Consider the following 57,671-nt stretch of genomic DNA (forward strand, 5'->3'; position numbering starts at 1 on the left):
GGTCTGGCCGCTGTGCATCAGCGCGGCCAGCCGCTCCAGGCCGGGGTTGTGGCCGACCAGCAACAGGCGCTCGGCCTCGCGGTGCTCGTCCACCAGGCTGGCCAGGGTGCCGGGGGTGGCCTCGTAGATGCGCTCGTCCAGGCGTTGTTCGATATAGCCGGTGAGTTCGAGTACCGCCTCCAGGGTTTCGCGCGCGCGCCGGGCCGGCGAGCACAGCACCCGGTCCGGTACCAGCCGCTGTTCGCGCAGCCAGCGCCCGGCCGCCTCGGCCTCGGCGATGCCGTGCGGCGACAGCGGGCGATCGAAATCGGCCTGACCGGTGTCGGCCGGCTCGGCGTGGGCATGTCGCAACAAGATCAATTCGCGCATGGGAACTTTCCGGTTCTAGGACTTCTTGAGCCACTTCAACAGCGGCTCCCAGTCCTGTTGATGGTCGCGCACCTGCGCCGAGCGATAGTCGAACAAGCTGCGCCCCAACCCGGCCATGACCACATAGGCCTGGGTGTCGCGCAATTGGGTCACCAGCGGATACGGCCAACTGCCGATCATGTCGGCGGCCTGTTGCGAGGTCTGGGTCCATGGGCGGGCGCGGTTGAGCACCAGGCCCACCGGCAGCTTGCGCTGGTGCACGCGCGGCACCTTGGCCAGCGTGTTGAGAAAGCCCACCACCGCTTCGATATCCAGCGCCGAGGACAGCACCGGCACGACGATGGCATCGACATGGTCCAGGAAACCGCCCAGGTCGTCTGCCATGGCACCGGCCGGCGCGTCGATGATCAACGTATCGGTGCCTTCGGGCACGGCGGCCTGCCAGTTGCGGCGTTTGGTGGCGTCGATCGGCAATACCGCGCTGTCCAGACCGGCACGGCGCTGCGCCCAGCGTGTGGACGACCCCTGTGGATCGGCATCGGCCAGCACGGTGCGCTGGCCCTGCAACGCCGCATGGGCGGCCAGATTGGTGGCGATCGTGGTCTTGCCGACGCCGCCTTTGGAGGCGGCCACCAGGACTGTCTTCATGCACGCCTCGCTTCCGGGAGCTGGTCCGCAGCGTACACCGCGCCAAGGTGAGGAAGTAGTCGAAACGCGTTAAGCGCGGCGACCGAGCGTCAGCGCACGAGGTTGCGGCAGCTGCGTCGCGCAGACGAATGCCGCCATGGCGAGCGCTGGCCAAGACCTGCCTGGTGTGGCTGACCGAGGCCGGGCATGACCGCCCCGGTGCGGTCATCGCAATGCAGCATCCGAAGAGGACGCGCGACAGCGCCAGGTCCGCATGCTGGACAGGCAACCCCAGCACGGCGAACAGTCCTGCCCGTGCGCGGTGCGCCCCGCTCACGCCACCAGCCGCGCCAGCAGCCAGGACCAGGCGGGCAAGGTCAGCAGCGACAGCAGGATGCTGTAGCCGACCATCGCGGCGGCCAGGCGCGGCGCCAGCCGATGCGAGATGGCCAGCGCGGCAGCGGTGATCATGGTGGGCATGGCCGATTCGAGCACGGTGGTCTGCAACATCAGCCCGTGCAGGCCCAGCGCCCAGGACAGCGGCAGCGCCAGCATCGGCATCACCGCCAACTTGAAGGCCAGGCCCAGCGCCAGCGGCCTGAGCTCGTCGGCGGGCAGACGCAGTTGCAGCGAAAAGCCCACCGCCAGCATCACCAGCGGCAGCATGGCATCGGCCAGGCTCTTCAGGCCCGAGCCGATCCAGGCCGGCGGCTGCGCGGGCATCAGGGTCAGCGCGAACAGCAGTGCCCACAACGGCGGGAATTTCGCTACCCGGGCCAGGATCGTCATGGCGGTAGGCGGGGCGTCGCCGCTGTACCGGGCCAGCACGTACAGGCCGAAGGTGGACAGCAGCACGAAGGTGCCGAACTGGTCGTAGACCACTGCGTAGGGCAATGCCCGATCGCCAAGCATTGCGCGCACCATCGGAAACCCGATGAAGCTGGAGTTGGTGAACACCACGCACATCAGCAAGGCGGCGTAATCGGCGCGACCGATGCGCAGCAGCCGGCTGCAGCCCCACAGCAGCGGCACGATGAGTGCGGTCAACAGCCACGGCATGGCGATCACCCCGCCCAGCGAGGCGTCCAGATGCAGCCGCGGCACATAGGTCAGCACCGAGGCCGGCAGGCAGATGTACAGGACGATGCGGTTGAGCACATCGGCGCTGTTGTCCGGCAACACCTTCAGTCGCGCGAATACCAAGCCCAGGCCCAGCATTGCCAGGATCAACGCAAATGCATCCACCGCCATGGAGTGATCGTGTCCGTTGAAAACCGGGTGCAGGATCGCATGGCACGCTCTCACCGGTGCGTGGCGGCGCCTGGACCGGTCATGTGCAACCTGCGATCCGCAGCAGGGATCGTCGAACCGAACGGACCGGTCGCTCACGCGCCGTGCGCCACAGGCTCCCGCATGCAGAAAGGACAGCGCAGCGTGAAGTTGAGCTCAGCGTTGCGAACGGCGGTACGCCGTGATGACGGCGTCCCGCAGCGGCTCGCCCAGAAGCTGCAAAGCCGACCGGGCCCGATCACCCAGCCAATGCATGCAAGGCACGGCTTGCACATGCACATCGGTGATCTCGACAGCGTCCTGCAGCGTTTGCCTGGCCGCTCGCCATCCAACGGGTCGTCGACCGCATGGACGCCGCAGACACGTTCACGACCGTCCTTGCGGCATGCCCCGCCACAGTGCCTGGACAACGGCCCTGCCGCCAAGCCACCGATCCAGGCCAATGGCCGGCCGCTATGGCCACCGCATGCAGCGCCCGCGCTGCGGGCTATCCCCGCAGCGCGGCGCCTTGCTTACGGAAACGCCGGCGGGTTGGCCTGCCAGGCGGCATGCACCTCGGCCAGGCTGGCGCGCTCTGCCTCGCGCCAGTCCGGCAACAGGCTGACGTAGTTGGCGGTGCTGCTCCAGCGGTCCGGCCAGGTACGCACGGCGGCGGCATACCATTCGGTCGCCTCCTGCTTGCGTCCGGCCCGCCACAGGGCCAGGGCGGCCGCGGTCGGCAGCCATTGCGGCGTGGCCGGGCGTCCGTTGGCCAGGTTGGCCCACTGCTGCAGCGCCTGGTCCGGCTTGTCGGCGCGCAACAGATCCCAGCCATAGTTCCAGGTGATCGCGCGGTATTGCTGGCTGCCGTTGGAAACCAGGGCCAGCGCACCCTGGTACAGCTCGTCGCCCAGCTGCGTGCGTCCGCCGGCGTAGGCCAGCGAGGCCAGCTGTGCGCGGGGCTCGGCGGCACGAGCGTCGCGTTGCACCATCGCGGCCAGGCGATCGACGACGGCATCGCCCTGGCCTTGCACGGCCACCACCGGTTTGGTCGTGGCACGGTCTTCGTCGAAATAGAACTCCTTGGGCTTGGGCAGGTGTTGCGCCTGCGCCAATGACCACACGCCTCCGAGCAGGGCCAGTGCGGCCCATGCGTATTTCCTTTTCACTGTGTTTTCCCCTGACAGCAAACGACCCTTCCCGTTCCCATCCTACCCGCAGCACGGCGGCTGCGCATCCGCATGCGAACGGGCGCGTGAAGGCTGACTGTTACACTTTGCGCCGCCGTTTTGGAATCCGACGGGCGGGTCAGATGGTTTCAGATGACACGCACCGGGTCCCAGCCACCCTTTCCGGGCACGCCATGACCAGTACTGCTGCACTTTCCTCTCCCGACTCTGCCAACACGCCGGAGCTCGGCCGGGTGGATGCGGACTACACGCTGGAGCACAAATACACGCGCGCCGATGGCCGCATCTACCTGTCGGGCGTGCAGGCGCTGGTGCGGCTGCCGCTGATGCAGCGGCTGCGCGACCAGGCCGCCGGCCTGGATACGGCCGGCTTCGTCAGCGGCTATCGCGGCAGCCCGCTGGGCGGGCTGGACCTGGAACTGTGGCGCGCGCGCAAGCATCTGGACGCGGCCCGGGTGACCTTCACCCCCGGTCTCAACGAGGACCTTGCCGCCACCATGGTGTGGGGCACCCAGCAGACCAACCTGTTCCCCGGCGCCAAGGTGCAGGGCGTGTACGGCATGTGGTACGGCAAGGGGCCGGGCGTGGACCGCAGCGGCGACGTGTTCAAACACGGCAACGCCGCCGGCACCTCCCCCTACGGCGGCGTGCTGGCGCTGGCCGCCGACGACCACGCCTGCCGCAGTTCGACCCTGCCGCATGGCTCGGAAGACGAATTCGTCAGCGCGATGATGCCCATCCTCAACCCGGCCGGGGTGCAGGACATCCTGGACATGGGCCTGCTCGGCTGGGCGATGAGCCGCTATACCGGGCGCTGGATCGGCTTCAAGACCATCGCCGAGACGGTGGAATCGTCCGCCTCGGTCGAGGTGAACCCGTTCGCGCGCAGCATCGTGCTGCCGGAGGACTTCGCGCTGCCGCCGGGAGGCCTGAGCATCCGCTGGCCTGACCCGCCGGTGGATCAGGAAATGCGCCTGCATCGCTATGCGGTGGCCGCCGCGCAGGCGTTCGCGCGCGCCAACGGCATCGACAAGGTGGTGCTGGACTGCCCGCAGGCGCGGCTGGGCATCGTTACCACCGGCAAGAGCTACCTGGACGTGCTGCAGGCGCTGGAATATCTGGGCCTGGATGCGCGCGCCTGCGCGCAGATCGGTATCCGCGTCTACAAGGTCGGCATGACCTGGCCGCTGGAGCCGGTGGGCATCGGCGCGTTTGCGCGCGGGCTGGAAGACATCGTGGTGGTGGAGGAAAAGAAGGCCTTCATCGAGCGGCAGATGAAGGAGCTGTTCTACAACTGGCCGGCCAGCGCCGGCGCGCGGCCGAGCATCGTCGGCAAGTACGACGAGCATGGCGCGTGGATCCTGCCTTCCACCGGCGAGCTGACCCCGGCCACCATCGCCGCGGTGATCGGCAAGCGCATCCTGCGCCTGCTGCAATCGAGCACGATCAACACCGATTCGATCGAGCAGCGCCTGCGCTGGATGGATGCCAAGGAAGCGGAAATGGCGCTGCCGCGCGCACAGTTCCCGCGTGTGCCGCACTACTGCTCCGGCTGCCCGCACAACACCTCCACCGCGGTGCCGGAGGGCTCGCGTGCACTGGGCGGCATCGGCTGCCACTACATGGTGACCTGGATGAATCGCGCCACCGACACCTTCACCCACATGGGTGGTGAGGGCGTCACGTGGTCCGGGCAGGCGCCGTTCACCGACACCGCGCATGTGTTCCAGAACCTGGGCGATGGCACCTACTTCCACAGCGGCTCGCTGGCGATCCGGCAGTCGGTGGCCACCGGGGTCAACATCACCTACAAGATCCTATACAACGATGCGGTGGCGATGACCGGCGGCCAGCCGGTGGACGGCACGCTGACCGTGCCGGACATCGCGCATCAGTTGCGTGCCGAAGGCATCCACGAGATTGCCGTGGTCAGCGACGACATCGGCAAATGGACGCGGCGGCGCGACCTGTTTCCTGCCGAGGTGGCCTTCCACGACCGCAGCGAACTGGAGGCGGTGCAGCAGCATCTGCGCACGGTCAAGGGCGTGTCGATCCTGATCTACGACCAGACCTGCGCCACCGAAAAACGCCGCCGCCGCAAGCGCGGCAAGCTGGTCGATCCGCCCAAACGCGTCATGATCAATTCGCTGGTGTGCGAAGGCTGCGGCGATTGCGGGGAAAAGAGTTTCTGCGTGTCGGTGTTGCCGAAGGAAACCGAATTCGGCCGCAAGCGCCAGATCGACCAGTCCAACTGCAACAAGGATTATTCCTGCGTCTCGGGCTTTTGCCCGAGCTTTGTCACCGTGCATGGCGGTGCGCCACGCAAGGGCAAGCGGCGCGATGCCAGCGCGCTGCTGGACAGCCTGCCCGAGCCGCCGCAGCGCACTACGCTGGAGCATCCCTGGAACATCCTGATCACCGGCGTCGGCGGCACCGGCGTGGTGACCATCGGCGCGCTGCTGGGCATGGCCGGGCATCTGGAAGGCAAGGGCGCCACCGTGCTGGACCAGACCGGGCTGGCGCAGAAAGGCGGCGCGGTGACCACGCATATCCGCATCGCACGCCAGCCCGACGACATCCACGCGGTGCGCATCGCCGCCGGCGAAGCGGATCTGGTGCTGGGCTGCGACATGGTGGTGGTCAACGACTATTGGGCGCTGTCCAAGGTGCGCGAGGTCCGCACCCAGGTGGTGCTCAACACCTACGAGGCGATGCCCGGCACGTTCACCACCCAGCCGGACCTGCAGTTCCCCGCCGCGCAGATCATCGCCGGCGTGCGGACCGCGCTGGGCGGGCGCGATCCCTTGCTGCTGGATGCCACGCAACTGGCCACCGCACTGCTGGGCGACGCCATCGCCAGCAATCTGTTCGTGCTGGGCTATGCCTGGCAGCATGGGCTGGTACCGCTGTCGCATGCGGCGCTGATGCGCGCGATCGAACTCAATGGCGCGGCAGTGGCGATGAACCAGCAGGCCTTCGCGTGGGGCCGCCTGGCTGCGATCGATCTGCCTGCGGTACAGCGCGCTGCGGGCCTGGCCGGCGCACCTGCGCCGGCGCACCTGCAGGGCGACACGCCGGCGCCACGCGCGCCAGGCAGTTGGGAAGACCACGACCTCAGCGGGCAGAGTGCGCCGCGCGCGTTGGCGCAAACCGATGGCGGCACGCTGCATCGCGAAGTCGATGCACCGGCCGCGCTGCTCGACGACGAGCAGCTGGCAGCCTCGCTGGACGAAGCCATCGCGCGTCGCATCGCGTTCCTGACCGACTACCAGGATGCGGCCTACGCGCAGCGCTATCGCGCACTGGTGGACCGCGTGCGCAGCCACGAGGCACAGCGCGTGCCCGGCAGCAGCGCACTGACCGAAGCGGTCGCCCGCTACGCCTTCAAGCTGATGGCCTACAAGGACGAATACGAAGTGGCGCGGCTGTACACACGCGGCGATTTCCAGCGCCGGCTGCAGCAGCAGTTCGAGGGCGACTACACGGTGCGCTTCCATCTGGCGCCACCGTTGCTGGCAAAGAAGGACGCACAGGGCAACCTGATCAAGCGCGAGTACGGGCCGTGGATGTTCACCGCCTTCAAGCTGCTGGCGCGGTTGAAGTTCCTGCGTGGCGGCAGGCTCGACGTGTTCGGCTACACCGCCGAGCGGCGCGGCGAACGCCAGCTGATTGCCGACTACAGTGCGACCGTGGCGCTGCTGCTGGAACGCCTGGATGCCGACAACGTGGGCCTGGCCGCAGAGATCGCCAGCATTCCCGAACATATCCGCGGCTATGGCCACATCAAGCATGCGCACCTGCAGGACGCCAAGGCGCGGGAAGCGGCGCTGCTGGCGCAATGGCGCAATCCGAAGGCGCTGCATGTGGTGCAGATGGCCTGATGCGATGCTCAAGTCACAGGGGCTGCGCCAGGGCCCCTCATCCGCCCTTCGGGCACCTTCTCCAGCAGGCGGGAGAGGGAAGGGATAAAGGCAATCTATAGATTGCTTTTTGGTAAGGCAACTTATAAATTGCTTTTTAGTAAGGAACGTCATACGTTGCCAATTCCTGACGCCCGTCATTCTCTATGGCTCTTTCCGCCTTCCCTATCCAGACGCCGCATCAACTGGGCCCGCTACTCAAGGCAATCCGCAAGCAACGGGGTTTGACCCAAGACCAGTTGGCAGAGCGGCTGGGCATTACACGTCAGGCGGTTGGCGCCCTGGAACGCAAGCCCGAAGCGGCTACCTTCGAGCGTCTGATGCGCGTCTGGGCCATCCTCGGCGTGGAGGTATCACTGGCCGTGCGCAACACCGATCCCCGCATGCCTCTCGAAGAAGATTGGTGAGCCATGGCCGACTTATATGTCTGGATGAATGGACAACGCGTCGCGCAGTGGCGTGAAGATCCACAGAGTGCACGACTGACCTACTTGCCAGAATGGCTGGATTCCTCCCTGGCGCGTCCCCTCTCGTTGTCGCTACCGCTGCTCCCGGAAGGCCAGTCGCATCGCGGCGATGTCGTCACGCACTATTTCGACAACCTGTTGCCTGACAGCACGAACATCCGGCGTCGCATGCGGGAACGCTTTAGGACCGACTCGGCCAGCACCTTCGACCTGCTGCAGGCGGTCGGCCGCGATTGTGTCGGTGCGATCCAGTTGCTCGCAGTCGATCAAGAGCCCGAGCATCTGCGCACCATCCAGAACAGGCCACTGACCGAGCTCGGCGTCGCCGATATGCTGCGCGGGGTCACCGCGCCCACGTTGCCCGGGCACCATGGTGATGGCGACGAATTTCGGCTGTCATTGGCTGGCGCCCAGGAGAAGACCGCTCTGCTATTGCACCAACGGCAATGGTGCGTGCCGTTGGGCAGCACGCCGAGTACGCACATCTTCAAATTGCCGCTGGGTCTGGTCGGCAATATGCGTGCCGACATGCAGGAATCGGTGGAGAACGAATGGCTGTGCGCGCAATTACTGGCGGCCTTCGGTATTCCCGTTGCAGCAACCACGATGGGGCGGTTCGAAGATCAGCGCGCTCTCATCGTCGAACGGTTCGACCGACGCCTTTCGTCGGATGGACAGTGGTGGATGCGACTTCCGCAGGAAGACCTGTGCCAGGCATTTGGCGTGTCTTCGTCCAAAAAATACGAGAGCGACGGCGGCCCTGGCATCGTGGAAATCATGGAGTTACTGCGCCAATCGAGTGAGCCCTCCGACCGCGCGACCTTTTTCAAGTCGCAAATCCTGTTTTGGCTACTCGCAGCCACCGACGGGCACGCAAAGAATTTCAGCCTGATGATCGAGCCTGGTGGCCGGTTCCGCATGACACCGCTTTACGATGTTCTATCGGTTTATCCCATCCTTGGCCGCCGCCCCCAGCAATTGGATCCACATCGCGCGTCGCTGGCGATGGCCGTCGTTGGTAAAAACCGGCATCGCCGCCTGAAAGATATCCGGCGTCGCCACTGGAACGACACTGCACGGGCCTGCGGAGTGCGTGGCGGTGCAGAGTCCTGGATCGAAGAACTGTTGGGGCAGGTGGAAGGCGCATTGGATCGTGTCGCCAATACGCTTCCACTGGAGTTTCCGAGTCTCCTCGCAGAAACCGTCTTCGGCGGCATCAGAAAAGCGGCCAAACATCTGCGTGAGATGCCGCCAGACCGCTGATAGCAGCCAAATACATCCTCGACCAATCGTAGGCTTGCCTGGTAACCCTACGCAGGGCGCAGCAAGCGCAGGCCGAACCAGTCCTTGGCATCGTTCCAGCCGTGGGTGACCTTGAGCCCGGCCGCGGCGGCCAGTTCGGCGAAGCGCGCATCGGTGTACTTGTAGCTGTATTCGACCTGCATCGCCTCGCCCTCGGCGAAGGCAATGTCCTGGCCACCCACCTGGACGCGCTGGTCGCGCTGGCTGACCAGGAAGGTCTCGATGCGGCCGCGTTCGCGCGCATAGACCGCCTTGTGACGGAAGCCGTCGAGAGCGAAATCGCTGCCGATCTCGCGGTTGAGCCGCGCCAGCAGGTTCAAGGTGAACTCGGCGGTGACGCCGGCGGCATCGTTGTAGGCCGCCGCGATCAGGCCGGCGTCTTTGTCCAGATCGATGCCGATCAACGCGCAGCCGTCGCTGCCCATGGTCTGGCGCATCGCATCCATCAGCGCGATGGCGGCGGTGTCGGTGAAATTGCCCAGCGTCGAGCCGGGGAAGAACACCAGATGCCGGCGCGCCGGGCGCTGCGCATCGGGCAGGCGCAGCGGCTTGGTGAAATCGGTGCAGACCGGCAGCATCTGGATCTGCGGAAACTGCTGGGCCAGCCGTGCGGTGCTTTCCAGCAACGCGGTGCGCGAGATTTCCAGCGGCGTATAGGCCACCACATCGCGCAGGCCCTGCAGCAGCAGCTCGGTCTTGCGGCCACTGCCGCTGCCGTATTCCACCACGTGCACACCGGCACCGATGGCCTGGGCGATCGAACCCATGCTGGCTTCCAGCAAGCCCAGTTCGGTGCCGGTGAGGTAATACTCCGGCTGCCGGGTGATGGCCTCGAACAACTGCGAACCGCGCGCGTCGTAGAAATACTTGGACGGCAGCGTCTTGGGCGTCTGCGACAGCCCGGCCAACGCGTCGGCAGTGATGTCGTCCGGCTGTGGACGCAGGTCGGTCAGCGCGGCATGGGCGCGTTGCATGGCATGGGCGGCAGCGTTCACGGCAGATCCTTGGCAAGGCGCACACCGGCAAACTGCCAGCGCGCGTCGGAGGGGAAAAAGTTGCGGTAACTGGCGCGCATGTGGCTCGCCGGCGTGGCACAACTGCCGCCGCGGAGCACCCATTGCGCGTTCATGAATTTGCCGTTGTATTCGCCCAGCGACCCCGGCCACGGCGCGAAGCCCGGATACGGCAGATACGCGCTGCCGGTCCACTCCCAGACATCGCCGAACAACTGCTGCAGGCCGGTATCCACGGCCTGCGCGCCGCGCGGATGCAAGGCATCGCTGTCGACAAAGTTGCCTTGCACCGGCACGCCGGTGGCAGCCAGTTCCCATTCGGCTTCGGTCGGCAGGCGTGCGCCGGCCCAGCGCGCGAAGGCGTCGGCCTCGAACAGGCTCAGATGGCAGGCCGGCGCGTGCGGATCGCGCACGCGCCAGCCATCGAGCGTGAACTCGCGCCCCTGCGCGTCCCAGTACAGCGGGTGCTCCCAGCCCTGCGCCTGCACCATCGCCCAGCCGTCGCTGAGCCAGGCGCCGGCGTTGCGGTAGCCGCCGTCGTCGATGAACTGCTGGAATTCGGCATTGCTGACCACGCGGCTGGCCAGCGCATGCGCACCCACCAGTACGCGGTGACGCGGCGACTCGTTGTCGTAGGCGAAGCGCTCGCTATGCGGCCAGGCAGGCGCACCGATCTGTGCAATCTGCTCCTCGCGCGCATGCCAGCGCACCGCACTGCCAGCGGCCGGCGGCGCTGCAGGCGTCTGGCGATAGGCAGGCTGCAACGGGTTGCTCCATAGCGCGTGCTTGATATCGGTCAGCAGCAGTTCCTGGTGTTGCTGCTCGTGCTGGATGCCCAGCTGCACGATGGTGCAGGCCTGCGCATCCAGCAGGCCGTCGCGCAGGCGTTGCTGCATGTGCGTATCCACCGCCGCGCGGTAGTCGCGCACTTGCTGCAACGACGGCCGCGACAACACGCCGCGGCGCGCGCGGGCATGCATCGGGCCAACGCTCTGGTAGTAGCTGTTGAACAGGAAGTCCCAGGCCGGATCGAACACGCGGTAGACCGGATCGGTCTGCAGCACGAACCGCTCGAAGAACCACGTGGTATGCGCCAGATGCCATTTGCTGGGGCTGGCATCGGGCATGCTCTGCACCATGGCGTCTTCGGCGCTCAGGGGTGCGGCGAGGCGATCGCTGAGCGCGCGGGTCTGCGCATAGCGGTCCAACAGGCTGAGCTGCTGGTGCTGGTGCTGGTGCTCGACCAGCAAGGGTGAGAGTGCAGACATCGCCGTATGCTTGGGGAGCGCCCGTGAACGCTCCGTGTCGGCGCGATGGCAGCCAGCGGTAAGCTGTGCGCATGTCATCGTCCCTGTTGTCCAGCCCGCTCCCCGCTCCTCTGGATTGGGCACACCGCCAGCAGGCGTTCGTGCTGCCCGGCGAGGTCGTTTATCTGGATGCCGCTTCGCGCGGACCGTTGTTGCGTGCGGTGCAGCAGGTGGCACACCAGGCCGTGGATGCGCTGGCCGTGCCCTGGCGCTTGCCTTTCGATGCGTGGCTGCAGCAGATCGAACATCTGCGCGCACTTGCGGCCGGCCTGTTCGACCATGATGTCGATGCGGTGGCCCTGCTGCCATCGGCCGCGCATGGCCTGGCCACCGCCGCGCGCAACCTGCCGCTGCAACGCGGCGATGCGGTGCTGGTGCTGGAGGGGCAGTTTCCGTCCAACCTGCTGATCTGGCAGCGCCGCTGTGCGGAGGTGGGTGCGCAGGTCGTGGCAATACCGACGAGCACCGGCAGCGTGTTGACCGATGCCGTGTTGCAGGCCATTGCCGACACTCCGGCGCTGCGTATCGCCAGCCTGCCGCAGGCGTACTGGCTGGATGGGCGGCAGCTGGACCTGGACCGCATCAGCGCCGCGCTGCAGGCACGCGGTGCAGCCCTGGTGCTGGACCTGAGCCAGAGCCTGGGCGTGCTTCCTACCGACCTGCCGCGCTGGAAGCCGGAATTCGTGGTCAGTGTCGGCCACAAATGGTTGCTGGGGCCGATGGGCCTGGCCTGGCTGTGGGTAGCGCCGCAGTGGCGTACACAGGGCGTGCCGATCGAGGAACACTGGATCGGCCGCGATGCCGGTAGCAGCTGGGAGTTTCCGGTTGCACAGTCTCCGCAGTATCGCGACGGAGCACGCCGCTTCGATGCCGGCGGGGTGGCCGATCCGCTGCGCATTGCGATGGCGACAGCCGCGCTGAAGCAGGTCAGCGCCTGGCAGCCGGTGCGCATCGCACAGGCGCTGGGCAGTCTGACCACGCGGTGGGATGCCGCCTTGCACGCACGTGGCCTGGGCCACTGGTGCACGCCTGGACATGCACCGCATCTCACCGCCCTGCAGCCGCCCGCCGCTGCGCTGGATGCGGTAGCAACGACGCTCGGCGCGCTCGGAGCGATCTGCACGCGCCGGCACGGGCGCTTGAGGATTGCGCCGCATTTGAATGTCACCGATCACGCGCTGGACCTTGTGATCGCAGCGCTTCCGGGTGAACGCTGAGGTATGGGCGGCGTTCCCGGTCACCACTGCGCCCCGACGCGTAGGAGCGGACCTGGCCGCGACCGGGCATGGCCCGAAGACTGCGCGCTGAGCGAGGCGGACAGGGGCTGTGCCAGGGCCCCTCATCCGCCCTTCGGGCACCTTCTCCCGCACGCGGGAGAAGGAGGTGACTGACGCTGGCGGGAGAAGGAAGTGACTGACGCTGGTGGGAGAAGGAAGTGACTGACGCTGGTGGGAGAAGGAAGTGACTGACGCTGGCGGGAGAAGGAAGTGACTGACGCTGGTGGGAAAAGGACGTGATCGGTGCTGGCGATGGCGGGCGGATGCAGCTGGGACAACGCTCGATGACGGCGAGCCCAGACCCGCAGGCTGCGTCTTAGCCCTGCTGGCCGATTCGCACACCGCGCGGGGTCGCCCAGCGCTCTATCCCCTCGAATACCGCCTGCACCAGCAACGCCAGCACCGCGGCCGGGATCGCGCCTTCCAGGATCAAACCAATGTCATCCAGGCGGATACCGGTGAGGATGGGCTGGCCGTAACCGCCCGCGCCGATCAGCGCACCCAGTGTCGCGGTGCCCACGTTGATCACCGCGGCGGTCTGGATGCCGGCTACGATCGTGCGGCGTGCCAGCGGCAGCTCGATGCGCCACAGCCGCGTCCATGCCGGCAGGCCGATCGCTTCGGCGGTCTGGCGCAGCTCGCGTGGGATCGAGGTCAGCCCGGCATGCGTGTTGCGCACGATCGGCAGCAGGCTATACAGGAACAGCGCCGCAATCGCCGGCCTGGCACCGATGCCGAACAGCGGGATCATGAAGACGAACACCGCCAGTGAGGGCAAGGTCTGCAGCACGCCGGTCAGCGACAGCACCAGCTGGCCCAGCCGTGGCCGTCGTGCCGCCAGCACGCCCAATGGCAGGGCGATCAGCAATGCCAATCCCAACGAGCTGCCGACCAGCGCCAGATGCTCGCCGGTGTAACGCCATAACCGGCTGATGCGCGAGGCGGTGTCCGAGACGGGCTTCACGCCCAGCCATTGCGCGGCCACTGCAGATTCGCTCTTGCGCTCCAGCTTCACCTGCGCATTGAGCTGCTGCATGGCCGCTTCGTCGATACGTCCCTGCAGGCCGTGCAAGGTCTGCAGCATCTTCGGCGCACGCTGTGCCAGATCCTTGCGGTACAGGAACACGGCCTGGTACTCGGGAAAATAATGAAGGTCGTCGCGCAGCACCTGCAGCTTGTAATACGGAATTTCCGCATCGGTGCTGTACAGATCGGTGACCTCGATGGCGCCGCTCTCCAGCGCACGATAGGCCAGATCGTGATCCAGGCCGGTGGCGGCTTGCGGCAGGGCATAGGCGGCGCGCACGCCCGGCCAGCCGTCGGCGCGCTGCATGAATTCGTTGCTCAGCCCGATCTTCAAATCCGGGTGGCGCGCCAGTTGCGACAACGTGGTGATGCCCAGCGCCTGCGCGCGCGCGCGCCGCATGCCGAACGCATAGGTGTTCTGAAAGCCGAGCGACTGCGTCATCGCCAGCCCGCGCGCGTCCAGTGCAGCGCGCAGCTCGGCGTGGCTGGCCTTGGGCAGTTGCAGCAGTTCCTGCGCCAGGGTGCCGGTGTATTCGGCATAGGCATCGATCTGCCCGGTTTCCAGCGCACGCCACAGGATGCGTGTGCCGCCGAGCTGGGCGCGATGCTGCACATCCACCCCGTCGCGCTTGCCGGCAGCGGTGGCGATTTCGCCCAGGATCACCGCTTCGGTGAAGTTCTTCGAGCCCACGGTGACCTGCGCCGCGTGTGCGCCCAGGCTGCACAGCAACAGCAGCACTGCCACCACCACGCGCGCGCTCATGCGGACTCGCCGATGCTGCGCTGGGCAGTGAGAAACCGCTGCACGAACGGGTCGGCCGGGTGCTTGAGCAGCGCGCGCGCACTGCCCTGCTGCAGCACGCGACCGGCGCGCATCAGCACCAGGGTGTCGGCCAGATACGCCGCCTCGGCGACATCGTGGGTGACCAGCACCACGGTCTTGCCGAGCCGGGCGAACAGCGCGCGCATCTGTTCCTGCAGGTCGTAGCGCACGATGGGGTCGAGCGCGCCCAGCGGTTCGTCCAGCAACAGCGCCGGTGGGTCGAGCATCAGCGCGCGGATCAGGCCCACGCGCTGGCGCTGACCGCCCGACAACTCGGCCGAGTAGCGCGCCAGCAACTCCGGCGGCAGCTGGCACAGCGCGCACAGCGTCTGCAGGCGCGCATCGATGCGCTCGCGCGTCCAGCCCAGCGTCTGCGCCAGCAACACCACATTGCTGCGCGCATCCAGATGCGGAAACAGACCACCCTCCTGGATCACATAGCCGATGCGCTGACGCTGCGCCTGCAGCCGCTCGCGTTGCAGTGGCGTGCCATCGAAGCCGACCGTGCCACTGTCGGGCCATTCCAGCCCGACCAGCAGGCGCAACACGGTGGACTTGCCAGCGCCGCTGGGCCCGATCACCGCGGTGGTGACGCCGCTGGCGAACGCCAGGCTGACATTGTCGAGCGCGAGGGACCGGCCGTAGCGCCGGCTGACCTGATCGAGTGTGAACATGCGCTCGAGCTTGCCGAAGGGGACGTCAGTCGAGCGCGAAGGCGTGCATCAGCGCGGCGGCGCCAGCAGCTCGCGTGCGCTCAGGTAGCCGTCGCCGTTGGCATCCTGGCGCGCGAAGCGCTCGATCAAGGTGGCGCGATGCGCGGCACGGGTGATCGGCTTGCCGCGCCGACCAGGCAACTCCTCGCCCTGCAGCACGCCGTCGCGATCGGTATCGCGCTGATCGAAGGCGTAGCTCATCCAGGCCAGATATTCGTCGCGACTGACCCGGCCGTCGCCATCGCCGTCCATGCGCTTGAGATACTCCTGGCTGTCCTGCACCTGGGCGTGCACGCTGCCTGTGGCGGCGCACGCCAGGCAGAACGCAAGCAGCAGGCGCGCGCCCGATCCGCTCGGCGCGCTGACCCACCTGGCAGCCAGTGCGCCGCTGCGCTTACGCACCACTCAGCGCATACCCCTTGAGCCGTGCCGCATAGGCCTGCAGCGCGGCATTGCCGCTGGCTTCGGCTTCGTGGCACCACTGCTGCAATTGCTTGAGCCGTTCGGAGGCGTCATGGCTGCGCGCTTCCAGCACCGCGGTCAGACGCGCGCGATAGTCCACCAGCGTGCGCATGCGCGGGCGTTGCGCCACCCAGGCCTGCAGCTGCGCGCGTGCATCCGGCTTGAGCCAGCGGCCATCGTCGACCAGACCCTTGCGCAGGCGCCGCGGCAACAACTCGCGCAGCTTGGCGCCGGTGGCAGCGGCCTCTTCGCGCAGCGCCGGCTTGAGCACGTTGCGCTGGTAGTCGGTCATGGCCTGGAAGCGATGCGACAGCAAGGCCTTGAGCGTGTCCGCATCGGGCACGGCGATGTTGGGGCGGATATCCAGCGACGGCGCCACCCGCAACACCTTGGCAAGGCCCAGCGCCTGCAGGCCGACAATGGCGATCCAGCCGATATCCAGCTCCCAGCGCCGCATCGAGAAACGCGCCGAACTGGGGAAGGCATGGTGGTTGTTGTGCAGTTCTTCGCCGCCGATCCACAGCGCCCACGGCGTGAGGTTGGTGGAGGTGTCGGCCGATTCGAAATTGCGATAGCCCCACCAGTGACCCAGCCCGTTGACCACGCCGGCGGCCCAGAACGGAATCCACGCCATCTGGATCGCCCACAGCGCGATGCCGGGCAATCCGAACAGCACCGTGTTGATCACGCCCAGCGCGATCGGGCCGGCATTGGCATGCGGGGTATACAGATGCCGTTCGATCCAGTCCGACGGCGCGCCCTTGCCGTATTGCTCAATGTCCGCACGCTCGGCACGCGCCTGGCGATACAACTCCACACCGCGCCAGAACACCTGGCCAATGCCCTTGGTCTGCGGGCTGTGCGGGTCTTCGTCGGTTTCGACCTTGGCGTGGTGCTTGCGATGGATCGCCACCCATTCGCGGGTGATCATCGAGGTGGTGAGCCAGGTCCAGAACCGGAAGAAGTGCGCCAGCACCGGGTGGAAATCCACACCGCGATGTGCCTGGCTGCGATGCAGGTACAAGGTCACCGCAAAGATGGTGAGCTGGGTGAACACCAGCAGCACCGCAAGCATGCCCCAGACACCCAGACCGGCAACGCCGGAGGTCAGGAAGTCGATGATCGGGTCGGGCAGCATCGGCAAGTCCACAGCGGCGGCGTCTCGTTGGTTGATGCAGACATGATGGGGGCGATCGCGGCAAACTTCACCCTTCGCTTGCGTAGGGTGTTGGCTACCTTCCTAAGCGATTCACACGTCTCCTCCATTGCCGATCTTTTCCGTATGACTGTTGCTGTCTCTTCTTCTGCCGCCGATACGCACGCACTGATCGAACTCGACCAGGCAAGTGTGATGCGCGGCCAGGTTCGCGTGCTGCACAGCTTGTCCTTGCGCATTGCACTGGGGCAGCACACCGCCATCCTCGGACCTAACGGCTGTGGCAAGTCGTCCTTCATCAAACTCATCACCCGCGAGCTATATCCGCTGGCGCGCGGCGATGGTCAGGCGGCGGTGAAGGTGCTGGGGCAGACGCGCTGGCAGGTGGACCGGTTGCGCTCGCAGCTGGGCATCGTCACCGGCGATCTGAGCGTCAACCTGGCCGACATGCCGGGACTGGATGTGGAAAGCGCGGTGCTGTCCGGTTTCTTCGTCAGCTACGTGGTGCCGCCGCACCGCGAGATCGGCGAGGACATGCGCGCCCGTGCGCGCGAAGCGCTGGCACTGGCGCGCGCCCTGCCGTTGCTGGACCGCCCGTTCGCCGAATTGTCGGCCGGCGAAGCCCGCCGCGTGCTGATCGCCCGCGCCCTGGTCAACCGTCCACAGGCGTTGCTGCTGGACGAGCCTTCCACCGGCCTGGATCTGGTCGCCCGCCAGCACCTGATCGATACCATGCGCGATCTCGCCCGGCAGGGCATCACGCTGGTACTGGTGACCCACCACATCGAAGAGATCGTGCCAGAGATTGCGCGCGTCATCCTGCTGCGCGCCGGCAAGGTGGTAGCCGATGGCAGCCGCGATGCCTTGCTGACCGATGCCAGCCTGTCGGCGGTGTTCGATGGCCCGGTGCGCGTGCAGCGCGATGGCCAGCGCTATTGGGCCACGGTAGGCGCATGACGCGCTGCCCGCCGTGAGCAGCGCGGCGCGTTGCCATACCGGCGTCCTTCGCAGCTGCAGCCCGACCGCCGCGTGAGGTCGTGACCTTGGACAGGGGGCGCAAGCGCTGCCGCTAAGGCTAGACTCCGCACACACACAGACAGGAGTCGTCTCGATGGCCCAGTGGTATTTCCATGTTCCCGGACAGGCCGACCGCATCGGTCCGCTCGACGATGCCAGCGCGCGTGCGCACGCCCAGCGCCAACCCGACGCATTGGCCTGGCGCGACGGACTTGATGGCTGGACCCCGGCCCGGCAGCTGGCCGAGCTGCACAGCGGCGGCAGCGCCCCGCCGCCGCTGACCGGCGCGGCCGGCAATGCCGACGAGATCGATTACCGCATCGTCGGCAACGACATGCAGTTCGTCGAAGTGGAGCTGGACCCGGGCGAAAGCGCGATCGCCGAGGCCGGCGCCCTGATGTACAAGGATTCGGCCGTGCAGATGGACACCGTGTTCGGCGACGGCTCGCATGCCGGCCAGAGCGGTGGCGGCGGACTGATGGGCAAGCTGCTGGCAGCCGGCAAGCGCGTGGTCACCGGCGAAAGCCTGTTCACCACCGTGTTCACCCATGCCGGCAGCGGCAAGGCCAAGGTGGCGTTCGCCGCACCCTACCCGGGTACGGTGCTGGCGCTGCGCCTGTCCGAACACGGCGGGCGGCTGATCTGCCAGAAGGACAGCTTCCTGGCCGGCGCGCGCGGGGTGTCGCTGGGCATCGCGTTCCAGAGGAAGATCCTCACCGGCCTGTTCGGCGGCGAGGGCTTCATCATGCAGAAACTCGAAGGCGACGGCTGGGTGTTCGTGCACGCCGGCGGCACCGTGATGGAGCGCGAGCTCGGCCCGGGCGAACGCATCGACGTGGACACCGGCTGCGTGGTCGCCTATCACGCCGGCGTGGACATGGACGTGCGCCGCGTCGCCGGCCTGAAGAGCATGTTCTTCGGTGGCGAAGGCGTGTTCCTGGCCACGCTCACCGGCCCTGGCAAGGTGTGGCTGCAATCGCTGCCGTTCTCGCGCATGGCCGGCCGCATGCTGCAGGCCGCCCCGCAGGCCGGCGGCCAGCAACGCGGCGAAGGCTCGGTGCTGGGCGGCCTGGGACGGCTGCTGGATGGCGACAACCGGTTCTGAGGGTTTCGGCGCGGTCGGGCCGCGTTTGCCGCGTTCTGTGGAACAAGCGCCATTCGGTGAACGCCCAGAAGCGGCGACCAGATCCGGCTTCCCTCGGAAGTGCGCCTGTCCTGAGCGACTGTCGCCCCCCCCTGCCCCCATCCGCCCTTCGGGCACCTTCCCCCGCAGGCGGGGGAAGGACATGTACGGCGTCGCTGTCGGGGAGAAGTCGAGCTGCGCGAGCATGTGTGGCGTCGAGATCTGGGGAAGTCGGTCGCTGTGCAAGCATGCATGGCGTCGTGTCTGAGGAAGTCGGTCGCTGCGCGAGCATGCATGGCGTCGTGTCTGGAGAAGTCGGTCCCTGCGCGAGCATGCATGGCGTCGTGTCTGGAGAAGTCGGTCCCTGCGCGAGCAGGGGTTGCGCTGCGCCGTCGCTCACTGAGCGGTACACACTTGCGCAATGGCGCTCCTGCACGGGCTGAGCCGGCACACTGTCCGTCCCCCGTAGACGGCCCCCTCTCCCGCCTGCGGGAGAGGGCTGGGGTGAGGGCAGCAGGTTCGCCCGCTGGCGCGATTGGCGACGCCTGGACGCTGCTGGAACGGCCTCCCCCCCATCCGCCCTTCGGGCACCTTCCCCCGCAGGCGGGGGAAGGACATGCATGGCGTCGAGATCTGGGGAAGTCGGTCCCTGCGCGAGTAGGGGTTGCGTTGCGCCGTCGCTCACTGAGCGGTACAGACATACGCAATGGCGCTACTGCACGGGCTGAGCCGGCACGCTCGGGCTGAACCGGCACACTGTCCGTCCCCCGCAGACTGCCCCCTCTCCCGCCTGCGGGAGAGGGCTGGGGTGAGGGCAGCAGGCAGGCACCGTATCTGAAGCGCGCACCGTCCTCGCCCGCTGGCGCGATCGGCGACGCCTGGACGTTGCTGGAACGGCCTCCCCCATCCGCCCTTCGGGCACCTTCCCCCGCAGGCGGGGGAAGGACATGCATGGCGTCGCTGTTTGGGGGAAGTCGATCTGCGCAAGCATGTATGGCATCGAGATCTCGGAGAGTCGGTCACTGCGCGATGGGGGTTGCGTTGCGCCGTCGCTCACTGAGCGGTACAGACATACGCAATGGCGCTACTGCACGGGCTGAGTCGGTACGCTCGGGCTGAACCGGCACACTGTCCGNTCCCGCCTGCGGGAGAGGGCTGGGGTGAGGGCAGCAGGCAGGCACCGTATCTGGAGCGCGCACCGTCTTCGCCCGTTGGCGCGATCGGCGACGCCTGGACGTTGCTGGAACGGCCTCCCCCATCCGCCCTTCGGGCACCTTCCCCCGCGGGCGGGGGAAGGACATGCGTGGCGTCACCGTTTCCGCGAGGCGTGTATTCTCCCTCGCCTTTCCCACGACCTTTTCGCCATGACTGCGCTCCACCGTCCCCGCTCGCTTTCGCTGTTGTGCATGCTCGGTCTGCTCGCGGCCTGCGGTGGAGAGCCGCGCGCGGCCGCACCGGCGCCGGTCGTGCAGCCGCCCACCACCGCCGCGCCCAAGCCGGTGAAGATCGGCATCGCCCTCGGCGGCGGTGCGGCCAAGGGCTTTGCGCATATCGGCGTGATCAAGATGCTCGAGGCCAACGGCTTCGCGCCAGTGGTGGTGTCGGGCACCAGCGCCGGCAGCGTGGTCGGCGCGTTGTATGCCAGCGGCATGGATGCGTTCCAGATGCAGGAAAAAGCCGTCGCGCTCGACCAGACCAGCATCCGCGATGTGCGGCTGTTGTCCGGCGGCCTGGTGCAGGGGCAGAAGCTGCAGGACTACGTCAATGCGCAACTCGGCGGCAAGCCGATCGAGAAGTTGCGCAAGCCGTTTGCGGCCGTGGCAACCCGCCTGGAAGACGGCGAACGCACTGTGTTCGTGCGCGGCAATGCCGGCCAGGCGGTGCGCGCGTCCAGCAGCATTCCCGGCGTGTTCGAGCCGGTGACCATCGGCAAATACCACTTCGTCGACGGCGGCGTGGTCAGCCCGGTGCCGGTGGATGCCGCGCGCCAGCTCGGCGCCGAGTTCGTGGTGGCGGTGGATATTTCCAGCAAGGCCAGCGGCAAGAACCCGGGCGATCTGCTGGGGACGGTGAACCAGTCGATCTCGATCATGGGCCAGCGCCTGGGCGAGGCCGAACTCAAGCGCGCCGACGTGGTGATTCGCCCCAAGGTCAGCGATATCGGCTCGGCCGATTTCAACCAGCGCGGCACCGCGATCCTGGAGGGCGAGCGCGCGGCGATGGCGGCGATGCCGCAGATCCGCGCCAAGATCGCGCAGTTGCAGGTCGCGCGCAGCAGCGCCGTGCGCAGCGCCGCCGAACAGGCCACCGCCGCAAAACAACAGGCCTACCAGCGCTGCCTGGAACAGCGCTCGCGCTGGGACAAGCTGCGCGGCAAGGACGAGGACTGCGTGGCGCCATGAGGCCGCTGCAGGTGCGATGCAAGGCCTGATGGCACCGCGCGATGGCGCCGCTGCCGCTCAGCGCGCGTAGCACCGCAGTCGTACACGCACACGATCGACATCGCCGGCCATGTGGCATCGCGCGTAAAGCTTCGCGCCTGCTTGTGCGAGGACCAATCGAAGGCAACGCAATGACGGCGGATGCTGGCGCCGGATGACCGATGCGGCGCGAGATACGCCTCGGCTGGGTTGATCGGTACGGCGTCGCGGCCAGGGCCGCTCCTACAAGAGCGGGCGCACTTTCGTGTGTACTGCGTGGCCTTGGCGTGTCGTCAACCGCTGGAAACCGCTCCCCGTCGGAGCGGCCCCGGCCGTGCAGCTTTACCGATGTCTCCGCACGCGCTCAATAGTGCCAGCGCAACGACAGGCTGATGAAGCGCGGTTCGCCGTAGTTCTGGTAGTCCAGGTTCGCCCAATAGGTCTTGTCGAAGGCGTTGCGCACCGCCAGCGTGGCGGTCCACTGGTCGCTGATGCGGTAGTTGGCGTTGAAGTGCACCAGCGCGTAGGGGTTCTGCACCACGGTGACCGGGGTGGTGGTGGCGCTGCCATCGCCGGTAGGCCGCGCGATGTTGAAGCCGCGCACCGCACTCTGCCAGCTCACGCCGCCGCCGATGCTCAGCCAGTCCCACGCGCCCGGCAGGCGCCACTGGGTGGAGAGCTGCAGATAGTCTTCGGGCAGGTTGGCGTAGATCGTATCGGTGGGCGCGCGGGTGACCTTGACGTGGGTATAGCCGGCATTGATCGTCCAGCCGGGCAGCACTTCGCCGTTGAAGTCCACTTCCCAGCCGCGGCTCTTGGTGCCGTCCACGCCGATGAAGGCCGAGGTGCCGTCCGGCAGCGAGCCTTCCGGCTGGGTCATGTCGCGCACCGCGAAGTTGTCCTGCCTGGCTTCGAACACCGCCGCGGTGGCCATGGCGCGGCCATCGAGCAACTGCGCCTTGATGCCGGCCTCCAGGTTGGAGCCTTCCACCGGCGCGAGCAGGTTGTTGTCCTTGTCGCGGTAGTTCTGCGGGTTGAAGATTTCGGTGTAGCTGGCATACACCGACACGTCCGGCACGATGTCGTAGACCAGGCCCACATACGGGGTGACTTCATCGCTCACCTCGTAGCGGCCGCTGGTGCCGGTGTAGGCACCGGCCGCATTAAAGGCCTGGGTGCGGGTCTCCCACGAGCTCAGGCGCGCCCCGGCGATCAGCGACAGCGGATCGGCCAGGCGAAACCGCGTTGAGGCGTACACGCCGCGCTGGGTGGTCCGCGCTTCGTTGCGCCGGCCGGTGCGTGCGTAGGTCACTTCGGAAATGTCGCCGTCCCAGTTGCGGATGTTCGGAATGAAATAGCAGCGCTCGCGCACGCCGGTGGGGCTGACGCAGGTGGCCCAGTCGGCGGGATAGGTTTGCGTGGTGGGATAGGCGGTGGACTGCAGGTCCTGCCAACTGCCGCCGATGACCACGTCGTGCTGGCGGCCGAACAGCGAGAAGCCACCGGACAGATACACGTCCACGCCGTCGCGGGCGTCTTCGGTTTCGCCGGCGGCGGTGCGCAGGAACACGCCGCTGCCATCGGCCGCTGGATAACCGGTGCCGTAGACGCGCATGTTCTGCACCTGGCCCTTGGTGTGCGCGTAGTTGACGCGCAGCAGCCAGTCCTCGCCGATGCGTTGCTCGAGGTTGGCGAACGCGGTGCTGGTTTCGCGCTGCCAGCGCGTCCACTTCGGTGCCATGTTGGTCGAGCGCGCCAGGTTGGCGAAGGAGCCGTCGGCGGCGAAGAACGGCACCGTGCCCCAGGTCGAACCGACCGGGGTGTTGTCCTGGCGCTGATAGCCGACGGTGAGCGTGGTGGCCTCGGTCAGGTCGCCTTCCAGTACCGCCATGCCGGACATCTTGCTGTCGTGATAGCGGTCGTAGTAGTAATCGCGGTCCTGCCAGGCGGCCACCACGCGGCTGCGCCAGCGTCCGTCGCTGCTCAGCGGCGCATTGACATCGGCCTGCATGCGACGGAAATCCCAGCGGCCCGCACTCACGGCGAACGAGGCATCGAACTCCTTGCCGGGGCGCTTGCGCAGCAGGTTCACCGTGGCCGAGGGAATGCCCGCACCGGTGAGCAGGCCGTTGGCGCCGCGGATCACTTCGATGCGGTCGTAGAAGACCGTGTCGTATTCCTGATTGGTGGCGCCGCTGTAGGTGGGCAGGCCGTCGACCTGGAAGTCGGTGATCTGGAACCCGCGCGCGAAGTACAGCGGGCGCTGGGTGTCGTAGAACGAGACGTTGACGCCGGTGACGTTGCGCATCACATCGTCGATGCTGAACAGCGATTGTTCTTCCAGCCGCTGCAGGCCGATCACGCTCACCGACTGTGGGGTTTCCTGCAAGGTCAGCGGCAGCCGCGTGGTAGTGGCCGGCTGTGCGCGGCTCACCGTCCCGTTGACGTTGACCTGGTCAAGGGTGGTGGCGTCGGCCAGGTCGGCGGCGTGGACGGCGGGCGCCAGGCTCAGCGCGCACAGCAGTGCGACAGACAGCGGGGTCGGTGAAGGGGTGAGTGCAGGCATTGGTTTCTCGTCGAACGGGCGCGCACGCCAGGCGTGGGCGGCACAGGGGGTCGGGGCGGCGTCGTGCTCAGGCGATGGACTGGCTGGCCTGGCAAGGCTGGCGGATCGACGAGAAGGACATGGCTGGAACGGCCAGATGTTACGCAAATGTAAATCGTTAGCGTTTGCGAGGCAAGGTTTTGCGTGAATCGGCGGCGGCGGGCGATTGCGATGTCCGCGCCCGCTCCCGCGGGTCTCGCTCAGGCCAGATGCGACAGCGGCAGCCCCTCGGGCGCCTTGACCGTGCGCAGCACAAAGCTGGAATTGACGTCGGACACGCCGGTGGCGTTGAGCAGGCGGTCGAGCAGGAAGCGCGAGAAGTGCTCCAGGTCGCGTACTTGCACCTGCAGCAGGTAGTCCATATCGCCGGTCAATGCCCAGCAGGCCACCACTTCATCCCAGCCACGTACGCCATCGGCGAACAGCTCGATATCGGCCTGGCCGTGCTGTTCCAGTTGCACCCGCACGAAGGCCTGCAGCCCCAGCCCCAGCGCACGCGCATCCAGCCGCGCGCCGTAGCCGGCGATGATGCCGGCCGCCTCCAGCCGCTGGGTGCGGCGCAGGCAGGCCGAGGCGGACAAATTCACCTGCATGGCGAGTTCGGCATTGCTGCTGCGCCCCTGCGTCTGCAACAGGGCGAGCAATCGCAGATCGGTGCGGTCCAGGGCGATGGGTTGATCCATATGTTGCGCAGCAGCAGACCAAGACGCATGAATCTTGCGCGCCAGCGGCCGTGCTGCGCAAGATTCGCAACCCTGTTGCGCAGCGCTCCGGTTAAGGTGAAGCCCTGCCGCCACGGACCTTCTGCACGCATGAATACCGCCCCGCGCCGCGTCGAAAACCAGCTCACCGACAAGGGCTACGTACCGGTCTACACCACCGCGGTGGTCGACCAGCCGTGGGACGGCTACAGCGCCGACGACCACGCTACCTGGGGCACGCTGTACCGGCGCCAGCGCGAGTTGCTGGTGGGCCGCGCCTGCGATGAATTCCTGCAGGCGCAGGACGCCATGGGCATGGACGACACGCAGATCCCCCGCTTCGACGCACTCAACGCGGTGCTGCAGGCGGCCACCGGCTGGACCCTGGTGGGCGTGGAAGGCCTGCTGCCGGAACTGGACTTCTTCGATCACCTGGCCAACCAGCGGTTCCCGGTGACCTGGTGGATCCGCCGCCCGGACCAGATCGATTACATCGCCGAACCGGATCTGTTCCACGACCTGTTCGGGCACGTGCCGCTGCTGATGAACCCGGTGTTTGCCGATTTCATGCAGGCCTACGGCCGCGGCGGGGTCAAGGCGCATGGCATCGGCGCGGACGCGCTGCAAAATCTGACGAGGCTCTACTGGTACACGGTGGAATTCGGCCTGATCAACACCGCGCAGGGGCTGCGCATCTATGGCGCAGGCATCGTGTCGTCCAAGGGCGAATCGCTGTATTCGCTGGAATCGGACGCGCCCAACCGCATTGGTTTCGACCTGCAGCGCATCATGCGTACGCGCTACCGCATCGACACCTACCAGAAGACCTATTTCGTCATCGACAGCTTCGCGCAGTTGATGGACGCCACCAGCCCGGACTTCACCCCCATCTACGCCGCGCTGGCGCAGCAGGCGCAGCTGCCGGCCGGCGATGTGCTGGACAGCGACCGGGTGTTCCAGCGCGGCAGCGGCGAAGGCTGGAGCCGCGACGGCGACGTGTGAGGGCGCAAGGCGCCGCTGCTGTGCTGTGCGGCGGCACGCGGCACGCGGCACGCGGCACGCGGCACGCCGGCACTGCAGCTTACGCGCCAGCGCTCTCCCGGCAAGCTGCCGCCGGCTGGGCACGCATGGCGCCTCGCCTGCGGCATCGCGCCGCGCGTTGACGGTCGCATGCGGGACAGGTCCCGGCGCCTGCTGGTTGCCGACGCCGTGCGCGGTGACGCATGCGGAGTCGATCGTTTGCAGACACCGGCCCTGCCGTCTTCCCTGGGGAATTGGACATCGCGTGCAGGCGCAGCGGCTCGACAGCATCGCCACTGCGCACTAAGGTCGGGGTTCCCCACATCGCCTTCGCCCAAATGGACCTGACGCATCTGCGGATCCGGCGCCTGGAGCTGGACGACACCCGCCTGCTGTTCACCCTGGCCAATGGCATGCGCATCGATGAGCCCATCGCGGCCCATCGCCTGCTGCAGCGGGCCGCGCCACCGCAGCGCGCGCACTGGCAACTGACCGACGATGGCTTCGGCGTGAACTGGCCGGCGATCGCACCGCCCACGGCCGACGGCCTGCTCAACATGCCAGAGCTGCTGTGGCGCCGCCGCGCCGCGCGCGCGCAGGCCAAGCTCGCCAGTCTGCGCGGGCGTCCGGACGCGCTGTCGCCCGGCGAGCGCGAACTCATCGCGCTGGCACGGCTGGAGGCGGACATGAGCGAGAGCGGCTACGCCCGCTATTTCGACCGCTGGGACGCTGCGACCCGCAGCGATGCGTTGCGCGGGCTGGCGGCGATGGGCGCGGCGCAGACGCGGCAGGCCATCGAGGGCCTGGGCGCGGTGTTCGAACGCCTGGAAGAAGACCCGGACCTGCTCAGCATCGAAGACATCCTCGATGCGATGAACGAGGCCGACCGCCAGCGCGTGCAAGGCTGGGAAGAGGTGTATTACCGCCGCCTCGGCGACCTGGCGCGGCTGGGATTGACGCACTACGGGGTGGACAAGGCCTGAGCGGCTGCAGGCACTGCGGGCAACGCAGCATGCCTGCGAATCACACGAGACAGCTCGCGCAGCGCAGCCAGACAGCGCACGACGCTCCTGATGCAAGCGCGGGTGTGATCGCACGCAGGCACCCGCCCCGCTTGCGTGCCAACAGCCGGAAGGCACGTTGGATGGCGGCGGCGGATACGGCCAAACGCGAGGCATCGGCAGTGCGCAGCGCCACGCACTCCCACCAGCAACGTCGTACGCATCATGCATCCTGCAAGACGAACATGCTGCAGGCAGACAGCGCATGACGCTTCTGGTGAAAGCGCCACGTGTAATCGCACGCAGGCATCCGCTCCGCTGTACCAACATAGAGCATGTTCGATAGCGGCGATGGCGGCGGATACAGCCAAACGCGAGGCATCGGCAGTGCGCAGCGCCCTGCGCTCCAACCGGCAGCGTCGTACGCATCACGCATCCTGCGCGACGCATACCGTGCAGGGCTCAGCCCGCTGGCTTGACCAGATACGCCAACAGCACGATCAGATCGTCGTCGCCGGTCTGCTGCAGCGCATGCGTGCTCCCCGGCCGCGTAAGCAACGCATCGCCGGCAGCGACCTCGTATTGCTTGCCATCCAGCGCGTACAGGCCCCGGCCGCTGACGATGTAGTAGATCTCGTCCTTGTCGTGCAGGTGCAGGCCGATGCCGGCGCCTTTGTGCAGCACGCGCTTGCGCAGGACGAACTTGAGGTCGGGCGCGTCGGCGAAGAACGGATACGCCGTGGTGGGGCCGGCACCGCCGTGCGGGCCGGGTTGTTCGCGGGCGAGGTCGCGCTCGTGCACCACCAGCGAGGGATGCGCCTGCGCGGCGCGGCGTGCCGCTGTATCGGGCGCTGCACCGCAATCGGCATCGCGGCGCAGCTGTGGCTTGAGTGCTGGTTGCAGCTGCACCCAGCCGTGCACCACCAGGCAGGCGATGGCAGTGGCGCCGGCGCGGCTGAAATGGGTGCCGTCGGCCATGTTCCTTTCGGGCACGAACAGGAAATACGGTTTGGCCGCCTGCTCACCGAGCGCGCGGATCCAGTCGCTGGAGCTGGCGTTGAGATCGATCAGGCCCACCTGTTCTTCGGCAGCCAGGTGCTGCATGGCCAGGGTGTAGCGGCCGTGCGTGTCGAGCAGCGCGCCGAAGTCGTAGAGCAGGCGTGCGGCGGGGGTGATCAGGATGGGGGTGGCGCCGGTGTCGCGTGCGGTGGCAATGAAGCGGCGCAGGAACTGCACGTAGTCGGTGTTCGGATCGGTGTAGCGGCTGGGATCTTCGCGCTTGGCGTCGTTGTGGCCGAACTGGATCAGCAGGATGTCGCCGCGTTGCAACTCTTTTGCGATGGCATCAAGTCGCCCTTCGGCGATGAAACTGCGGGTGCTGCGGCCGCCCTTGGCATGGTTGTGCACCTGCCACTGCGCAGGGTCGAACCAGCCTTGCAGCAGTTGCCCCCAGCCGGCCTGCGGCGCGCGCTCGGGCCCGTACTCGGCGGCGGTGGAATCGCCGGCGATGAAGATGCGTTGTGGCGCGGCCTGAGCAAGGCCGGTGCAAAGCAGCAGCAAGGCAAGGAGCAGCAGACGCATGGTGGCTCCGGGGAGGTGGTAAGTGCACAGCGCTGTTCCTTCTCCCTTTGGGAGAAGGTGCCCGGAGGGCGGATGAGGGTGCGGGTGTACTGAAAATCCTGGACCGCCTTACTGTCGTCTCACGTCTTTATCCGTTTGAGGCAACCGTCTTGCGCCGTACCCTCACCCCAACCCCCACTCCGCGCCCCGGCCCGCGCTGGCAGCGCGGGCGCTCCAAGGCACGCGCGCCAGTGGCGCGCAAACAGTGCCTCCGCGCCCCGCAGGAGAGCGGCGTTAGCCGTTACGCAGCTGCGGCTTCGGGCTTGCCCAGTACACCGGCGACGAAGGCGCGGATCTCGGCGTCCTGGGCATTGTCGAAGAAGCACTGCTGGAAACGCTCGCCGCCGATGGCCTGCTTGATCAGTTCCGGGTCGATGGCGCGCAGGCCGTCCAGGTACGACTTGGCGGTGGCCTGCTTGACCTGGGTCAGGATGCCGGCGTTGGCGACCTGCGATTCACGGCGCTCGGCCGGGTAGCCCATGCCGCGCTCGCCACTGAAGGCCTTTTCGAAGATGTAGCGCACGTTGATCTCCGCGCCCCAGCCGTAGCCCTTGGCGAACGCCAGCGACAGCGCGTTGCCGTTGTTGACCTGGGCGAACAGGTAGGCGTCGGTCGGCTCGATGCAGTAGCCGCAGAACACGCCCGGATGCGCATTGAGCGACATCATGGCGCCCTGGCCGGTGCCGCAACCGGCGACCACGAAGTCCACCGCCTTGGAGTTCAGCAGCAGGCTGGCGACGATGCCCAAGTGGATGTAGGTCAGGCGGTGGTCGTTGTCGCCATCCATGCCGACGTTGAACACGCTGTGGCCCTGTGCGCTGGCGACATCGTTGAGCTGCTGCAGGATCACCGGGTTCTTGGCGGCCTGGCTGAACTCATTCATGAGTGCGATTTTCATGGGAATGCTCCGATTGGGTTGGGGAAGAGTGGTTCGGAAAAGATGGAAGCGATGATGCTGCCGCGAGACGGTTCGATTGCGGTGCCTGTGCGGGGTGCGCTGGAGGTGACCAAGACGCTGCGCGCCGTTGATTGCGGTTCCGGGCGAGGCTGCCCTCATCCGCCCTTCGGGCACCTTCTCCCGCAGGCGGGAGAAGGACACCACATCGCGGCAACGCCGCACATCGCAGCAACGCCACGCGCGGCGGCGGCGCGCGTTGGACGCTGCGCGCCATCGCCGTGCGATCTGGATCAGCGTGCCAGCCAGCCGCCGTCGACCGGAATGATGGCACCGTTGACGTAGTCCGAGGCACTGCTGGCCAGGAACACCGCGGTGCCGCCGAGGTCGGCCGGTACGCCCCAGCGCGCGGCCGGGATGCGGTCCAGGATCGACTGGTTGCGGGCTTCGTCGGCACGCAGCTGCGCGGTGTTGTCGGTGGCCATGTAGCCCGGTGCGATGGCGTTGGTGGTTACGCCCTTGCTGGCCCATTCGTTGGCCAGCAGGCGGGTGATGCCGGCGATGCCGGACTTGCTTGCGGTGTAGGACGGCACGCGGATGCCGCCCTGGAACGACAGCATCGAGGCGATGTTGATGATCTTGCCGCGGCCCTGGGCGATGAAATGGCGGCCGGCGGCCTGCGCCATGAAGAAGGCCGATTTCAGGTTGACGTTAAGCACGTCGTCCCAATCCCGCTCGCTGAAATCGACCGCGTCGGTGCGGCGGATCAGGCCGGCGTTGTTGACCAGGATATCCAGCCCGCCCAGGCCGGCGAGGGTTTCCTCGACGATGCGCTGCACCGGCTCGATGCTGATCAGGTTGGCTTCGATGGCGATGAAGCGGCGGCCCAGCGCCTTGACCTTTTCCTCGGTCTCGGTGGGTGCCTGGATACCGGCGGCGGCGATGTCGGCACCGGCCTCGGCCAATGCCAACGCGATGCCCTGGCCCAGGCCGGTATTGGCACCGGTGACCAGTGCGACCTTGCCTTCGAGACTGAACGGATTGCTCATTACCTTATCGCTCCTGCTGGGTGTATCACGGTGTGAGGGATGGACCGCGCAGCGCGCGGCAGAGTGCGTTGATACCGTTTGGACTGCGGCGTCGCCAACGCCCAAGGTCGAGCGCGCCGACGGTGCCGGTGCCGGCCTGGATCGCAGGCCTCACCGACGCGAACGATGGAAAAAATCTGGTTTATTTGAGCTGGCAGATATCCAGCACGTGCATGTCGGTGTAATCCAGGTTTTCGCCGCCCATCGCCCAGATGAAGGCGTAGTTGCTGGTGCCCGCGCCCATGTGGATGGACCACGGCGGCGACACCACCGCTTCGTTGTTCTGGATCACGATGTGGCGCTGCGCGTCGGGCTCGCCCATGAAGTGATAGACGCGGTCGTTGGCACCGAGATCGAAGTAGAAATACACCTCGCTGCGGCGGTCGTGCAGGTGCGGCGGCATGGTGTTCCAGACGCTGCCCGGCTTGAGCACGGTCAGGCCCAGCAGCAGCTGCGACGACTGGCAGGTGGCCGGCACGATGTACTGGTAGATGGTGCGCTCGTTGCTGGTTTCCAGCGCGCCACGCTCCAGTGCCACCGCGTCCTTGATCGACAGCTGCTTGGTGTCCAAGCGCGCATGCGCCGGCGTGGAGGCCAGGTAGAACTGCGCCGGGTTGGCCGCATCGGCCGAGGCGAAACTGACCTCGGTGCTGCCCATTGCCACGTACAGCCCGTCCTTCGGTCCCAGCGTGTAGACGGTGCCGTCCACGGTGACCGTGCCGGTGCCGGCACCCACGTTGATCACACCGAGCTCGCGCCGTTCCAGGAACGGGTGGCCCGCTGCGGACGCCGGTTCGGTCTGCCTGGGCAGCTCCAGCGTCTTGCCGACCGGCGCGGCGCCACCGAGCACGAAGCGCTCGTAGTGGGTGTACTTGAGGGTCACCGCATCGTTCACGAACAGGCCGTCGAGCAGATAGAGCTCGCGCAGGTCGTCGTTGCTGGCGCCCTTGATGGCGTCGGGATGGGTGGCGTAATGGGTTTTGCAGTACAGGGACATGCGCCTCTCCGGTGACAAGCGGGTGGGGTCGTGGGCTTGCACCGGGCCATTCTACCGACTCTGGTTAACCGGTGTCATTGCGCAGTGCACGAAAGACGGTGTCGGTGGCTTTGGTCCCTTCTCCTATCGGGAGAAGGTGGCGCGTAGCGCCGGATGAGGGTGCGAGGCTGCGCACGGCGTTGGGTGTGCGGCTCGATTGGTCGGGTAGAAGCTCGTGTGCGCCTCCTACGTCAGCTCGTGGCTGAGCTTTTTGGAGGGCTGTCTGCCGCCGTACCCTCACCCCCTCACCCCAACCCCTCTCCCGCAGGCGGGAGAGGGGCTTCACGGCAGCGACCGGCGGACTGCCTTCCCCCGCCTGCGGGGGAAGGTGCCCGAAGGGCGGATGGGGCAAGCTGTTGGCCGATCGAGCCAGCTGTTCTCACCCTGTCGGGCACGACGCCCTGCAAGGTGGAGCAGAAGGCCGGCACCGCGGGGCGCGGCGCGTGGCCCTCACTCTTCCGGCGCGGCACGGCGCGGCGCTCAATCTTCCGGCGGTTGGCAGGAGTCGCGCACGATCAGGTGCGGGCGCACGCTGGCGGTGGGCAGCTGCGGGGCGTTGTCGGGCTGGATCAGCATCGCGGCGGCAGTACGCCCGGTGTCACGGGTGTGTCGGCGCACCGAGGTCAGCGGCGGCCACAGGCGCGAGGCCAGCGAGCTGTCGTCGTAGCCGATCACCGACAGCTGGCGCGGGATGCTGATGCCGGCGCGCAAGGCCACCTTGTAGATACCGGCGGCCATTTCGTCGTTACCGGTGAAGATGGCGGTGGGGCGCTTCTTGCCCAGCAGCAGCTTTTCGGCCGCGGCCACGCCCGATTCGAAGGTGTAGCCCGCCTCCACGATGCGTTCGGGCGGCAACTCGATGCCGCGCCGGCTCAAGGCGTCGGCAAAGCCGGAGGTGCGCTCGATCGAAGACCGGTAGGCGCTGGGACCGGTGACCAGGGCGATGTCGCGATGGCCGAGCGAGAGCAGATAGTCGGCCGCCTCGGCGGCGCCATCGCGGTCGTGGGTGATCACCGTCTGCGAGGTGGTGTCCAGCGCGATCGAGGCGATGCGGGTGTAGCGGCAGCCGATCTCGGCGAGCATGTCGGCCAGCGCCTGGTCTTCGGAGGCACGCGGTACCAGGATCACCCCGTGCAGCTTCTGCGCCTGGGCGAAGCGGCGCACGCCTTCGATGTAGCCGGGGCTGCGGCTGTCGCAGGGGTGCACCACCAGCTCGAAACTGGAACCGCGCAGCGCGTCCAGCGCGCCGTACTGCATGTCCACGATGTATTGCGCGGTAGGGTTGTCGTAGACCATGCCGATCAGGAACGAGCGCCGGAAGGCCAGCCCGCGCGCCAGCGGGTCGGGTGCATAGCCGACCTCGCGCATCAGCGCCTCGACCTTTTCGCGGGTGTCCTGCCGCACCAGCGGCGAGTTGTTGATGATCCGCGAGACGGTCTTCTTCGACACGCCCGACATCCGCGCGATGTCGTTGATCGTGGCGACCTTGCCCTTCGGCAGGCCGGGCATTCCCTCTTCAGGCATCTTGCGGGCGGGCATAGCGGTCAACCAGTGAAGTTGATTGGATTCTACCGGCCCTGGGGCCGGCAGACCTGAGCGAGGCCTGCCGCTGCACCGCACCTGCCGGGGCCGTACCTGCCGCAGCGGACAGCGCGGCGGCATGCCCGGCGGTGCAGGACGGTCAGTCCAGGGCGCGGTAACGGAAGTTGCGGAACTCCACCTGGCCGTTACCTGCGGCATACAGCGCCGGCTTCAGGGCCAGGAACTTGCCGGCCACGTTGTGGTGGTAGCCGGACACTTCCATCTGCACCGGGTATTTGGTCCAGGCCTTGCCGTCGGTGCTGCTGTGGATGGTGACGATGTGGCGGTTGTTGGTGACCCGCAGCCACAGCGTGCCGCCGGTGCTGCTGGGCGCCAGCTTGGCCGGGCGCTCCTCGCCGTAGCGGTGCATGACGAAGTTTTCGCCATTGCTGCCCACCCCGGCGTAGAGCTTGTCGCTGTAGAACAGCAGCGCCCCACCCTGCCCGCCCGGGCTCACCGTCATCTGCACCTCGAACTGGTAGGCCGGGTCGGTGGCGATCACCGTCAGCGGCGAGGCATCGCGCGGCGCGCTGCCCTTGCCCTGCAGCCGCAATACGCCATCGCCCACCTGCAGGCGCCTGGCCTCGTCGGCGGCCGGATTGAAGAACGCCCACTGCGGGCCGAGCGTGCTGGCGCGGAAGTCGTCCGACAACGCCAGCCCGTGTTGCAGGGCCTGGCCGCTGGGCTTCTTCAGCGGTTTGCCCAGGTCCCCACCCTTGGCGACGAACCAGCCATCGGGCGTCCATTCGATCGGGTCCAGCAGCGCCTGCCGGCCCAGCGTCCAGAAGCCGTGTTCGTAGCCGTGGTAGAGCATCCACCAGCGCTTGTCGGTGCCTTCCACCAGGGTGGCGTGGCCGCGCGACCACCATGGCTCGTCGGCGCTCTTGGTGCGGGTGATCGGGTTGTTGGGCGCGTTCTGCCAGGGGCCATGGATGGAGCGCGAGCGCGCAGTGATCACCATGTGCCCGGTGGGCGGGCCGGCGGTGCCGCCCACCGCGGTGGTCATGTAGTACCAGCCGTTGTGGCGGGTGATCTTGGGGCCTTCCTGCGCGTAGCCTTCCACGTCCCAGCTTTTCGGGTACTTCCAGCCGTCGTAGACGTGCTTGGGCGTGCCGACCACCTTCAGGCCGTCGTCGGAGAGCTGCACGTAGTCGCCGCCGCTCAGGAACAGGTAGCGCTTGCCGTCTTCGCCCACCGCATGGCCGGGGTCGATGTACTTGCCAAGACCGATGTCGATCGGCTTGCTCCACGGGCCGGCGATGTCATCGGCCCACACCACGAAGTTGCTGCGCTCGCCCTGGTCGCCGCGCCGGGCCGGGAAATAGATGTAGTAGCGCTTGCCGTGCTTGATCAGGTCCGGCGCCCAGATCGCGCCCACGTTCTGGGTGATGGCGTGGCCCAGCGGCTGCCAGTTGACCAGGTCGCGCGAATGCCAGATCGGCAGGCCAGGATAGGCATCGAACGACGACAGCGTGAGGTAGTAGTCGTCGCCGTCCTTGAGCACCGAGGGATCGGGGTGATCGCCGGCCAGCACCGGATTGAGGTAGGTGCCATTGCCCTGATCGGCGATGCGTTGGTTTTCGATGCCGCGCTTCCAGGCCGCCGCGCCGCTCAGGCCCGCGCACAACAGCAGTCCGCCGGCCAGCAGCCAACGCCATCGGGGTGAGGTGGTACGTACACGCATGCTCTCTCCTGGTCCCCGCGCTGCGGGGCGATACGGTTGCCGGTGGCAATGCCACCGGTTAACCAGATGAGGCGGAACCCTCCCGCCGACAGCGATGCCATGTGCCCTGGACGCGGCATCGCACGCGGCCGGCAGACGGAGGGACCGCAACGGCGCCCAGGCCGCCGCGATCGCCCGTGCGCCGGGCACGCAATCGCTCAGCTCCTCATGCGCGCAACGCGCGCGGCAACCACAACGACAATTCGGGGAAGAACGCCACGATCAGCAGCACGCACAGCGCCGCCAGCCAGAACGGCCAGATGGTGCGCATGCTCTGGGCGATGGTGATCTGCCCGATGGAGGTGCCGATGAACAGCACCGAGCCGATCGGCGGGGTGATCAGGCCGATACCGCCGGCCAGCACCATCACCAGGCCGAAGTGGATCGGGTCGATGCCATAGGCCTTGACCACCGGCAGGAAGATCGGCGTGCAGATCAGGATCTTCGGCGCCAGGTCCATGAACATGCCCAGCAGCAGCAGCATCACCACGATCATCAGCAGCACGGTGTTCTTGCTGTCGGCGATGGCCTGCAGGAACTTCACCGCCGCCGCCGGCACCTGCAGGTAGGCCAGCAACCAGCCGAACACCGCCGCAGTGGCGATCACGAACAGGATCACGCCGGTCGTGCGCGCGGCATGCGTGACGGCGGCGAAGAACTCGGCCCAGCGCAGCTGGCGATACAGCAGCGCGGTAACGATCAAGGCGTACACCACCGCGATCGCAGCGCTTTCCACCGCGGTAAAGATGCCGGCGCGGATACCGATGAAGATCAACGCCACCAGGCCCAGGCCCGGCAATGCACCGATCAGGCGCAGGGCCACCGCACGCCAGCCGGGAAACGGCTCGGTGCCATAACCGCGATGGCGCGCCACCGCGTAGCCGGTGACCATCATCGCCGCGGTCATCAGCAACGCGGGGACGATGCCGGCCGCGAACAGGTCGGCGATCGACAGGCCGCCACCGGCCGCAGCCGAGAACAGGATCAGGTTATGCGAGGGCGGCACCAGCAAGGCCACCAGCGCCGCGGTCATGCTCACGTTCACCGCGTAATCGCGGTCGTAGCCGCGCTTGATCATCTGCGGAATCATCGTGCCGCCCACTGCCGACACGTCGGCGATGGCCGAGCCGGAGACGCCGCCGAAGAACAGCGACGACAGCACGCTGACCTGGCCCAGGCCACCGCGCACACGCCCCACCAGGGACGAAGCCAGCGCGATCAGGCGTTCGGAAATGCCACCGCGCAACATCAGCTCGCCGGCGAAGATAAACAGCGGAATCGCAATCAGCGAGGCCGAGCCGCTACCGGCGGAGATCTGTTGCACCAGCACCACGGTGGGCAGGTCCAGATACAGCAACGTGGCCAGTGCAGCCGCGCCCAGCGCGTAGGCGACCGGCACGCCGATCAGCAGCAGCACCACGAAGGTACCCAACAACATCGCGATACCCATCAGCGCACTCCTGCAGTGTGGACCGGGCGCAGCACACGCCACAACTTGTACAAGGCAAACACCACCATCAGCGCACCGCCGATCGACAGCGGCAAGTAGTTGATGCTCTGCGGCATCTGCGCGCCGGCCATCTTGATGTCCAGGCCATCGAGCAGCAGCGCCGCGCTCCACCACGCCAGCACCGCACCGATGGCGATGATCATCAACGGGCGTATCACTTCGAAGATCCGGCGCACCAGCGGCGGCACGTGCTCGCCCAGCAGGTAGAAGCCGAAATGGCGGTTGGTATGCACGCCGGCGGCAGCGCCCAGGCTCAGCGCGGTACTCAGCAGCAACAGCGTCACCGGCTCGGTCCAGCTGGGAGAGTCGTTGAGCACGTAGCGGGTGAATACCTGCCAGCCCTGCACGACCACCAGGCCCAGCAACGCGATGGATGCCACGCCAACGGCGGTATCGGAAACGCGGTCCAGCGCGCGCTGCATCGGCGCGACCGGGACGGCAACGGTATCGGGTTCGGTCATCGGGACACCTCTATGCAAAATCGCGGATGCGGCGGTACAGCGCTTCGATCTCCGGCTGCTTGCGGTATTCGGCCAGCAGCGGCGCGGCGGCGGCGCGGAACGCCGGCATGTCGACCTGATTGAGCTTGACGCCGTAATCGATCACCTGCTGGCGCGCGACCGTCTCGGACGCATCCCACAACTCGCGCATCACCGGCACCGACGCGCGCGCCAGTTCCACCACCAGGCCGCGATCGGCCGCGCTCAGCGACTCGAAGCTCTGCCGCGACATCACCAGGATGTCCGGTGCGTAGGAATGCTCGCTCTGCGACCAGTACCGTGCCGCTTCGAAGTGCCGGCTGGACTGGAAGCTGCGCATATTGTTTTCCGCACCGTCGATCATGTGCGTTTCCATCGCCGAGAACGTCTCGCCCAGCGACATCGGCGTGGGGTTGGCGCCCAGCATGCGCATCAGCTTGAGGAAGATGTCCGACGAGGCCACGCGCAGCTTCAGACCCTTGAGGTCTTCCGGGCGGTGCAGCGGATGCTTGGTGTTGTAGAAGCAGCGCGCACCCGAATCGTAGATCGCCAGGCCCACCAGGCCGCGCTGTTCGAAGCTGCGCAGCACGCTGTCGCCCACATGCCCGTCGATGGCACGGCGCAGATGCGGCACCGAATCGAACACGTACGGCAGGCATAGGGCTTGGGTCAACGGAAAGGTGTTGTTCAACGCGCCCGAATAGACGCGGGTGATATCGATGGCGCCGAAGCGCGCCATGTCGATCGCTTCCGACTCGCGGCCCAACTGGCCGGAGTGGTACTGGCGCAGCTTGAGCCGGCCGTTGGTGCGGGCTTCGAGCTGCTTGCCGAACCAGCGCACCGCTTCCACGGTGGGGTAGTCACCCACGTGCACGTCGGTGGCGGTCAGCAGCTGGCCGCCGGGAATCGGCGTGGTGGCGCCGGCGCCCAGCCAGGGGCCGGCAGCGGCGGCACCGAGCCCGGCACCGAGGAAATGTCTGCGTGTGATCATTGGCGCCCTCCCAAGCGTCTGGTCACGGGGTCCGCGCTCAGCTGGCGGACACGGCCGTACAGGAAATGTCGCCGATGCCGGCGAAGCGAATCAGGGCATGCTGTCCCACTTCGATGTCGTGGATACCGGTGGCATTGCCGGTGGCAATGAGATCACCGCGCTTGAGCGGACGCCCGCGCTGGGCCGAACGGCTGAGCGCGAATGCGTAGGCCGCGCGCAATCCACCGGGCAGCGTGGTGGCGCCTCCGGTTCCGACGACCTGGTCGTCGATCAGCGTTTCGGCAGTCAGTTCGGTCTCCTCGCGGCCCAGCCAGTCGGTGACTTCCGGCCCCAGGATCAGCCCGTTGTTGTTGCCGAAATCGGAGATCACCACTCGCGGCCCCAGCTTGTTGATGGTCGCCAACGGGCTGCTGGCGATCTCGACCCCGATGAACAGCTTCGCCGGCAGTGCAGCGGCCTCGTCCGGGGTGTATCGCGTCTTGCCGCCGGGGGCATCGGCTTCCAGGCGCAGCACGTATTCGGCTTCCACCGCGCCGAAGCCGCCGACATAGATCGGGAACTCGGTTGTTCCACCGGTAGCATTCCAGAGCTTCTGAGAGAAGATCGGACCCAGCAGCCGTTCGTCGCCGGAGGCATCGCGGCGCTCGGCGGCGATGTAGCCCACCTTCCAGCCGACCACCTGGTCATGCCACTGGCTGATGGCGATGTCCTGCACCTGGTAGGCGGTGACCAGGTCGGCGGGGATTTGCCCGGGAAAATCGGCTAGCGATGCCCCGGCACGGCGTGCCTCCACAAAGCGCTGGGCGATGTCGGACAGCGCGGATGTGGACGTTGGCGGGGTGGCGGCGTCGTTGCTCAAGGGTGTCTCCCTGATGGATGTTTTGTTGCACTGCCAATCGACAGCGGCACGGTGTGCTGTATATGGTAAACCGGTGTCATTGGCAATGTGCAGTGCGGCATTGTGACCGCGATTGCGAAGCGACCCTGGGAGGGGCGATGCGACAGACAAGCCATCAACGCCATGGCCGCGAGCCGTTACACCGGCTGCGCCGGAGCCTTGCGCTGGTCTTGGGTGCCCTGATGCTGACCGCCATGCCCGCCTGGACGGCCGAGGCGGCCAGCGCCGATACAGCGGCCGAGCAGGCCAGCCGGATCGCACTCTGGCCGGCCGGCATGGCACCGGGAGACACCGCGCTGGCGCAGCCGCAGCGCATCGTGGACCGCAGCAGCGATGCCGCCCGCCCTGACCGCTACATCCAGTCCATCAGCCAGCCCTATCTGGTGGTGTACCGGCCCAGGCAGCCCAACGGCACTGCGCTGCTGGTCACCCCGGGCGGCGGCTACCAGCGCATCGTGCTGGACAACGAAGGCAGTGCACTGGCGCCTGGCTTTGCCGACCAGGCCGGCATCACCCTGTTCGTGCTGCGCTACCGGTTGCCGGGCGAAGGCCATCCGAACGGCGCCGACGTACCGCTGGCCGACGCCCAGCGTGCGCTGCGGCTGATCCGCGCCAACGCGGCGCGTTACGGCATCGATGCACACCGGGTCGGGGTGATGGGGTTTTCGGCCGGTGGCCATGTCGCCGCCAGCCTGGGCACGCGCTATGCCGCACAGGTGTACCCGGCGCAGGATGCCGCCGATGCCTTGAGCGCCCGGCCGGACTTCCAGCTGCTGATCTACCCGGTGATCGACATGGACAGCGCCAACGCGCATCCGGGCTCGCGGCAGCGCCTGCTCGGCAGCGCGCCCAGCGCTGCGCAGGTGCGCGCCTACTCTCCGCAGCTGCACGTGGACGCGCGCACGCCGCCGGCCTTCCTGTTGCATGCGCAGGACGACAGTGTGGTGCCGGTGCGCAACAGCCTGCTGATGCACGACGCACTGCTGCGCGCCGGAGTGCCCAGCGAGCTGCATGTGTTTGCGCAGGGCGGCCATGGCTTCGGCACCGAGCGCATCGCCGGGCTGACCCTGGCCGCCTGGCCGCAGCTGGCGCAGGCCTGGATTGCCCATATCACCACGCCACCGGCATCGGCGGCATCGGCGGCATCGGCGAAGAAGGATGCCGGGCGATGAGCGCACCGCGCGCGCCCGACCCGCGCCGCCGCACGCTGCTGCGCGGTGGCCTGCTTGCAACCGCCGCAGCCGCCTTGCCCGGCGTTGCCGCAGCCGCCGCGGCGCCAGCACCACCACGCGAGGACAGCGCGCCGCTGGCACACCTGCGCAGCGGCACCGTGCGCGGCCTGCGCGATGCCGGCATCTGCGTGTTCAAGGGCATCCCGTACGGCAGCGACACCGGCGCGCGGCGCTTCCAGGCCCCGCTGCCGGAAGTGCCCTGGCAGGGCGTGCGCGATGCCACCGGCTTCGGCGCCGCCGCCCCGCAATCCAAGGCCAGCGAACCGAGCAGCGAAGACTGCCTGTTCCTCAACGTGTGGACGCCGGCCCTGCGCGATGGTGGCCGGCGGCCGATCCTGTTCTATATCCACGGCGGCGGCTACACCACAGGCTCGGGCAGCGACCCGCTCTACGACGGCGTGCGCCTGTGCAAACGCGGCGATGTGGTGGTGATCACCGTCAATCACCGGCTCAACCTGTTCGGCTACCTGTCGCTGGCGCAACTGGGCGATGCCAGCTTTGCCGATTCGGGCAATGCCGGCCAGCTGGACCTGATCCAGGCGCTGCACTGGGTGCGCCAGCATGCGGCCGAATTCGGCGGCGACGCCGGCAATGTCACCGTCTTCGGCCAATCCGGCGGCGGCGCCAAGATCGCCACGCTGATGGCGATGCCGGCCGCACGTGGCTTGTTCCACCGCGCCTGGACCATGAGCGGCCAGCAGGTCACCGTGGCCGGCCCGCGTGCGGCCAGCCAGCGCGCGCAGCTGCTGCTGGACGCGCTGAAACTGACACCTGGCGACCTGCCGCGGCTGCGCACGTTGCCGGTGGCGCAGCTGTTGGCCGCCGCCGCGCAGGTGCGCGACCCCTCGCGGGTGGAAAATAGCGCGCTGTATTTCGGCCCGGTGCTGGATGCGCGCAACGTGCCGGTGCATCCGTTCTGGCCCACCGCGCCGCTGCAGTCTGCTGGCATTCCGATGGTGATCGGCAATACCCGCGACGAGACCCGCGCGTTTCTCGGCAACGATGCGAAAAACTTCGCGCTGAGCTGGGACGAATTACCGGCCAGGCTGGAAGCCCAGCAATACGTGGACCTGTTGCCGCAGGTAGTGATCGCCGAATACCGCCGGCTGTATCCACACTACACGCCGTCGCAGGTGTTCTTCGCCGCCACCACGGCCGGACGCTCCTGGCGTGGGGCGGTCGAGGAGGCCGAAGCGCGCGCACGCCAGGGCGCGCCCACCTGGGTCTATCAACTGGATTGGGGCTCGCCACTGGATGGCGGCAAGTTCGGCGCCTTCCACACGCTGGATATCCCGCTGGTGTTCGACACCATTGCGCAGCCCGGTTCGCGTACCGGCAACAGCCCTGCCGCGCAGCAGATGGCCGAGCAGATGAGCAGCGCCCTGCTCGCGTTCGCGCGCCATGGCGACCCCAATCAACGCGGCCTGCCGCGCTGGGAGCCGTATTCGCTGGAGCACCGCGAGACCTTGCTGTTCGACGTGCCCAGCCGGCTGGCCCTGGACCCCCGCGGCGGCGAGCGACGGCTGTATCAGCAAGCCCCCTTCATCCAGCGCGGCACGTTCTGACCGCCTTTCCTCGACGGTGATCCCATGCGTTTGTGTTCTCTTGTTGCGCCGCTGTTGGTGTTTGCACTGGCTGCGGCCAGCGTGCCGATTGCAGCCGCTGCCGCTGGCATGGGCAGCACAGCTGCGGTGGCACCTGCGTTCGCCGCCAGCAAGATCGTGCTGGTCGGCGATTCCACCACCGCCGTGCAGGGTGGCTGGGGGCCGAGTTTTTGCGCGCAGCATGTGACCTCGTTCCTGAGCTGCGTGAACCTGGCACGCGGCGGCCGCAGCACGGCCAACTACCGCGCAGAAGGCTCGTGGGAGCTTGCGCTCAAGGAGTTGCGCAGCGGCGGCTATCGACAGGTGGTGGTGCTGATCCAGTTCGGCCACAACGACCAGCCAGGCAAGCCGGGGCGTTCGACCGACCTGGCGACCGAGTTTCCTGCCAATCTGCGCCGCTATGTGGCCGAGGCGCGTGCCGCCGGCGCCATGCCGGTGCTGGTGACGCCGTTGACGCGCCGGCAGTTCGAACGCGGCCAGCTGCTGGACGACCTGGGCCCCTGGGCGGAGGCCACGCGTGCGGTGGCGCGCGAACTACAGGTGCCACTGATCGACCTGCACGCGCGCAGCCGCGCGCTGGTGCAGGGCATGGGCCCGGTGCTGGCCATGCGGCTGGCGCAGCGCCCGGCCGACCCGCAGCAGGTGATCGCAGCGCAATCGGGCACCACCATCGGCAAGACGCCGGCGCAAACGCTGCCGTCATCGTCATCGCCATCGCCATCGTCGAAAATGCCTGAAGCCGCCAGCGTGCCTGCAGCCACCGCGACTGCCACTGCACAGGACAATGCCAGTGCAGAACCGATGGGCCAGGCCAAACTTGCCTTCGACTACACGCATCTTGGCCCCGAGGGCGCGGATGTCTTTGCGGCGATCATTGCCGACGAGTTGGCAAGACACGTGCCTGCCTTGCGGCCGCTGTTGATTCCGTGATGCGTGGCGGCTAGCTGCGCTTGGCATGATCGGGAACTTGACGCGCAATGACGCTGCAGTCGTTCCCGGGCGTGCAGAGCGGGGTTGGCGCAATCGACTGCTCATCGCGGGCGTGGTCGCTTGTTCCGCACCCTCATCCGCCCCTTCGCTGCACCTTCTCCCCGATGAAGGGGACAATATCCCGGTAGGAGAAGGAAATGCAGCGAGGCTGCGCCTTGTTGGACGCATCGCACGAGCACCTGCCACGCCCGCCCTGGCCGCCACGCAGATGTTTGAACAGGCGGTCCAGGCATCATCCCTCAATGCGCAACGGGCACCGGCGCATCCGCCTCGATCACGCCTTCGCGCTTGAGCTCCTCCCACACCGCCGCCGGAATCGCCACGCGCATCGATGCTGCATTGGCGCTGGCCTGTTCGGCCGTGCGGGCACCCGGAATCACTGCCGACACCACCTTCGGGGCAGCCGCGAACTGCAGCGCTAAGGTACGCAGATCCACACCATGCCGCTCGCAGATCGCCATCGCCTTCTGTCGTTTGGCCGGCGCCCATTGCGGCACGGTGCCATCGTAGAGATAGCGCTCGCGCCCGGCCAGATAACCGGCCAGCAGTGGCGCACCCACCACCACCGAGGCGCCATGCCTGGCGATCTTCGGAAAGGTGTCGTGCAAGGCCTGCGCGTGGTCGAGCAGCGAGTATTGGCAGGCCAGCAGGAAAATGTCCGGGTCGGCCTCTTCGATCGCGCGTAATGCAGGCTCGGGGCGATTGACGCCAAAGCCCCAGGCCTTGATCAGGCCCTCCTTGCGCATCCTGGTCAGCTCCGGCATCGCACCCCTGGCCGCTTCGGCGAAGCGCTGCTCCCAGGGCATGCCCAGGTCTTTTTCGTTGTCCGGCGACAGGTCGTGGATGTAGACGATATCGATCTGCGACACGCCCAGGCGCTGCAGGCTGTCTTCGATCGAACGCCGCACGCCGGCGGCACTGTAGTCGTAGCGGTAGTCGAATGGCGAGGGCTGCACCCACATCGTCTTGGGCGGCTTGCTGGTGGCGGTGAGCAACCGCCCGACCTTGGTGGAGAGCACGTAGTCCGCGGCACGATGGGTGTGCAGATGGCGGCCCATGCGCCGTTCCGACAGGCCCAGCCCGTACCACGGCGAGGTATCGAAATGACGTACGCCCGACTCCCACACCGCCGCCAGGGTCTGCTCGCTCTGCGCATCGCTGGTGGGCGCAAACCCGTTGCCGATCGCCACACCGCCGAAGCCAAGCCGCGTGCCCGGTCGATAGCGCACGGTCTTGTCGGGCGGATTGGTCGGCAGCGACGCGGCTGTGGCCTTGCCGCGCGTGGGTATCACGCTGCCGGGTGCAGCTGGCTTGGCCATCAGCGGGGCAGCGGCCAGGGCCGCGGTGCCGGCAACGGCGGCGGAGAGGAATTGGCGACGGGTGTTCATGGAAACTCCTGGCAACAACGCAAGGCCGCAGGATGGCCCCGCCAGCGTGCAGGCCAGGTCAGCGACCTTTAACGCAGCGCCAGCACCTGCAATTGCGCACGCGGCGCGCCATCGCCCAGCCACAGCTGCGCCACGCTGACAGGCAGGCTGAAGCGGCGCGGACCGGCGCTGCCCGGATTGAGGTACAGCACGCCTTCGCGCGTGTGGATTGCCGGCTTGTGCGAATGCCCGCTGACGATCACGTCCGCCTGCACCTGCGGTGCCAGTGTCTTCAGATCGTGCAGCACGTGGAGACGCACACCCGCGATCTGCAGATCCAGCGTCTGCGGCAGGCCCGCCGCCCAGGGCTGGTTATCGACATTGCCCGCGATGACATGCAACGGCGCCAGCGCCTGCAGCGCCTCGAGCACCTGCGGCTTGCCGACATCGCCGGCATGGATGATCTGCGCGCAGCCGCTGAGCGCGGCGAGCGCCTCGGGCCGCAACAGCCCGTGGGTGTCGGAGATCACACCGATGCGCTTGCCGGTGTTCACTGCATCTCGAGCTCGTTGGGAAACGAAAATTGCAACGACCTGCTCCGTCATCACGGCCAGTGGCTGGCCATATCAGCACCGTTGACCAGACACGTCGACGGTGTGGCGATAGCACATGCCTAAGCGAATCGCCGTTCTGCAGCCTCAATGCCGGGTCGGTGCACACTACCCGCACCGCTTAGCTCAGGTGTGCACCCCGATCCTCCGGACCATCGCGTTACCAACCACTATATGCCCAGTAAAGTCGTGAGGACTTGGTGTCATAGATCATGATCCCCTTGCCTCGGGAGCGCGCGGTAGGCGGACCCAGATCTCCGTCCTCGCTATACAGGAACGTGACCACGTAGCGCGAGGAGTTCGCAAGGGGGAGCGCGGGACAATGTTTGTCCGCAGAGGCGTCCGAGTCCGCCCATTGCCGCAACTCGAATTGCTGATTCTCGTCGAACGGGACTCGCTGCCAATACCGGCGTGCAGCCGCGCTGGCCCAGAATGCATCCGGAATTCTCGCCACGTCGACAGCACCGGCGTAAAAAAGCCCGTCGATGAATCCCGCTTCCCTGCAGAAGTGCGGTATTCCGCGCACAGAGGTGACCTGGCTGAGTCCACTGCGTTGCAGTTGATCGTTCATGATGTCGATGGTAATGAACACACGAACTGTTGTTGCGTAAACCTGAAGATTAACGAGCATCGCCACCGGAATGCCCACGATCAGCAAGATGGTGCGCACCCATTTATGCAAGCGCATTGGATTGCCTCAACTCCGTTAGTCACGGCCGACACCATCGCATAATGCCAGCGGCCACGCCGCAGGCCGGCATCCTTGGCAAGTTGCATACGACTCCCCTGCCCGGCACTGTTGGCATGCCTGTGGTCACACGACAGCTAGAAGAGCGTTTGACAACACCCTCAGGCCGGCGCTCGCCCCCACGCCCACACACTGTTCGGATCGCCGCGCAGGCCGCGTCGCTTTTCGGCACGCGCCATCTGCCAATATACCCATGCCATCACCAAGGCGACCAGATCGACGACCAGCGTCGTCGGGTCCCGCCAAGGAACGGCGCTGCCTTGCGCGCTGAAGCAGCTGGCCAGCGGAATCGTGGCCGTCAGCACGGCGCAGGCCAGCAGCACCTCATATGCGCCACGCGCAGTCGGGCGCAGCGCGGCCCACACCACGCTGGCGCCAAACACCGCGTAGTAGACATGCCGCTCCTGGCCCTGCGGCAGAAACCGCGCCGCGATGAACAACGCCGAGATGCCGGCCACACTACCCAGGCAGACGCCGACCGTGAGCCGCGCCATCGCATGTGTGCGGCGTGGCTGCGCGGGTTGGCGGCGCTTGCGTCGGGTTTCGATCCACAACAGGTTGCCGCTGTAGAACAGGAAGGCGCCGCCCAGGCCGAGCAGGAAGTACAGCCACTGCACCGCCACATGGCCGAAGTTACCGAAGTGCAGCGCCTGCAGCCCGCGCAGGGCGGCGGTGCCGGGCGACATCGTGGCCGGCTCCAGCACGCGCAGCACCTGGCCGGTGGTGGCGTCCAGCGCCACCCCGCCCAGGCTGTTGAGCCGGCGCTGATCGTGATGGCCATAGACCTCCACCCGCGCGTTGGCGTCGCCGGCATCGTGGTAGGCCAGGCTTTCCGGCACGAAACCCGGGCTGGCCGCACGTGCGCGTTCCAGCAGTGTCGCAACCGGCAGCAGCGGTGCAGCGCGTTTGGCTGGCGCCGCGTGCGGTGCGAGCTCGAAGTCCGGCTCCAGGATCTGCATCAGCTTGCCGTCGAAGACCAGGAACTGGAACGGCGCCAGCAGCAGCACGCCCAAACACAGCACCGCGCCGGACCAGGCGAAGATCACGTGGAACGGCAGCGACAGCAAGCCCACCAGATTGTGTGCGTCCTGCCACAGCCGCTTGACGTTGGCGCCCAGACGCAGCGCGAACAGGTCCTTGAAGAACACCGGCGCATACAGCACCACGCCGCTGACCAGCGCCAGCCCGTACAGCACGCTCACCACGCCGAACAGATAGGTGCCGAACACGCGCGGCAGGCCGGCGGTGAAGTGCAGGTCGTACAGGAAATCGGCAAAGCCGGTGCGTTGCGGCAGTTCCAGCAGACCGCCGTCGGGTGCGTGTTGATACTGGCGCATGCCGCCACTGGCATCGGCCTGGGCGCCATACCAGTACAGCCGCGCCAACGGCCCATGCTCGCCGGGCAGCAACACCAGGAACGACTCGGCCACCTGTGGATGCGCAGCGAGGACGCGATCGAGCAGCGATTGCGCCGCGGCGACCGGTTCGGCCGGCGACGGCGACGACGCGCGCGGCGCCACCTGCCAGTTGCTCAATTCGTGGGTGAACACGGTGAGGGCACCGGCATAGAAGGCGATGAACAAGGCCATGCCGGCCAGCAGCCCCATCCAGCTGTGTACCGACAGGAACGCGCGCAAGGTGGCGGCCTTCATGCGGGAAGCTCCGTCCAGCCCAGCGCCTTGATGATCGCCAGCGCGAGGTAGCACAGCAGGGTCAGTCCGCCCAGGCACCACCAGGCACGCGCCGCACTACGGAATGCGAACGGCCAGGCCATCGCGCCGATCCAGACCGGGAACATCAGCAGCAGCCACTCCAGCGTGTAGGACTGCCGCGGCCCCGGCAGCAGCAGCGCGCACAACCCCACCAGCGCAACCGCCAATGGCAGGCCCAGCACCACCGCTGCCAACCATCTAGCCCACATGCCGCACCTGCCTGCGCTGCGCGCGCGCCTGACGCCAGAGATCCACACACGGCAGCACGATGGCCGCCAGCATCAATGCAGTCAGCGCCGCGAAGATGCCCGCCCACACGCCCAGCGCAGCGATGGCGCAGGCCAGCGACAGCGCAAACAGCGCAAGGCCGCCCGCACGCAGTGGCCGTCTCCAGCGTGGAGTGCGCTGCCACAGGCGCTGATGCATGGTGGCCAGGTAGAACAACGTTGCCGCCGCGGCGGCCGCCAGCAGGTAGACACCGGTCAGCAGCATCGGGCGGCACCGGTGTCTGCGATTGCAGGCGTGCATGTCCCGCACGCAACGAAACAGCCATGCTCGTGCGCACGCTGGCGTGGCCGCACAAGCTGCTGCACGCGGGCGTTCGGGGCCACGCAATCAAGGTGCCCACGCCACACTGCGGGCGCTGCACATGGCGCAGACCCGGTTTCGCTCAGACACTTCACCACAGGCACGCACGCTGCTCCGGCAAGGACGGTCACGGAAGGCATGGCGGCGGCTGTGCCTTGCCACCCTCCCCGGGCGGCGAAGGCGCGAATCTAGCAGGTGTCGCACCGCCGGGCCAAGCGCCCGGTGGTACGGCCTTGTTTCAGCCAGAAACAGCCAATCCGGCAAGCGTGGCGGCCAAACCGACTGCGCAGCTGCCAGGCGGACACGGCCGGTCCTCGTACTCGGCAGGGACCGCTCGAACGCGCAGAGCCCTGCGCGCCTTCCATCCTTGCCTGACAACTGCTCGCTCGGCTCGGTCAACCGCCCCGCGTGGCATCAGCCCTGCGGGGTCAACACGATGGCGCCCAGCGGCGGCAGCAGCAGCGGCAGCGATTGCGCGTGCCCGTGCATGGATTGCTGCTCGGCCGTCACGCTGCCGCCGTTGCCCAGGTTGCTGCCGCCATAGAGCCCGGCGTCGCTGTTGAACACTTCGCGCCACTGGCCACCCTGCGGCACGCCGATGCGATAGCCGTGCTGCACCACCGGGGTAAAGTTGATCACCACCAGCACCGGCGCATCGCCGCGCTTGCCCTTGCGCAGGAAGGCGACCACGCTGTTGGCGGCATCGTCGCCCACCACCCAGGCAAAACCGGACGGGTCATCGTCTTGCGTGTGCAGCGCGGGGTATTCGACATACAGGCGGTTCAAGTCGCGTACCAGGGTCTGCACGCCGCGGTGGCGCGGCTCGTCGAGCAACTGCCATGGCAGGCCAGCGTCGTGGTTCCATTCGGTGGGTTGGCCGAACTCGCAGCCCATGAACAGCAACTTGCGGCCCGGGTGGGTGAACATGAAACCCAGGTAGGCACGCAGATTGGCGAAACGCTGCCAGTCGTCGCCCGGCATGCGGCCCAGCAGCGAACCCTTGCCGTGCACCACTTCGTCGTGCGAGATCGGCAGCACGAAGCGCTCCGAATACGCGTAGACCATGCTGAAAGTCAGCTCGCCGTGGTGGTAGCGGCGATAGATCGGGTCCAGCCCCGCGTAGTGCAGGGTGTCGTGCATCCAGCCCATGTTCCACTTGTAGTGAAAACCCAGGCCGCCATGCGCCACGTCGGCGGTGACACCGGGAAAGGCCGTGGATTCCTCGGCGATCATCACCGCACCTGGAGTGTGCTCGCGCACCACCGAGTTGAGCCGGCGCAGGAAGGCGATGGTTTCGTAGTTCTCGCGCCCGCCATGGATGTTGGGCACCCACTCGCCGGCGTTGCGGCTGTAGTCGCGATACAGCATCGAGGCCACCGCATCCACGCGCAGGCCGTCCACGTGATAGCGCTGCAGGAACTCCAGCGCACTGGCGATCAAAAAACCGGACACCTCGCGGCGGCCGTGGTTGTAGATCAGCGTATTCCAGTCGCGATGGAAGCCCTCGCGCGGGTCGGCGTGTTCGTACAGCGCGGTGCCATCGAAATGCGCCAACCCATGCGCGTCGGTAGGAAAGTGCGCCGGCACCCAATCCACCAGCACGCCGATGCCCTCGCGGTGGCAGCGGTCGACGAAGCGGGCGAAGCCATCGGGCGAGCCGAAGCGCGCGGTGGGCGCGAACAGGCCCAGTGGCTGGTAGCCCCACGAGCCGCCGAACGGGTGTTCGGCGACCGGCATCAGCTCCACGTGGGTAAAGCCCATGTCGGCTACATAGGGAATCAGGCGGTCGGCCAGGCCGTCCCAATCCAAATCCACCCCTTCTTCGCGCAGCCAGGAGCCGGCGTGGATCTCGTAGACGCTCATCGGCGCGTCGTGCGCCTGGCGACGCGCGCGCGTGGCCATCCAGCCATCGTCGCTCCACTGGAACGGCGTGGGGTCGGCCACGATGGAGGCGGTACCCGGCGCCAGTTCCGCGCGCCGTGCCACCGGGTCGGCCTTGGCCGGCAATTCGTGGCCATGCGGGCCGCGCAGGTGATACTTGTAGTGCGCACCCGGGCCGACATCGGGGACGAACAGCTCCCACACACCGGACTGGTGGCGCAGCCGCATCGGGTGGCGCCGCGCGTCCCAACTATTGAAATCGCCCACCACCGCCACGCGCGAGGCGTTGGGTGCCCACACCGCAAAGCGCGTACCACGCACGCCGTCCACCTCCACCACGTTTGCACCCAAGGCATCGGCCAGCTGCAGGTGGTGGCCTTCGCTGATCAGGTGCAGGTCGAAGTCGCTGAGCTGCGGCCCGAAGGCGTACGGGTCGGCGGTGTCCTGCTCGCCGCCCGGCCAGCCGATGCGCAGACGGTAGCCGCCCTGCGCCGGAAGCTCGCCGGCGAACAGGCCCGGCTCCGGGCCGGCCTCCAGCGCGATCGTCTGTCCGTCGTCCAGCACCGCACTGACGCGCTCGGCGCCAGGCAGATAGGTACGCAACACGCGCCCGTTGTCGCTCGGATGCGCACCCAGCACGGCGAACGCATCCCCATGGCGCGCCTCGGCCAGGGCGCGGATGACGCCGGGATCCCATCGATTACTCACTGCTGTCATTACTCCACTCATCATGTGTCTCCTGCACCGGCGCGTGCGCGCTGCAGGATGCGTCGCAACCCTTCGATCGGCACCATCAACCAGCCGGGCCGGTTGGCGGCTTCGTAGCGCACCTCGTAGCAGGCCTTCTCCACCAGGAACAGCAAGGTGGCGGCGTTGAACGCCGCCGGCGCGATCCACGGGTGGGCGCTAGCGTCGAGCACGGCATGGTAAGCGTCCAGGAAGGCCTGTGTGGAGCGGCGGCGGAATTGCACCAGGAATTGGTCCAGATGCGTGTCCACGCCCACCCCGGCGCGCGCGGCCGTGCCCTCCTCGCCGCGCGCCGACACTTCGCTGGCGTAATCGAGCGAGCGCAGGAAGCCGGCCACGTCGCGCAACGGGCTGGCCTTGGCGCGCCGCTCGGCCAGCGGCTTGGCCGGTTCTCCCTCGAAGTCGATCAGCACCACATCGTCGAAGGCCACCAGGATCTGGCCCAGGTGGAAGTCGCCATGCACGCGGGTCAGCAGCGAATCGGCCAGCACGCTGGGCGCCCGGGCAAGCAGTGCATCCAGCTGCGGACGTTGCGCCAGGATGGCCTGCAACGCCTCGCGCTCGACCGGCTCTTCGCTGGCGGCCAGGCGCGCGTTGACGGTGTCCCACATTTCTTCGACCTGTCGCGCCACCCCGGCCACCACATCGTTGGCGGTGGGTAGGTCGATACGCTGCGGGGCGAAGTCGGCATCGTCGGTGTCGCGCGACAACGCTTCGTGCAGCTCGGCCAGGCGCTTGCCCACCACCGCCGCGAACGCGTCGTAACCGGCAATGGCTTCGGCACGCGCCTCATCGGTCTGCGCGGTGGCGTACTCGTCGAAGCTGCGCGCCAGATGGTCCAGCGTCCAGCGCCAGGCATCGCCCTGGTTGCGGATGAAGCCCTGCAGCAGCGCGATAGTGGTCACCGTGCCCTGGTTGTCGATACGGCTCACGCTGCCCAGCAGCGGCGCGGCATTGGCGTAGCCCATCTCGGTGAGCCGACGGCCGATCTCGATCTCGGGATTGGCGCCGGTGGCCACATGCCGCAGCAGCTTGAACACCGCCTTGTCGGCCACCACCAGCGAACTATTGCTCTGCTCGGCCGACAACCAGCGGATCTCCGGGTCGTCCGGGATCTCCAGCGCGGCCAGCGCCGGGGTGGATTCGAAGCGCACCTGGCCCTGCTGCGCGGCATCCTCGCCGTCGTGGAAATCCAGCGTGGCATTGCGGCGCAGCGCATCGATCACCCCGCGCACCATCGGCTTGAGCGCAAACGCGTCGGTGAGGTAGCCCACCTCGCGGCCCTGGCGCACACGCGCCAAGGCCAGCTGCTCGGCCAGCGTGCTGGGATGCTCGCGCTCCCACACGATACCCACCGGCAGCATGTAGCACTCGTGGCGGCCGTCTTCCAGCTCCACCGCCAGCTCCAGCAGGCTCATCGGCTCATCGCCGGGCAGCGGCGTGCGACGCGAAATGCGCACGCTGCGCAGGGCCTGGTCCTTGGCCGAGAACCAGCGCCGCGCCGACAGCCAGGCCGGCAGGATCTCGCCTTCCAGCGTAGGCAGGTGCGGCAGCAGCGCATTGCTTTCGTCGGTATCGCCGCGCAACACCAGCGTGCGGTAATCCGGCAACGGCACCGGGCTGGGCACATGCCAGTCCGGCAGGGTGCCCTCGCTGACCAGCTGGAAGGCATAGAAGCCGAACGGCGGCACCGTCAGCAGGTAGGTCAGCCGGCCGATCGGCGGGAAGCTGCCGCCGCCGATGATGTCCACCGGCACGCGGCCCTCGAACTCGGACAGGTCCAGCTCCACTGCCTGCAGGGTATGCGACAGGTTGGCCACGCACAGTACCGTCTCGTCCTGGTAGCAGCGCAGATAGGCCAGCATGCGGCGGTTGCCCGGGTACAGGAAACGCAGCGCACCACGGCCAAAGGCCTGGTAGCGCTTGCGCACGCTGAGCACGCGGCGGGTCCAGGTCAGCAGCGAATGCTGGTCGCGCACCTGCGCTTCCACGTTCACCGCCTGGAAGCCGTACAGCGGGTCCATCACCGGCGGCAACACCAGCTGCGCGGGATCGGCGCGCGAGAAGCCGCCGTTGCGGTCGATCGACCACTGCATCGGCGTACGCACGCCATCGCGGTCGCCCAGATGGATATTGTCGCCCATGCCGATCTCATCGCCGTAATACAGCACCGGCGTGCCCGGCATGGTGAGCAGCAGGGAGGTCATCAACTCGATGCGGCGGCGGTCGCGCTCCAGCAATGGCGCCAGCCGGCGACGAATCCCCAGGTTGATGCGGGCGCGGCGATCGGCGGCGTAGGTCTGCCACAGGTAGTCGCGCTCGGAGTCGGTGACCATTTCCAGCGTCAGCTCGTCGTGGTTGCGCAGGAAGATCGCCCACTGGCAACTCTCCGGAATCTCCGGGGTCTGGCGCATGATGTCGGTGATCGGGAAACGGTCTTCGCGCGCGATCGCCATGTACATGCGCGGCATCAGCGGGAAGTGGAACGCCATATGGCATTCGTCGGCGTTCTGGCCGAAATACTGCTGGGTGTCTTCCGGCCACATATTGGCCTCGGCCAGCAACATGCGGTCCGGATATTCGGCATCCAGGGTGGCGCGGATCTTGCGCAGGATGGCGTGGGTTTCGGGCAGGTTTTCGTTGGAGGTGCCGGAGCGCTCGATCAGGTACGGCACCGCGTCCAGGCGCAGGCCATCCACACCACGATCCAGCCAGAAGCGCATCACCTCCAGCACCGCCTCCAGTACGGCCGGGTTGTCGAAGTTCAGATCCGGCTGATGCGAATAGAAGCGGTGCCAGAAGTACTGGCCGGCCACCGGATCCCAGGTCCAGTTGGATTTTTCGGTATCGCAGAAGATGATGCGCGTGCCTTCGTATTCCTGGTCGGTGTCCGACCACACGTAGAAGTCGCGCTCCGGCGAGCCGGCCGGCGCGTTGCGGGCGCGCTGGAACCAGGGGTGTTGGTCGGAGGTGTGATTGATCACCAGCTCGGTCACGATGCGGATGCCGCGCGCATGCGCCTGCGCCACCAGCTGCTCGAAGTCTTCGATGCTGCCGTAATCCGGATGCACCGCCATGTATTCGGCGATGTCGTAGCCGTCATCGCGGCGCGGGCTGGGGTAGAACGGCAGCAGCCAGATGGTGTCCACGCCGAGCTCGGCGATGTAGTCCAGCTTGGAGATCAATCCCGGGAAGTCGCCGATGCCATCGTCGTTGGAGTCGAAGAACGACTTGACGTGCACCTGGTAGATGATGGCGTCCTTGTACCACAGCTGGTCGGCCACAACGGCCGACTGTTCTGCGTCGGCCTGTAAAGCGGGAACTGCATTCATGCGACCTCTCCTGCGCGGATGCGCCATAACGCGAACGGCCGCGTCGCCTCTAACCGGATGTGCTGGTGTTTGCCATGCCACGCGAAGCGATGGCCGTCCCACAGGTCTTCCACTGCCACGCTGGCGTGGTCGGGCAGGCCCAACTCCCATAGCGGGATTTCGATGTCCGCGTCCTGCCCCGCGTGCGGGTCCAGATTGATTGCCACCAGCACCATCGTGCGGCTACGCGACAGGTAACCAGCATCCAGGAACTTGCCGAAGTACAGCACTTGGTCGTTATGCGCCTGGTAGAAGCGTGTGCCCAGGTGCGACTGCAGCTCCGGATGCATGCGGCGCAGCTGGTTGAAGCGGGTGATCTCCTCGACGATATCGCCGGGCGCACGCTCGGGCCAGGCGCGCAGCTGGAATTTTTCCGAGTCCAGATACTCTTCCTTGCCCGGCGCCAGCGGCGTAGCCTCGCATAGTTCGAAGCCCTGGTACATGCCCCATAGCCCCGACAAGGTGGTTGCCAGCGCTGCGCGGATCAGATGGCCGTTGCGTCCGCTGGTCTGCAGGAAGAACGGGTTGATGTCCGGCGTATTGACGAAGAAATGCGGGCGGAAGCACTCGCTGGGCACGCCTTCGTTCAACTCCTGCATGTACGCCTGCAATTCGTGCTTGTGGTTGCGCCAGGTGAAGTAGGTATACGACTGCGAGAAGCCGCACTTGGCCAGCCGGTACATCATCTTCGGCCGGGTGAAGGCTTCCGACAGGAACACCACGTCCGGCCGGCGCCCGCGCACATCAGCGATCAGCCACTCCCAGAACGGGAACGGCTTGGTGTGCGGGTTGTCCACGCGAAACAGCGTGACCCCTTCGTTGACCCAGAACAGCACCGCATCGCGCAGCGTGTTCCACAGCTCCGGCACCGCCCCGCTGGCATAGAAATCGACGTTGACGATGTCCTGGTATTTCTTCGGCGGATTCTCCGCATACGGAATGGAGCCATCTGCGCGCCAGGTGAACCAGTCCTTGTGTTCCTTGAGCCACGGGTGGTCGGGCGCGCACTGGATGGCAAAATCCAGCGCCACTTCCAGCCCCTGCCCGCGTGCGGCCTGGATCAGGCGGCGGAAGCCCTCGAGACCGCCGAGCTCGGCATGCACCTCGGTGTGCCCGCCATCGCTGGCCCCGATCGCATACGGGCTGCCCGGCTCGCCGTCGACCGCGGTCACCGAGTTGTTGCGCCCCTTGCGGTTCCTCAGGCCGATCGGGTGGATCGGCGGCATGTACAGCACATCGAAATTCATCGCACGGATATGCGGCAGCCGCGCGATCACATCGTCGAAGGTGCCGTGCCGCGCCACATCGCCGCTCTGCGAACGCGGGAACAACTCGTACCAACTGGCGAAATGCGCCGCGCGACGCTCCGATTCCACCCGGAAGGTGACCGGGTACTCGGAGCGGAACGGTTTGTCGTCGGCCAGCGCCATCGCCTGTGCGGTGTCCGGCTCCAGCACGATGGCCAGTTGCTGCAGCGGCTCGCCCTGTGCGCCGATGCGGGTAAGGATGTCCTGCAGCCGCGCCGCCAGCTCGCCCTCGCTGCGCGCATGCGCCGCCTTGACCACCGCTACGGCTTCCTGCACGTCCACCGGCAGCACCGTATCGGCCGCTCGCTTCTTCTCCAGATCCGCGTGCAAGGTGGCAAACACATCGCGCCACGCCTCCACGCGAAATTCGTAGGTGCCGATGCGTTCCAGCGGAAACTCCGCGCGCCAGCGGTCGTTGCCCAGTGCGCGCATCGGTGCGCTGGCCCAGCTCTTGGCATCGGCCGCACGCCACAGTACCGCCACCGCGATGCGGTCGTGCCCATCGCAGAACGCATCGGCCTCCACGCAGATGCGGTCGCCCACGGTGCGCTTGACCGGGAAGCGGCCGTGATCCACCGACGGCGTCACCGACTCGATGCAGACGCGTGGCCAGGTTCCGGCAGTCTGCGCGCGCGGACGCATGCGCGGCACCGCCAGCACATGCCGAGCCGGCACGCTGCGATACACCCGCACCTCGCCCGGCTCCAGCGCGTCCAGCGTCGCGCCCGACAGCGTGCGCCCATCCTCGGCCACCAGCGCTTCGGCATCGCCCAGCAACCGCAACAGGTCCGAGGCTGCCACCGGCACCACATGCCGGGTATCGCTATTGATTAATAACAAGGACGGCAATCCGCCCAGCGGCTCCACCGCCACCGCGGTCAGCCCGGTCGCCTCGCGCAACAGCGGACGCAGCCGCAGGCCGGCGTTGCTACCGGACACCTGTTCGCGACTGCGCAGGGACGGCGGCAAGGCGTGCAGCTGGGTCTCGTCCAGCAACCATGCCCCACCTAGCGCCAACGCCAGCTGCCAGTGCTGTTCCGACGCTGCGGCCCGCTTGCCATCGGGCGCATCCAGCACCGCCACGACCTGCGACGCCAGTGCGCGCAACGCCGTGTCTTCCTCGAAGAACCAACTGCCGCGCCCATCCCACCAGGCCAGCGAAGAGAACGCCGCATCGAAGCCTGCGCCGGACAGCTGCTGCAAGGCGTCCAGGCCCAACCCGGGCGTCCATGCGGCAAAGACCACCTCCGGCGCCTGCGCATGCACGCGTGCAATCAACTCGCGCCAACGCTGTGCCGGCACCTGCTGCGGCTGCAACAGGCGGAAGCCACCCACGCCCTGCCCGGCCCACTCCAGCAGGCGCGTGCTCCACCATTCCATCAGGGCCGCACCTTCCTGCGCATAGCTGAAGCGGGCCTCGGCCACCTCGGGCGTGGCCCGCGGCTGACGCGGGTCCGGTACCGCTGTGCTGCGCACCCGAAACCACTGCGGATTGTCGCGCACCACCGCGCTGGCGCCACCGACCTCGTCCAGCCGCACGTCGATCAGCAACTGCACGCCGGCCTGCTGCGCGGCCTGCACCGCCTCGCGCAGCCGCCCGGCGTGCGCCTCGTCGTCGCCGGTGGGCTCCATCAGCCGGCCTTCGGCGTCGCGTGCGAACGGCGCTGCCATCACCACGTAATCGCAACCGGCATCGCGCGCGGCCACACAGCGCTGCTCCAGCCCGCTGGACGCCACGGTTGCGTCATTGAGAACACAGATCCGCATGACGCCCCCTAGCAGGCAACGGCGCGCGAACGCACCGTGACGGAAGACCTCACACAGTGCGTAACGTGTTGCACTGTCGCAGGCGCTGCCATGCGGCGCGCCAGTCCACCACCTGCCCGGACCACCCCCTGCCCACACAACACCGGGACGCCCCTGCCTACCGTGACTGCACTCATGCGCAACTCCGCAACGATTGTTGACCCATGCAGTCAAGCACCCCCGTTGCGAAGTTCATGTGTCGGTGGAATTGACGAAAATCCAACAAGCGTGAAATGGCAGTGGCAGCCGCGGCCGCGCGGAGCGGTGCGCCTCCCTAACCCGGCGCGCACCGATGCAGTGAGCTGCCCGCTCATTTTGCAAGGAGCGCACGGATGCGGAGTTATGTCGCGATCGCAGCGATGGTCGTCGCCGCGGTTGCACAGGCCAGGGAGCCCAGGCTGAAGTTGGAGCGCGCGCACGAAATTGCCATGCTATGGCAGGATTTCAGCGTCAACGACGACATCGTCAAGGAGGCATCAAGCCACAGAGTGCACGCTACCGTCGCGCCCAGCGCACTGCCCCTGCCAGCAGCGGATAGACCACGCGCCACGCGATGGCCGAGGCTGCCACCACCAACAGCCCGAACAGCGTAGGCAGCACGGCACCAAAGACGAAGGTCATTCCCAGCACGAACCCGAACAGATACTCGGCTCGGTACGCAGGCACGACCAGGCTGGCCGCTACGATGCACAGGAACACGGCCGATGTCGCCGATTCGCTTCCTGTCACGAAGGCCGCCGAGAGCACGATGCCCGCGGCCATCGCACCAACAGCCCCCAGAACCGCGTACCGGATCGCGTCAGGCGAGCCAGATGCGCGGCGGCTCACCAGATCACCGGCCAGCGCTCCCAACCCCGGCAGGACCAGCAAACCCCACCAGTTGGAAATGGTCGGCAGATCCGCGCGATTGAGCAGATGATGGCTCCTGACGCCGCCATGCAGGAACTCCCAACCCAGATGCAGCCCGGCCACGGCGATGGCAAGTGCCACGGGCCCCCATCGCACCCAAGCCTGTCCCTGTCTTTGCATGTCTTGTTCCTTGTCGATGGCTGTACTGGCGCACACATACCTGCGCCCG

44 protein-coding genes (1 of these 44 only partly in view) are annotated in these 57,671 nt (G+C 67.2%); 12 read left to right on the forward strand and 32 right to left on the reverse strand.

All coding sequences use genetic code 11. The features are described from left to right. From XcodCFBP4690_RS12265 to XcodCFBP4690_RS12280, 4 genes are all read right to left on the reverse strand, one after another. A protein-coding gene (locus XcodCFBP4690_RS12265; RefSeq protein ID WP_042820960.1) for a SixA phosphatase family protein crosses the window boundary here: on the reverse strand, positions 1-369 show its 5' portion. It extends 108 nt beyond the left edge of the window; the window shows 369 of its 477 coding nt (coding positions 1-369); its start codon is at positions 367-369; its stop codon lies beyond the left edge, outside the window. Between the two features lie 15 nt (positions 370-384). Then, positions 385-1,017 carry a ParA family protein gene (locus XcodCFBP4690_RS12270; RefSeq protein WP_104541198.1) on the reverse strand — a complete coding sequence of 211 codons (633 nt, stop codon included), beginning with the start codon at positions 1,015-1,017 and terminating at the stop codon, positions 385-387. A 312-nt stretch (positions 1,018-1,329) separates the two neighbouring features. Next, entirely contained in the window at positions 1,330-2,247 is a 918-nt protein-coding gene (locus tag XcodCFBP4690_RS12275) for an AEC family transporter (RefSeq protein WP_104541199.1), read from the reverse strand. Positions 2,248-2,798: 551 nt separating this feature from the next. After that, the gene (locus XcodCFBP4690_RS12280) at positions 2,799-3,434 is read right to left on the reverse strand and encodes a tetratricopeptide repeat protein (RefSeq protein WP_104541200.1); all 636 of its coding nucleotides are present in this window, start codon (positions 3,432-3,434) and stop codon (positions 2,799-2,801) included. A 194-nt stretch (positions 3,435-3,628) separates the two neighbouring features. Here XcodCFBP4690_RS12280 and XcodCFBP4690_RS12285 point away from each other — a divergent pair, with 194 nt between their 5' ends. From XcodCFBP4690_RS12285 to XcodCFBP4690_RS12295, 3 genes are all read left to right on the forward strand, one after another. Beyond that, positions 3,629-7,336, forward strand: a complete 3,708-nt coding sequence (locus XcodCFBP4690_RS12285; protein WP_104541201.1) for an indolepyruvate ferredoxin oxidoreductase family protein — start codon at positions 3,629-3,631, stop codon at positions 7,334-7,336. A 185-nt stretch (positions 7,337-7,521) separates the two neighbouring features. Next, positions 7,522-7,782, forward strand: a complete 261-nt coding sequence (locus XcodCFBP4690_RS12290; protein ID WP_104541202.1) for a helix-turn-helix domain-containing protein — start codon at positions 7,522-7,524, stop codon at positions 7,780-7,782. 3 nt (positions 7,783-7,785) lie between these two features. After that, positions 7,786-9,105 (forward strand): type II toxin-antitoxin system HipA family toxin, encoded by a 1,320-nt coding sequence (locus XcodCFBP4690_RS12295; RefSeq protein ID WP_104541203.1) that lies wholly within the window; start codon positions 7,786-7,788, stop codon positions 9,103-9,105. Between the two features lie 47 nt (positions 9,106-9,152). Here the strand turns inward: XcodCFBP4690_RS12295 and egtD are convergent, their stop codons facing one another. Then, a complete protein-coding gene (egtD, locus tag XcodCFBP4690_RS12300) occupies positions 9,153-10,139 on the reverse strand; it encodes an L-histidine N(alpha)-methyltransferase (protein ID WP_104541204.1) in 987 nt (328 codons plus the stop codon). Further along, positions 10,136-11,425, reverse strand: a complete 1,290-nt coding sequence (egtB, locus tag XcodCFBP4690_RS12305; RefSeq protein WP_104541205.1) for an ergothioneine biosynthesis protein EgtB — start codon at positions 11,423-11,425, stop codon at positions 10,136-10,138. The genes egtD and egtB overlap by 4 nt, the downstream gene beginning before the upstream one ends. A 71-nt stretch (positions 11,426-11,496) precedes the next feature. Between egtB and XcodCFBP4690_RS12310 the strand changes: the two genes are divergently transcribed. After that, positions 11,497-12,681, forward strand: a complete 1,185-nt coding sequence (locus XcodCFBP4690_RS12310) for an aminotransferase class V-fold PLP-dependent enzyme (protein ID WP_146091889.1) — start codon at positions 11,497-11,499, stop codon at positions 12,679-12,681. Between the two features lie 376 nt (positions 12,682-13,057). Here the strand turns inward: XcodCFBP4690_RS12310 and XcodCFBP4690_RS12315 are convergent, their stop codons facing one another. The 4 genes from XcodCFBP4690_RS12315 to XcodCFBP4690_RS12330 are packed head-to-tail and all read right to left on the reverse strand — an operon-like array spanning position 13,058 to position 16,903. Beyond that, positions 13,058-14,530: an ABC transporter permease/substrate-binding protein gene (locus XcodCFBP4690_RS12315; RefSeq protein WP_104541207.1), complete on the reverse strand. Its 1,473-nt coding sequence runs from the start codon at positions 14,528-14,530 to the stop codon at positions 13,058-13,060. Then, positions 14,527-15,264, reverse strand: coding sequence for an ATP-binding cassette domain-containing protein (locus XcodCFBP4690_RS12320; RefSeq protein WP_104541208.1), 738 nt, complete (start codon positions 15,262-15,264; stop codon positions 14,527-14,529). The genes XcodCFBP4690_RS12315 and XcodCFBP4690_RS12320 overlap by 4 nt, the downstream gene beginning before the upstream one ends. Before the next feature lie 48 nt (positions 15,265-15,312). Then, the gene (locus tag XcodCFBP4690_RS12325; protein WP_228962010.1) at positions 15,313-15,639 is read right to left on the reverse strand and encodes an EF-hand domain-containing protein; all 327 of its coding nucleotides are present in this window, start codon (positions 15,637-15,639) and stop codon (positions 15,313-15,315) included. A 58-nt stretch (positions 15,640-15,697) separates the two neighbouring features. Beyond that, positions 15,698-16,903, reverse strand: coding sequence for a DesA family fatty acid desaturase (locus XcodCFBP4690_RS12330; protein ID WP_104541209.1), 1,206 nt, complete (start codon positions 16,901-16,903; stop codon positions 15,698-15,700). 144 nt (positions 16,904-17,047) lie between these two features. Here XcodCFBP4690_RS12330 and XcodCFBP4690_RS12335 point away from each other — a divergent pair, with 144 nt between their 5' ends. The 3 genes from XcodCFBP4690_RS12335 (at position 17,048) to XcodCFBP4690_RS12345 (ending at position 21,463) form a co-directional block, all read left to right on the forward strand. After that, entirely contained in the window at positions 17,048-17,878 is an 831-nt protein-coding gene (locus XcodCFBP4690_RS12335) for an ABC transporter ATP-binding protein (RefSeq protein ID WP_104541210.1), read from the forward strand. Between the two features lie 154 nt (positions 17,879-18,032). After that, entirely contained in the window at positions 18,033-19,043 is a 1,011-nt protein-coding gene (locus tag XcodCFBP4690_RS12340; protein WP_104541211.1) for a TIGR00266 family protein, read from the forward strand. Positions 19,044-20,425: 1,382 nt separating this feature from the next. Then, a complete protein-coding gene (locus tag XcodCFBP4690_RS12345) occupies positions 20,426-21,463 on the forward strand; it encodes a patatin-like phospholipase family protein (protein ID WP_104541212.1) in 1,038 nt (345 codons plus the stop codon). Positions 21,464-21,845: 382 nt separating this feature from the next. Here XcodCFBP4690_RS12345 and XcodCFBP4690_RS12350 read toward each other — a convergent pair whose 3' ends face one another. Beyond that, positions 21,846-24,047, reverse strand: coding sequence for a TonB-dependent siderophore receptor (locus tag XcodCFBP4690_RS12350; protein ID WP_104541213.1), 2,202 nt, complete (start codon positions 24,045-24,047; stop codon positions 21,846-21,848). A 239-nt stretch (positions 24,048-24,286) separates the two neighbouring features. After that, a complete protein-coding gene (locus tag XcodCFBP4690_RS12355; RefSeq protein WP_104541214.1) occupies positions 24,287-24,769 on the reverse strand; it encodes an Lrp/AsnC family transcriptional regulator in 483 nt (160 codons plus the stop codon). Positions 24,770-24,898: 129 nt separating this feature from the next. On the opposite strand from XcodCFBP4690_RS12355, the gene phhA reads away from it, so the two are divergent. Then, entirely contained in the window at positions 24,899-25,789 is an 891-nt protein-coding gene (phhA, locus tag XcodCFBP4690_RS12360) for a phenylalanine 4-monooxygenase (RefSeq protein ID WP_104541215.1), read from the forward strand. Between the two features lie 356 nt (positions 25,790-26,145). After that, complete coding sequence (locus tag XcodCFBP4690_RS12365) at positions 26,146-26,790, forward strand: DMP19 family protein (protein WP_104541216.1); 645 nt, start codon at positions 26,146-26,148, stop codon at positions 26,788-26,790. Positions 26,791-27,270: 480 nt separating this feature from the next. On the opposite strand, the gene XcodCFBP4690_RS12370 is transcribed toward XcodCFBP4690_RS12365, so the two are convergent. From XcodCFBP4690_RS12370 to XcodCFBP4690_RS12415, 10 genes are all read right to left on the reverse strand, one after another. Continuing rightward, positions 27,271-28,389, reverse strand: coding sequence for a GDSL-type esterase/lipase family protein (locus XcodCFBP4690_RS12370; protein WP_146091890.1), 1,119 nt, complete (start codon positions 28,387-28,389; stop codon positions 27,271-27,273). 280 nt (positions 28,390-28,669) lie between these two features. Beyond that, a complete protein-coding gene (locus XcodCFBP4690_RS12375; RefSeq protein ID WP_104541217.1) occupies positions 28,670-29,326 on the reverse strand; it encodes an RpiB/LacA/LacB family sugar-phosphate isomerase in 657 nt (218 codons plus the stop codon). Positions 29,327-29,616: 290 nt separating this feature from the next. After that, positions 29,617-30,372, reverse strand: coding sequence for a 2-dehydro-3-deoxy-D-gluconate 5-dehydrogenase KduD (kduD, locus tag XcodCFBP4690_RS12380; RefSeq protein WP_104541218.1), 756 nt, complete (start codon positions 30,370-30,372; stop codon positions 29,617-29,619). 181 nt (positions 30,373-30,553) lie between these two features. Next, positions 30,554-31,408, reverse strand: a complete 855-nt coding sequence (gene kduI / locus XcodCFBP4690_RS12385; RefSeq protein WP_104541219.1) for a 5-dehydro-4-deoxy-D-glucuronate isomerase — start codon at positions 31,406-31,408, stop codon at positions 30,554-30,556. A 519-nt stretch (positions 31,409-31,927) separates the two neighbouring features. Further along, entirely contained in the window at positions 31,928-32,986 is a 1,059-nt protein-coding gene (locus XcodCFBP4690_RS12390; protein ID WP_208622735.1) for a LacI family DNA-binding transcriptional regulator, read from the reverse strand. Between the two features lie 142 nt (positions 32,987-33,128). After that, entirely contained in the window at positions 33,129-34,712 is a 1,584-nt protein-coding gene (locus XcodCFBP4690_RS12395; protein WP_104541221.1) for a family 43 glycosylhydrolase, read from the reverse strand. A 205-nt stretch (positions 34,713-34,917) separates the two neighbouring features. After that, complete coding sequence (locus tag XcodCFBP4690_RS12400) at positions 34,918-36,201, reverse strand: TRAP transporter large permease (RefSeq protein WP_104541222.1); 1,284 nt, start codon at positions 36,199-36,201, stop codon at positions 34,918-34,920. Further along, positions 36,201-36,722 carry a TRAP transporter small permease gene (locus XcodCFBP4690_RS12405; RefSeq protein WP_167394592.1) on the reverse strand — a complete coding sequence of 174 codons (522 nt, stop codon included), beginning with the start codon at positions 36,720-36,722 and terminating at the stop codon, positions 36,201-36,203. Before XcodCFBP4690_RS12405 ends, XcodCFBP4690_RS12400 begins: the two co-directional genes overlap by 1 nt. Positions 36,723-36,732: 10 nt before the next feature. Further along, positions 36,733-37,731, reverse strand: coding sequence for a TRAP transporter substrate-binding protein (locus XcodCFBP4690_RS12410; protein WP_104541223.1), 999 nt, complete (start codon positions 37,729-37,731; stop codon positions 36,733-36,735). 37 nt (positions 37,732-37,768) lie between these two features. Further along, the gene (locus tag XcodCFBP4690_RS12415) at positions 37,769-38,590 is read right to left on the reverse strand and encodes a 2-keto-4-pentenoate hydratase (protein ID WP_104541224.1); all 822 of its coding nucleotides are present in this window, start codon (positions 38,588-38,590) and stop codon (positions 37,769-37,771) included. 137 nt (positions 38,591-38,727) lie between these two features. Between XcodCFBP4690_RS12415 and XcodCFBP4690_RS12420 the strand changes: the two genes are divergently transcribed. From XcodCFBP4690_RS12420 to XcodCFBP4690_RS12430, 3 genes are all read left to right on the forward strand, one after another. After that, complete coding sequence (locus XcodCFBP4690_RS12420) at positions 38,728-39,801, forward strand: alpha/beta hydrolase (RefSeq protein ID WP_146091891.1); 1,074 nt, start codon at positions 38,728-38,730, stop codon at positions 39,799-39,801. Next, entirely contained in the window at positions 39,798-41,426 is a 1,629-nt protein-coding gene (locus XcodCFBP4690_RS12425) for a carboxylesterase/lipase family protein (protein ID WP_146091892.1), read from the forward strand. Before XcodCFBP4690_RS12420 ends, XcodCFBP4690_RS12425 begins: the two co-directional genes overlap by 4 nt. A 108-nt stretch (positions 41,427-41,534) precedes the next feature. Beyond that, positions 41,535-42,395 (forward strand): rhamnogalacturonan acetylesterase, encoded by an 861-nt coding sequence (locus XcodCFBP4690_RS12430; protein ID WP_410049768.1) that lies wholly within the window; start codon positions 41,535-41,537, stop codon positions 42,393-42,395. A gap of 299 nt (positions 42,396-42,694) precedes the next feature. On the opposite strand, the gene XcodCFBP4690_RS12435 is transcribed toward XcodCFBP4690_RS12430, so the two are convergent. The 10 genes from XcodCFBP4690_RS12435 to XcodCFBP4690_RS12485 form a co-directional block, all read right to left on the reverse strand. Then, a complete protein-coding gene (locus XcodCFBP4690_RS12435) occupies positions 42,695-43,843 on the reverse strand; it encodes an aldo/keto reductase (RefSeq protein WP_167394593.1) in 1,149 nt (382 codons plus the stop codon). Positions 43,844-43,911: 68 nt separating this feature from the next. After that, positions 43,912-44,376 (reverse strand): metallophosphoesterase family protein, encoded by a 465-nt coding sequence (locus XcodCFBP4690_RS12445; protein WP_244183638.1) that lies wholly within the window; start codon positions 44,374-44,376, stop codon positions 43,912-43,914. Positions 44,377-44,593: 217 nt separating this feature from the next. Further along, a complete protein-coding gene (locus tag XcodCFBP4690_RS12450) occupies positions 44,594-45,103 on the reverse strand; it encodes a hypothetical protein (RefSeq protein ID WP_208622736.1) in 510 nt (169 codons plus the stop codon). Between the two features lie 179 nt (positions 45,104-45,282). Then, positions 45,283-46,833 carry a PepSY-associated TM helix domain-containing protein gene (locus tag XcodCFBP4690_RS12455; protein ID WP_104541228.1) on the reverse strand — a complete coding sequence of 517 codons (1,551 nt, stop codon included), beginning with the start codon at positions 46,831-46,833 and terminating at the stop codon, positions 45,283-45,285. Continuing rightward, the gene (locus tag XcodCFBP4690_RS12460; RefSeq protein WP_104541229.1) at positions 46,830-47,102 is read right to left on the reverse strand and encodes a hypothetical protein; all 273 of its coding nucleotides are present in this window, start codon (positions 47,100-47,102) and stop codon (positions 46,830-46,832) included. Before XcodCFBP4690_RS12460 ends, XcodCFBP4690_RS12455 begins: the two co-directional genes overlap by 4 nt. Further along, on the reverse strand, positions 47,092-47,385 hold the full coding sequence (locus XcodCFBP4690_RS12465) for a hypothetical protein (RefSeq protein ID WP_104541230.1): 294 nt from the start codon (positions 47,383-47,385) through the stop codon (positions 47,092-47,094). Before XcodCFBP4690_RS12465 ends, XcodCFBP4690_RS12460 begins: the two co-directional genes overlap by 11 nt. Before the next feature lie 510 nt (positions 47,386-47,895). Then, positions 47,896-50,070, reverse strand: coding sequence for a 1,4-alpha-glucan branching protein GlgB (glgB, locus tag XcodCFBP4690_RS12470; protein WP_208622737.1), 2,175 nt, complete (start codon positions 50,068-50,070; stop codon positions 47,896-47,898). 20 nt (positions 50,071-50,090) lie between these two features. Further along, positions 50,091-53,441, reverse strand: a complete 3,351-nt coding sequence (gene treS, locus XcodCFBP4690_RS12475; protein WP_104541232.1) for a maltose alpha-D-glucosyltransferase — start codon at positions 53,439-53,441, stop codon at positions 50,091-50,093. After that, positions 53,438-56,554, reverse strand: a complete 3,117-nt coding sequence (locus XcodCFBP4690_RS12480) for an alpha-1,4-glucan--maltose-1-phosphate maltosyltransferase (protein WP_104541233.1) — start codon at positions 56,552-56,554, stop codon at positions 53,438-53,440. Before XcodCFBP4690_RS12480 ends, treS begins: the two co-directional genes overlap by 4 nt. Positions 56,555-57,088: 534 nt before the next feature. Continuing rightward, a complete protein-coding gene (locus XcodCFBP4690_RS12485; protein ID WP_104541234.1) occupies positions 57,089-57,583 on the reverse strand; it encodes a hypothetical protein in 495 nt (164 codons plus the stop codon). Positions 57,584-57,671 lie beyond the last annotated feature (88 nt).

This window comes from Xanthomonas codiaei, assembly GCF_002939785.1.
In the GTDB taxonomy this organism is placed as follows: Bacteria; Pseudomonadota; Gammaproteobacteria; order Xanthomonadales; family Xanthomonadaceae; genus Xanthomonas; species Xanthomonas codiaei.

What these genes read in the sequence shown, in the direction of transcription:
- XcodCFBP4690_RS12270 (WP_104541198.1), bottom strand. Translation starts at nt 1,017, where the DNA reads ATGAAGACAGTCCTGGTGGCCGCCTCCAAAGGCGGCGTCGGCAAGACC.
- XcodCFBP4690_RS12275 (WP_104541199.1), bottom strand. Translation starts at nt 2,247, where the DNA reads ATGGCGGTGGATGCATTTGCGTTGATCCTGGCAATGCTGGGCCTGGGC.
- XcodCFBP4690_RS12285 (WP_104541201.1), top strand. Translation starts at nt 3,629, where the DNA reads ATGACCAGTACTGCTGCACTTTCCTCTCCCGACTCTGCCAACACGCCG.
- XcodCFBP4690_RS12290 (WP_104541202.1), top strand. Translation starts at nt 7,522, where the DNA reads ATGGCTCTTTCCGCCTTCCCTATCCAGACGCCGCATCAACTGGGCCCG.
- XcodCFBP4690_RS12295 (WP_104541203.1), top strand. Translation starts at nt 7,786, where the DNA reads ATGGCCGACTTATATGTCTGGATGAATGGACAACGCGTCGCGCAGTGG.
- egtB (WP_104541205.1), bottom strand. Translation starts at nt 11,425, where the DNA reads ATGTCTGCACTCTCACCCTTGCTGGTCGAGCACCAGCACCAGCACCAG.
- XcodCFBP4690_RS12310 (WP_146091889.1), top strand. Translation starts at nt 11,497, where the DNA reads ATGTCATCGTCCCTGTTGTCCAGCCCGCTCCCCGCTCCTCTGGATTGG.
- XcodCFBP4690_RS12315 (WP_104541207.1), bottom strand. Translation starts at nt 14,530, where the DNA reads ATGAGCGCGCGCGTGGTGGTGGCAGTGCTGCTGTTGCTGTGCAGCCTG.
- XcodCFBP4690_RS12320 (WP_104541208.1), bottom strand. Translation starts at nt 15,264, where the DNA reads ATGTTCACACTCGATCAGGTCAGCCGGCGCTACGGCCGGTCCCTCGCG.
- XcodCFBP4690_RS12330 (WP_104541209.1), bottom strand. Translation starts at nt 16,903, where the DNA reads ATGCTGCCCGACCCGATCATCGACTTCCTGACCTCCGGCGTTGCCGGT.
- XcodCFBP4690_RS12335 (WP_104541210.1), top strand. Translation starts at nt 17,048, where the DNA reads ATGACTGTTGCTGTCTCTTCTTCTGCCGCCGATACGCACGCACTGATC.
- XcodCFBP4690_RS12340 (WP_104541211.1), top strand. Translation starts at nt 18,033, where the DNA reads ATGGCCCAGTGGTATTTCCATGTTCCCGGACAGGCCGACCGCATCGGT.
- XcodCFBP4690_RS12345 (WP_104541212.1), top strand. Translation starts at nt 20,426, where the DNA reads ATGACTGCGCTCCACCGTCCCCGCTCGCTTTCGCTGTTGTGCATGCTC.
- XcodCFBP4690_RS12350 (WP_104541213.1), bottom strand. Translation starts at nt 24,047, where the DNA reads ATGCCTGCACTCACCCCTTCACCGACCCCGCTGTCTGTCGCACTGCTG.
- XcodCFBP4690_RS12355 (WP_104541214.1), bottom strand. Translation starts at nt 24,769, where the DNA reads ATGGATCAACCCATCGCCCTGGACCGCACCGATCTGCGATTGCTCGCC.
- phhA (WP_104541215.1), top strand. Translation starts at nt 24,899, where the DNA reads ATGAATACCGCCCCGCGCCGCGTCGAAAACCAGCTCACCGACAAGGGC.
- XcodCFBP4690_RS12365 (WP_104541216.1), top strand. Translation starts at nt 26,146, where the DNA reads ATGGACCTGACGCATCTGCGGATCCGGCGCCTGGAGCTGGACGACACC.
- XcodCFBP4690_RS12370 (WP_146091890.1), bottom strand. Translation starts at nt 28,389, where the DNA reads ATGCGTCTGCTGCTCCTTGCCTTGCTGCTGCTTTGCACCGGCCTTGCT.
- XcodCFBP4690_RS12375 (WP_104541217.1), bottom strand. Translation starts at nt 29,326, where the DNA reads ATGAAAATCGCACTCATGAATGAGTTCAGCCAGGCCGCCAAGAACCCG.
- kduD (WP_104541218.1), bottom strand. Translation starts at nt 30,372, where the DNA reads ATGAGCAATCCGTTCAGTCTCGAAGGCAAGGTCGCACTGGTCACCGGT.
- kduI (WP_104541219.1), bottom strand. Translation starts at nt 31,408, where the DNA reads ATGTCCCTGTACTGCAAAACCCATTACGCCACCCATCCCGACGCCATC.
- XcodCFBP4690_RS12390 (WP_208622735.1), bottom strand. Translation starts at nt 32,986, where the DNA reads ATGCCCGCCCGCAAGATGCCTGAAGAGGGAATGCCCGGCCTGCCGAAG.
- XcodCFBP4690_RS12395 (WP_104541221.1), bottom strand. Translation starts at nt 34,712, where the DNA reads ATGCGTGTACGTACCACCTCACCCCGATGGCGTTGGCTGCTGGCCGGC.
- XcodCFBP4690_RS12400 (WP_104541222.1), bottom strand. Translation starts at nt 36,201, where the DNA reads ATGGGTATCGCGATGTTGTTGGGTACCTTCGTGGTGCTGCTGCTGATC.
- XcodCFBP4690_RS12405 (WP_167394592.1), bottom strand. Translation starts at nt 36,722, where the DNA reads ATGACCGAACCCGATACCGTTGCCGTCCCGGTCGCGCCGATGCAGCGC.
- XcodCFBP4690_RS12410 (WP_104541223.1), bottom strand. Translation starts at nt 37,731, where the DNA reads ATGATCACACGCAGACATTTCCTCGGTGCCGGGCTCGGTGCCGCCGCT.
- XcodCFBP4690_RS12420 (WP_146091891.1), top strand. Translation starts at nt 38,728, where the DNA reads ATGCGACAGACAAGCCATCAACGCCATGGCCGCGAGCCGTTACACCGG.
- XcodCFBP4690_RS12425 (WP_146091892.1), top strand. Translation starts at nt 39,798, where the DNA reads ATGAGCGCACCGCGCGCGCCCGACCCGCGCCGCCGCACGCTGCTGCGC.
- XcodCFBP4690_RS12430 (WP_410049768.1), top strand. Translation starts at nt 41,535, where the DNA reads ATGGGCAGCACAGCTGCGGTGGCACCTGCGTTCGCCGCCAGCAAGATC.
- XcodCFBP4690_RS12435 (WP_167394593.1), bottom strand. Translation starts at nt 43,843, where the DNA reads ATGAACACCCGTCGCCAATTCCTCTCCGCCGCCGTTGCCGGCACCGCG.
- XcodCFBP4690_RS12455 (WP_104541228.1), bottom strand. Translation starts at nt 46,833, where the DNA reads ATGAAGGCCGCCACCTTGCGCGCGTTCCTGTCGGTACACAGCTGGATG.
- XcodCFBP4690_RS12460 (WP_104541229.1), bottom strand. Translation starts at nt 47,102, where the DNA reads ATGTGGGCTAGATGGTTGGCAGCGGTGGTGCTGGGCCTGCCATTGGCG.
- XcodCFBP4690_RS12465 (WP_104541230.1), bottom strand. Translation starts at nt 47,385, where the DNA reads ATGCTGCTGACCGGTGTCTACCTGCTGGCGGCCGCCGCGGCGGCAACG.
- treS (WP_104541232.1), bottom strand. Translation starts at nt 53,441, where the DNA reads ATGAATGCAGTTCCCGCTTTACAGGCCGACGCAGAACAGTCGGCCGTT.
- XcodCFBP4690_RS12480 (WP_104541233.1), bottom strand. Translation starts at nt 56,554, where the DNA reads ATGCGGATCTGTGTTCTCAATGACGCAACCGTGGCGTCCAGCGGGCTG.